This is a genomic window from Sphingomonas fuzhouensis, from assembly GCF_034659795.1.
GTDB lineage: Bacteria > Pseudomonadota > Alphaproteobacteria > Sphingomonadales > Sphingomonadaceae > Sphingomonas > Sphingomonas fuzhouensis.
In genome coordinates this window covers 169,388-217,394 of record NZ_JAXSQY010000004.1, presented here as the reverse complement: position 1 = coordinate 217,394, position 48,007 = coordinate 169,388, and the positions used below count along the sequence as shown (strand labels likewise).

Here is a 48,007-nt window from a genome sequence, read left to right as displayed (position 1 = left end):
CACAACCCCCCCCCTTGTGGGTGGGGGGTGGGGCCCGGGCCGGTGCCCGGGGGGGGCCCCCCCCCGCCCCTCACCCCTCCACCACCGCTTCGCGGCGGTCCCCCTCCCCATCAAAGATGGGGAGGATTTGTTACCGCGTCGGCACCGGCTCCGCACCCGAGTAATCATAGAAGCCGCGCTTGGTCTTGCGGCCATACCAGCCCGCCTCGACATATTTGATCAGCAGCGGGGCCGGGCGGAACTTGGGGTCGCCGGTGCCCTCGAACAGGACGCGGGTGATCTCCAGGCAGGTGTCCAGCCCGATGAAATCGGCCAGCGTCAGCGGTCCCATCGGATGGTTGAGCCCCAGCTGGCACGCCGCATCGATATCGGGGATCGTCGCCACGCCTTCGCCCAGCGCGAAGATCGCCTCGTTGATCATCGGCATCAGCACGCGGTTGACGATGAAGCCCGGCGCGTCATTGGCATGCACCACGCGCTTGCCCAGTTCCTGCGCGAAACCCTCGACCGTGGCGACCGTCGCGTCCGACGTGGCGAGGCCGCGGATCAACTCGATCAGGCCCATGACCGGCACCGGGTTGAAGAAGTGCACGCCGACGAAGCGACCCGCATCGGGGGCGGCCTGCGCCAGACGGGTGATCGGGATGGAGGAGGTGTTGGTCGCCAGAATGGCGGTATCGGACATCACCTTGCCGACCTCTTCGAAGATGGCGCGCTTGATCGCCTCCCGCTCGGTCGCGGCCTCGATCACCAGTTCGCAATCCGCCATGGCGGACAGGCTGCCGACCGGCGTGATCCGCGACAGCAGCGTATCGGCCGCTTCGCGGGTCATCTTTTCCTTCGTCACCAGCCGGTCGAGCGCCTTGGCGATGCCCGCCTTGCCCGCCTCGGCCCGTTCGGCCGAGACATCGGCCAGCTTCACCGCATAGCCCGCCGCCGCCGACACCTGCGCGATGCCCGCGCCCATCTGACCGGCCCCGATCACGCCCACTGACTTCATGACGACACTCTCCTGTTCATCCGGCCTGTTTCTCTGGCACAAAGCCTGTTGAAACGCGCCCTATCCGGTTCGGAACGGGATCGCCAGCAAAGGGGTTGACCGGGTTATGATTCGCATGAGCCTCGTCGCAGGGATCGCGCTGGCCGCTGCGGCGCCTGGTGTCGCCGCAACCGACACCCCCAGGCCGGGCAAGCTGAAGCTGTTCCGCGACTGGATCGTCGCCTGCGACAATGCCAAGGGCTGCGAGGCCGCCTCGCTGGCACCGGAGGAGGCGATGCTGCAGGATGTCGGGCTGATCGTGGCGCGCGACGGGGCGGGGGGCGTGACGGTGCGCGTCCGTGACATGACCGGCACGGCGAAGGCGGCGAGCGTCCGGGTCGACGGGCGGACCATCGCTTCGACCCCGCTCGACCGAGACGGCGAGGGCGAATGGCAGGGCCGATCCGCCACCGCGCTCGTCGCGGCGATCGCGCGGGGCAAGCGAGCCGCGCTGCTGACCCCGAGGGCCCATGGCGTGGCGCTGAACGGGGCGGCGGCGGCGTTTCGCTATATGGACGATCGACAGGGGCGGGCGGGCACGACCTCCGCGCTGATCGCACGCGGCGGGGCCCGCTATCGCGGCACGCCGCTTGCGCTGCCGGTGGTGCGGCTCGTCACCCCGCCGCCCGGCCCCGCCCCCGCCATCCCCACCACCGCGATCAACGAGGCGCGGCGGCGCTATGGCTGCGTGATCGACGATGGCAGCCCGTTCAGCGCCGACGCCCACCGGCTCGACCGGCGCAGCGCGCTGGTACTGATGTCATGCGGTGCGGGGGCCTATAATTATCTGGTGAAGCCGCTCATTTGGCGGGACGGCCGCTTGCGCCCCGCCGCCTTCGACTATGCCTATCATTTCGGCGACACGCCCGGCCCCGACGAACCCGAGACACTGGTCAATGTCGAATGGTCGCGCGACGGCCGCCTGTCGAGCTGGGGCAAGGGCCGGGGGCTGGGCGATTGCGGCGATGCGCAGCAATTCGGCTGGGACGGCACGCGCTTCCGCCTGCTCCACGCCGCGCAGATGACCGAATGCCGGGGGGCGATCGACACGCTGACCGTCTGGCGGACCCGTGCCGTCTCGACCCCGGCCACGGCACGATAGGAGAGGAGCCGCATCATGCTCGAACATCTGCCCGCCTGGTTGGGCAAGGCGATGAGCGGCTGGCGCGCCGGGGTCGAATCGATCGCGGTCGTGCGGCCCGAACTGGCGCCGCCTGCCGCGATGACGCTGAACAGTCCCGCCTTTGGCGATATGGCGCGGCTGCCCGAACGCTTCACCGCCGATGGCCAAGGCGTGTCCCCGCCGCTCGTCTGGGGCGAGCCGCCCGCCGGGACCGCGATGCTGGCGCTGCTGGTCGAGGATGCCGATGCACCGACGCCGCAGCCCTTGGTCCACGCCATCGTCTGGAACCTGCCGCCCCGCAGCGGCGACCTGGCCGAAGGGGCGATCGTCGCCGATGGCACGGGCACGCCCACGGGCGGCGATGTCGGGCGCAATTCCTATCTGAGCGAAGGCTGGTTGCCGCCCGATCCGCCGCGCGGGCATGGCGAGCATCGTTATGTCTTCCAGCTGTTCGCGCTGGATGCGCCGGTGGAAATCGCCGGGCAGACGCCGGGACGCGGTGCGCTGGTCGAGGCGATGGCGGGGCATGTGCTCGCCGCCGGGGTGCTGACGGGCACCTATTCGCGTGAGGAGGAAGCACCGGTGGGCCCGGTCGGCGCGGGCGCGATCGCCTGACGCCGGGTCGATCGGCGGCCGCTCGTCAGATCAGGACGATCCGGCCGCCGTCGTGATACGGCATGGTCACGCTCAGGCGATCGGGAAGATCGGCGCGGCGGTGGTGATGGCGAGGCCGGCAAAGACGAGCGCACCGACGACCGAGACGAGGATCTGGCGGGTCTGGAACGAGGCGAACATGGCAAAACTCCCTGGATGATCCGCCGGTCGACCCATTCGACCAGCGATGCCAGGGACTTTGCAGGGACCGTGCCATTTTCAGAAATGGCTGTTTTCCGGCGTTTTTTGACAGGTCGCCGGGAATGTTGGGAAATTTCGCCATGCGCCCGGCGGATTTCCCGCCACTGGGTGGCGGAAAATCACGTGTCGCTGCAGACCCGGTCGCGACCTTCCTTTTTGGCGCGGTAGAGAAGCGAGTCCGCACGCGCGAACAGCGTCTCCTGCGTATCGTCGGGGCGAAGCGCGGTGACCCCGGCGGAGAAGGTGACTTCCCCCACCGGCTCGCCCGTCTCGCGCACCCGCATCCGGCGGCTGCGCACCGCTTCGCGTGCCCGGTCGACCAGCGCGGCGGCCTGATCCGACGACAATCCGGTCATCAGGATCGCAAATTCCTCACCGCCATGACGGCAAACCAGATGCTCCTGCCCTTCCTCGGCCAGGATCTTGCTGATCGAATGCAGCACCCGGTCGCCCGTGGCATGGCCGAGTTCGTCGTTGATCCGCTTGAACCGGTCGACATCGCACAAGGCCAGGTGACAGCTCTCCCGCGCCTGGAAAGACTGGCCGAGCGCCTCGGTAAAGGCCAGGCGGTTGGCCAGCCCGGTCAGCGGATCGCGCCGCGCCGTCGCCCGCGCCTCGGCCAGCTTTTCGCGCAGCGCGTCGGCCTCGGCCGTAGCCTGTTCCAGCCGCCGCTCGGTCGCGTTGATCCGCTCCAGCATCTCGCCGGTCAGGCTCGCGAGCGCGGCGAGGCCGATCCCGCCGTCACGCTTCATCTCCGCGACGTTGCGCGCCAGATTCGCGCCAAAGGCCGATGTATCCGCCTGGACCGAGCGGATGACCGTCATGAAGGAGTCGACCTGATTCTGCGTCTGCTGGGCCAGGGCGTCGGAGCGCGCCTCCGCCTCGGGCAGGACGATCCGTTCGGGCGTGTCACGCACCGCCTCTGCCGCTGGCGACGAATCGGCCGTCGGCGCGGCCGTGTCGATCGGCCCGCCCAGCCGCACGATATCGTCCTGGTGCAGCCGCACCCCGCCATCGATCAGCGAGGCGACGGCCCGCGCCAGGCTGCCCTCCGGGTTCGTCAGGATCGCATGGACGAAGGCATAATGCGCCGGATCGGGCGACAGCCGGTGATCCTCGAGGAACTGGCCGATGCGATCGAATATGTCAGCGGGGGTCGTCATCGCGCGTTGCGGCTCCGCCTCCGCAACATCCCCCCATTGTCTGAAAAGCCCCATGACATGCGCCGATCAGCGACGGCTTTGCAGGTCACGTACCGCCGCCAACGTCGAGGCGACATGTTCGGCCGGGTTCATATCGTCATGAACGAAGACAACGCGCCCGTCGCGCCCGATGACATAGCTGGTGCGCGAGGTGATATCGCGTCCCTCGATCTGACGACCCAGCGCCACGTCATAGCCCTTGACGATCGCGGGGCCCGCGCTCGCCACCGGGAACTTGCCCGCGCATTCGGCCTTGGAGAAGGCGGCCAGCTTGTCCACCGGATCGGCCGACATGCCGATCACGCGCGCGCCCGCCGCGCGAAAGGCGTCGATCTTCTCGGCGAAGGCGCGCGCCTCGGCGCTGCATCCGCTGGTGAAGGCGGCGGGGAAGAAATAGAGGACGACCGGACCGTGGCGCAGCTGGTCTTTCAGATGGAGCGTAAAGACTTTGCCCGCCACCGCGCCGCGCGTCGTGAAGTCCGGGGCCACGGCACCGGGACGCAAGGCTGCCGCAGCGGGCACCGCCGCCATCGCCAGAAGAACCCCCAACACTGCCCGCATCGCCCTATTCCCTTATATTAAGATGGTTAATGCCTATCCGGTTGCGATGAAGGCGTCCATTGCTGATAACGCAGTCCTATCCTATCCGGGTTAACATGTCCGTACTTGCCGCCGATATTGAACTGGCCCTTCGACTTGCCGATGCCGCAGGAACCGCCATCCGCCCCTATTTCCGTCGTGAAATGGGGTTGGAGATCAAGGAAGACCGCTCGCCGGTGACGCTGGCCGATCGCGAGGCGGAGGCGGCGATGCGCCGCATCCTGGAGGCGGAACGCTCAGGCGACGGCATCCATGGCGAGGAATATGGCGTCAAGGACGGCGTGACGGGGCGCCAATGGGTGCTCGACCCCATCGACGGCACGCGCAGCTTCACCGTCGGGCGGCCGATCTTCGGCACGCTGATCGCGCTGGTCGAAAATGGCTGGCCGGTGCTGGGCATCATCGATCAGCCGATCGCGCGCGAACGCTGGCTGGGTGTCGCCGGGCGGCCGACCCTGTTCAACGGCGCGCCCATACGGACACGGACCTGCACGGCCCTGGACGGCGCGACGATCGCGACGACCAGCCCGCATCTGTTCGACGATGACGATGTGCCCCATTTCATGGCGCTGGTCGGCGCGATCAGCGGCAACAGTCCGCGCCAGGGCCCGGTCTATGGCGGCGACTGCTATAATTACGGCCTGCTGGCGAGCGGCCATATCGACATCGTCTGCGAATCGGGGCTGAAGCTGCACGACTTCGCCGCGCTGGTGCCGGTGGTCGAGGGCGCGGGCGGACGGATGTGCGACTGGAACGGCGACCCGCTGACCGCCGACAGCGCGGGCCATGTGCTGGCGATCGGCGACCCGGCGCGCACCGACGAGGTGTTGGAGGCGCTGCGCAACGTGCCGCATGGGCATCATCACGACCACGATCACTGATCTGAAATTCCTCCCCTGGAAGGGGAGGGGGACCATGCGCAGCATGGTGGAGGGGTGTCCCGCTATCGAGAGGGTGACACCCCTCCGTCAGGGCTTCGCCCTGCCACCTCCCCTTGCAGGGGAGGAATAGTTTATCCCGTCAGGCCCGCCGCTGTCGCTAGGCCCAGGAACGCCAGGAAGCCGATCGAATCGGTCGTCATCGTCACGAACACCGACGAGGCGACGGCCGGGTCGGCGTCGAACCGCTCCAGCGTCACCGGCACCAGCACCCCCGCCAGACCCGCGACCAGGATGTTGGTCATCATCGCCGCCGCGATCACCAGCCCAAGCGCGGGATTGCCGAAGACCAGGCTCACCCCCACCCCGATCACCGCCGCGACCGTCACGCCGTTCATCATCGCCACGCGGATCTCGCGCATGATCGCGCGGGCGGTGTTGGAGCGGGTCAGCTGGTTGGTCGCCAGCGCGCGCACCGTGACGGCCAGTGTCTGGGTGCCCGCATTGCCCCCCACCCCCGCCACGATCGGCATCAGGGTCGCCAGCGCCACCATCCGTGCGATCGTCCCCTCGAACGCGGCGATCACCGAGGAGGCGACCATTGCCGTCACCAGATTCGCCAGCAGCCAGCGTACCCGGCTCTTATAGCTGTCGAGGATCGGCTCGTTGATATCGCCCTCGCCCGCACCCGACAGGCGCAGCACGTCCTCGCCCGCCTCCTGCTGGATGATGTGGACGATGTCGTCGACGGTGATCATGCCGACCAGCCGCCCGCTGGCGTCGACCACGGCAGCCGAGATCAGCGCATATTTCTGGAAGCGCAGCGCCACCTCTTCCTGGTCCATGTCGACCGGGATCAGCGTCTGTTCGCGCTTCATCACGTCGCCGATCGCGATCTGGCCGGGCGCGCGCAAGATCCAGGAGAGCTGGCAGGTGCCGATCGGGCGATGGCCGGGATCGACGACGAAGATTTCCCAGAAATCGGTGGTCAGTTCCTCGTCGTCGCGCAGGAACTGGATCGTCTCGGCCACCGTCCAATGTTCGGGCACCGCGATCAGCTCGCGCTGCATCAGGCGACCGGCGGACTCCTCGGGGAAGGACAAGGCCTCCTCGATCGCGGCGCGGTCGTCCGGGTCGAGCGCGCGCAGCACCGCGCGCTGCTCGTCCTCGTCCATATCCTCGATGATTGCGACCGCGTCGTCGGTGTCGAGTTCGGAGGCAATGTCGGCGACTTCATGCGGTTCGAGCGCCTGGATCAGCTGCTCGCGCACATAGTCGTTCATCTCGGCGAACACGTCGCCGTTCAGCAGGTCGGCGACCGCGCGCGCCAGGTTGACGCGTTCCTCGTCCCCGACCAGCTCGAACAGATCGGCGATATCGGCGGGGTGCAGCGGCTCGACCAGCGCGCGGGCGCCCTCGTCGTCACCCGCCTCCAGCGCGTCGAGGACGCTGCGCACATATTCGGGTTTCAGCCGGTCGTCCTCGTCCAGCTGCGTTTCGGGCGGCAGGGCCTCGGCTTCGAGTTCGGGGAGTTCGGTGTCGCTGATCTCGGCCTCCCTCGATCGATCATGAACGCTGTGTCACGCCTCTAACTTGCGACGGCGGCATTTGCCAGCGGGCACCGGAATGCCTACCTGCGGGGCATCAACCAAGGAAGACCCCTTATGGCCGAGACTTTTTCCAAGCTGACCCTGACGCTCGAGAGCGGCGATGTCGTCATCACCCTGCGCCCCGACCTGGCGCCCGAGCATGTCGCGCGCATCGGCGGGCTTGCCAATGAAGGCTTTTACGACGGCGTCGTGTTCCACCGCGTGATCCCCGGCTTCATGGCGCAGGGCGGCGACCCCACCGGCACCGGCATGTCGGGCTCGGACAAGCCGAACCTGAAGCAGGAATTCAATGCCGAACCGCATGTGCGCGGCACCTGCTCGATGGCGCGGACCAACGATCCGAACTCGGCCAATTCGCAGTTCTTCATCTGCTTCGACGACGCGCGCTTCCTCGACCGCCAGTACACGGTCTGGGGTAATGTCGAGAGCGGCATGGAGCATGTCGACGCCCTCCCCAAAGGCGAGCCGCCCCGCAATCCGGGCAAGATTTTGAAGGCGACCGCGGAGTAATTTTCGCGAAATCCGATGGAAGGGGGGAGTCTCGAAAGAGGCTCCCCTTTTCTGTTGGTCCAACCGACCGCCCCAAGCACGCCCCTCCCGTAAACGGGAGGGGATGGGGGAGGGAAAGCCACGGGCGATGCGCTCTGTGAGACTCCCTGCCCTCCCCAACCCCTCCCGCCTGCGGGAGGGGCTATCGTTTGGGGAGAGGTCGTGTGCCCCTCAAACGTCGCGAAACACCGGTCGCCGCCGCTCCATATTCGCCTGCACCGCCTCGCGGAAATTCGCCCCCTGCATCAACGCCACCTGCTCAGCGCTCTCCATCGCCAGCATCTCCTCCGGCGCAGCCCCCATCGCCGCGAACAACCGCTTGGCGCTGCGCACGGCATCGGGGCTGCGCTCGGCGATCCTGGCGGCGAGCGCCATCGCCTCGGCGCGCGGGTCCTCGACCAGCCGGGTGACGAATCCCGCAGCCTGCGCTTCGGTCGCGTCGAACTCGCGCGCGGTATAGACCCATTCGCGAAGTACATCCTGGCGGACGCCCCGCCATAGGGCGAAGCCGCCCATGTCGGGCACGATCCCCCAATGCACCTCGCGAATTGCAAAACGGGTGGCGGGATGGGCCAGCCGGATGTCCGCGCCCGCCATGATCTGGGTCGCGCCGCCGAACACGACACCGTGGACAGCCGCAATCACCGGCACCGCCAGCGTGCGCCAGCCCCAGGTCACCTGCTGCACCAGATTCGCGGGGCCAAAGTCGCGCGCCGACAGGTCCAGCCCCGCCAGATCGCCCCCGGCCATCGCCGCCATATCAAGCCCGGAGCAGAATCCGTCGCCCTCCCCCGACAGCACCACCACGCGCAGATCGGCTCGCCCCGCCAGCGTGTCGATCGTCCCGGCCAACGCATCGAACATGGCGCGATCGATCGCGTTCAGCTTTCCCCCGCGCGCCAGCCGGACATCGGCGACGCCGTCCGTTACCGTCATCGTCACCCGGTCGTGCATATCTCTCTCCTTTTGCGCCAGCGCGTTGGTCGTGTAGACCATCGGCTTATGGGGTTCGATATGGAACGCTTCGTCGCGATGGGCGGCCTGGGTGGCGGACATGGCCAGCAGCTGGGCATCGCGTATCGCGCGCATGGCGACGACTGGGCCGAGCTGGCGCTGCCTTATGACGCGCGGCTGATCGGCGATCCGGTGAGCGGGGTGATCGCCTCGGGTCCGATCGTCGCGATGATGGACATGGCGACCAGCGTCGCGGTCTGGCTGAAGCGGGGCGTGTTCGAGGCGCATGTGACGCTGGACCTGCGGGTCGACTACCTCCGCCCCGCCGTGCCCGAGCGCACCGTGATCGGGCGCGGCGAATGTTACCGGCTGACGCGCAGCATCGCCTTTGTCCGGGGGATTGCGCATGACGGCGACCCCGACGATCCGGTCGCGCATGTCGCGGGCACCTTTATCGGCATGGCCGCATGAGCGCGCCGAAGACTGCGATTGGGCAGGGGATGGACCTGCCGCCTTATGCGCAGTGGCTCGGCTGTTCGATCGACTGGGTCGAGGGTGCGCCGCAACTCGTCATGCCGTTCGGCGAACACGTGATGGGCTGGCCGGGGCTGCTACAAGGCGGCGCGATCGCGGGGCTGCTGGAGGTGGCGGGGATCGCCGCGCTCACCCACCGGCTGGCGGGCGACGGCGCGGCGCGGATCAAGCCGGTGACGATCACCACCAATTACCTGCGCACCGGCCGCGACCAGCATCCGACCCGTGCGGTCGGCGTCATCCTGCGCCTCGGCCAGCGGACCGCCAATGTCGAGGCGGTCGCCTGGCAGGAGGATCGCGACCAGCCGATCGCGACCGCCCGGCTGAACTACCGAATCCTGCGCGGCTGAGGTTTCGCGAGCGCCTGCTTGATCGCGGCATCGGCGACGGGTGCCATCACGGCATAGCCCGCCGCATTGGGATGCACCCCATCGGTGCCGTAAGCGGGGTTCAGCGCGTCGCCGACATGCAAGGCCGACCAGTAATCGGCATAGGTCGCGCCGACCCGTTTGGCATAGTCCTTCAACCACGCATTCAGCGTCGCAATGCGCGGTGCGGTGGGCAGGCCCGGCTTCCACTCGAAATGGTCCGCAGGCGGGATCGAGGCCAGGATCACGCGGATGCCATTGGCCTGCGCCAGCTGCACCATCGACATGATATTGCCCTCGACCTGGGCGTCGGTCGTCGGGCCGGTATTGCCCGCGATATCGTTGGTGCCCGCCATGATCTGCACCACCGCCGGATGCAGGTCGATCACGTCCTGCCGAAAGCGCAGCAGCATCTGCGCGGTCGTCTGTCCGCTGATCCCGCGCCCGATCCGGCCGGGCACGAAGAATTGCGGCATCTTGTCGACCCAGCCCTGCGTGATCGAATCGCCCATGAAGACCACGCGCGGCTGCCCCGCGACGGGCGCAGGCAGCTTCGCATTATCGTCGCGGTAGCGGGCCAGATAGGCGAAGTCGTTGTGCAGCCGCTCCTCCCATTCGCGAGCCCAGCGCTGGCCGTCCGTCTCCTTCTGCGGTGTCTGCGCGACGGCAGGCACCGCGAGGCTCAGCACGGCCAGCGCCGCCAGCATCACCCGGCTCACGGGCGCAGGTCCGCAGCGGTCGCGGTGACGTTCCAGCCGCGCACATTCACCATCGGCTTGTCCGCCTTGGCCGTGGGATAGCGAATTTCGATCACGCGGGTCTCTCCGGGCATCAGGGTAACGTAATTGTCGCTGAAATAGGCGGGCAGAATCTGGGTGCCGTCGGCGTTCATCACGGTCAGCTTGGTCTCGATCGCGGGCACCGAACCATTATTGGTCAGGGTGACGCTGGCGATCGTCTCGTCGCCCTGAGGCTGCGTCGTCGCGGTCGCGGTGACGGGGGCCGCCGCCATGCCGGTCAGCGCGCGATAGCCCGCATCGTCCGCCGCTTCCCAATAGCTGTTGGTCGACAGGACCTGCCCACCCGCATCGGTCGCCTCCAGCCGGACCAGCACGGCCCCACGCTTCATGGCAGGCGCGAGGTCGAGGGTCAGCGCGGGCGTCACCCCCTCGGCATTCGCGACGATCTTCGCCTCCTGCTCGCCCTCGGATCGGCCGTCGAGCCCGATAATCTTCGCACGCACCTGCACGCCCTTCAACGCGTCGCGCGTGTTGTTGACCAGCACGACGCGGTGGTCGGGCAGGTTCATCTGGACATGGATCGGCTCGGCGGCCTTCTTCACCCCGTAAAAGGCGGCATGGGTGTCATAGTCGGACGAGAAGATCTGCCACGCCGAGGACGGCCAGGCGGGCTGCGTCATCCACAGCATCCGGCCGGAATTTTCGGTCCAGAGACCGGCATTCATCCCCTCGAAAATGGCGCGATAGGATTCATACTCCATCATCTGCGCCTTGCGCTCGAAATCCTCCAGCCCGGTGGCGGGGCCGAAGCGCTTTTCGAGGGCGTCAGTGAAGCTCTTCACCGCGCCGTTCCCGGTCTGGTGCCAGTCATGATAGGCCCAGACATCGCCGATCGGCCAGCGATCCGCCTCGGCCGGGATGGTCCGCTTCCACGCCTCCAGCGTGGGGAGCGAGGGCGTACCGACCTCGACCGAGAAGCCCTTGGCATGATCAGTGAAATATTCGACCGGCGGCCGCCAGTTATACGGCCCCGAGCCTTGCAGGTTCACCGCGTTGGACGAGGGCATATAGAGCCGCGTCCCATCCTCGGCGCGCAGCAGCGTGTCGAGCCCGGTATTGAGGATCGGCTGCGGCACGCCCTCGTTCCGGCCGAACCAGGCGACAATCGAGGGGTGGTTGCGATAGCGGCGCACCACGTCGGTCGCATTCGCCAGGAACAGCTGCGGGTCCTCGGCCTCCATATTGTAATCCTGGGTCGACTCCCAGAAGTCGGACAGGACCATCAGGCCATATTCGTCGGCCAGGTCGAAGAAGCTCTCCTCGGTATTCTGCCCCACCCAGTTGCGGATGATGTTGAGATGCGCGTCGCGGTGCAGGCGGAAGAATGGCTCCAGATGCGCGCGGTCGACGCGCTTCATATATTCGTCCATGCCGATATTGCCGCCGCGCGCCGCAATGCGCACGCCATTGACCCGCAGAACGAGGTACGGGGCAAGGCGCGGATCGTCGGTCAGCTTGGCGACCGCCGCCGACTGGTCGCCGCCGGGCGTGAAGCTCATCGCCCAGCCATTCGCCGTCTTGCGGATGCCCTTGTGGCTGGTGTCGATCAGCTTGGGCCCACCGCGCGCGCGGTTGAGGTCGAGCGTCACCCGCTCCAGATCGCCGTCATCGTCGAACAGTGACAGGTCATAGGTCACCTGCCGCATCCCGAAGCGCAGGCTCTTCGAATCGGACAGCGCGCCGTCCACCGCCGCCGTGATCGCCAGATCGTGCAGCGCCGGGTCGCCATAGCCATTGGGCCACCAGAGGCGCGGATTCTTGACCGACAGCTGTGGGAACTCGCTCGGTGACAGGACGGCACGGATCGTCTGGCCCGGCGCGACCGTCACCGGCTTTTCGACGACGACATCGTCGAACACCGCGCGCACCGTCGTCGTCACCGGAGTCTGGCCATTATTGGTGACGGGTACTGCGATCTCGACATCGGCGACCGAGTTATCGGGCTTGGGCAGGGTGGTGACGACCTGCGGGTCGCCGATCACCGCCGGGCCGGTCGCGGAGAGCGTTACGCCCTGCCACAGCCCGGTATTGCGGTCGCGGACGGAGGGAATCCAGTCCCAGCCCTCGGTCGCGACGAAGGTCGGGCCGTCCATCATCTGGACGCCGCCATTCTCGCCGACGCCCGCGGTCATCGATTCCTCGTGCGCGATACCGGGATGCGGCGGCGGCGAGACGCGCACGGCAACGGCATTGCGCCCAGGCACCAGTGTGACGGGGAAGCGGCCGCGGATGAAGGCGCCCTTCATCGTGCCCATCATCCGACCATTGACCCAGACTTCGGCCGAATAGTTCACGCCGCCAAAGGTCAGCCACATGGTCCGCCCGGCAGCCTCGGCAGGCGTGTCGAACTCGGTGCGATACCAGTAATCCTGCCGCGCCAGCGTCTCCGGGATGGACAGGTTGTTCAGCCCCACCGCCGGATCGGGATAGACGCCGCGATCGACCAGCGTGGTCAGCACCGTGCCCGGCACGGTCGCGGCATACCATTTGCTCGCGTCGTAATTGCCCTGTGACAGGTCCGCGCCGCCGGGGCCGACCTTCGCCGCCTCGATCAGCCGCCAGCCATTCACCGCCCATTGCCCGGTCGCCGTCGAGACGAGCGCAGCGTCCTTGGGCTCGGGCTTGGCCGTGCCGCTGGTCGGGATCGGGGCCTTGGACTGGGGCAGGGTCCAGGCGTCCTGCGGTGCGGTCTGTCCCTGCATCTGGCGGGTTTGATAGGGCCAGGTCGGGCTGCCGGTCTGGAGCGCCAGCTTCGCCGGATCGGGGGCGCGGCGCGCGGCGACGCGGATGGCCAGCGGATCGACCGCCTCGCGCACCATGCGAAAGTCGACGATCTTGCCCGCAAAGACCGGCTGATAGCTGCGGGGCGCCAGTGTCGCGACACCGATGACCGGCTCCAGCGACAGCCCGCGCTGCACCACCTGTCGGCCATTCACGAACAGCCGGACGATCTTCCCGTCATAGCTGGCGGCGATATAGGTCCATTTGTTGCGATCGGCGGTGCCGCCGCCCTGCACCACCCCGGCTTCGGTGACGAGCGCGGGCTGGCCATCGACCAGCGCCAGATAGCGACGCGGGCCGGTGGTCGGATCGCCGAAGCCGCCGATCAGCATCGTCGTACCCTTGCCCATGACGCTGCGCGGCTGCACCCAGGCGGACAATGTCCAGTTGGGCGCAGCGACCGGCGTCGGCACGATCGCGCGGCGATAGGCACCGCCACCCGGCGGCAGATCGGCATTGATCGGCCCCAGCGGCGTGGTCGGGGGCGTGGCCGAAGGCTGGGCCGCAGGGGCCGTCTGCGCAGAGACGCCCAGACTCCAGCACAGCGCCGTCATCGATGCCAGAGCCCCTATCGCCCTTGCCGTCGCCACGCTCATGCCTGCTCCCTTTTTGATCGCCGCCGGATAAAGCAAATGAAAAGCCCTAAAGTCAAAGGCCACCCCCATATTCCTCCCCTGCAAGGGGAGGTGGCAGGGCGAAGCCCTGACGGAGGGGTATCGCGCTCTCGATAGTGGGGACACCCCCCGTCACGCTGCGCGCGACACCTCCCCTTGCAGGGGAGGAATAGGGATCAACGCCCGAAGCGGTCGATCGCCTCGCGGATACCGGTCCAGACTGTACCGAGCTGTTCCGGCGTGATGGAATAAGGTGGCATGACATAGATGGTGTTGCCCATCGGCCGGACGAGCAGATCGGCCTCGCGGAAATGCGCGAGCAGCCGGGGGGCCAGGTCGGACAGATAGTCCTGCCCCGCGCCCAGCTCGAACGCGGCGATGGTGCCGAGCTGGCGAGGACTGTGGACCGACGGTTCGCTTGCCACCGTGGCCAGATGCGCCGCCTGCGCCGCCGCCAGCGTATCGATCCGCGCCTGCACCGGCTCGTCGCGCCAGATCGCCAGATTGGCCGCCGCCGCCGCGCAGGCGATGGGGTTGGCGGTATAGCTGGACGAGTGGAAGAACTGTCTGGACCGATCGGTCTGCGACCAATGCGCCTGAAAGATCGGCTCGGTGGCCAGCGTCACCGCCAGCGGCACCGCGCCGCCGGTCAACCCCTTGGACAGGCAGAGAATGTCGGGCACCACCCCCGCCTGTTCGCAGGCGAAGAGCGTGCCGGTGCGGCCCCAGCCGGTCATCACCTCATCGGCGATGAACAACACGCCGTAGCTCGCGCAAATCTCGCGAATCGCGGCCAGCGTCTCGGGCGCGTAGAGCAACATGCCCCCCGCGCCGAGCACCAAGGGTTCGACGATGAACGCCGCCGCGCCCGCCCGGCATTCCGCCTCCAGCGCATCGAGCGTCGCTTGTATGTCGCTGGGAAAGGGAATGGTGCCGACATTGAAGAGCAGCGGCGCATAGGCGCGGTTGTACACGCCCCGCGCGCCCACCGACATCGCGCCGATCGTGTCGCCATGATAGCTATGTTCGAGGACAAGGATGCGGTGACGCGGCGCGCCCCGGTTGAGCCAGTATCCCAGCGCCATCTTCAACGCGACCTCGACCGCGGTCGAACCCGAATCGGAGAAGAACACCCGCGTCAGGGCGGGCGGGGTGATCCGGACCAGTTCGGCGGCGACCGCTTCGGCGGGTTCATGGGTCCAGCCCGCGAAGATGATCTGGTCGAGCTTGCCCGCCTGGTCCGCGATGGCGGCGCTGATGCGCGGATGGTTGTGACCGTGCGTCGTCACCCACCAGCTGGAGATGGCATCGATGACCTCGCGCCCGTCGACGGTGGTCAGGACCGCGCCGCTGGCCGAGGCGACCTTGGGGATCGGCTCGCCCAGGCCATGCTGGGTGAAGGGGTGCCAGACGGGCGAGGTCATCGGAAATCCCCGATGTCGAAGTTCGCGGCGAACGCCCCCGCCAGCGTCTCGCGATTCAGGTCAGGCAGGCGCGGCAGGCGGCCGAGCCGCTTGGCCCCGCCGATCGCGGCGATGGTCGCCTCGCTATCCTCGACCGAATCGCCGACGAATGCGATGCCGAGGATCGGCACGTCGCGCGACCGCAGCGCCTCGATCGACAACAGGCTGTGGTTGATCGTCCCCAGCCCGGTCCGCGCGACGAGCACCACCGGCCGTCCCCAATGCGCGAACAGATCGGCGAACAGCAACTGCCGCGTGACGGGCACCAGCACGCCCCCCGCCCCCTCGGTCACCAGCGGCCCGTCGACCTGCGGCAAGGCGAGGCGCGCCAGGTCGATCGTCACCCCGTCAATCTCGGCGGCGCGATGCGGCGAACAGGGCGTCGTCAGGCGATAGGCGGAGGGCAGGACCGGGCGCCCACTGAGCCGCGCCACCGTTTCGGCATCGCCATGCCCCTCGTCATCGGTGCCGGCCTGGACCGGCTTCCAATAGCTTGCTCCAAGCGCGCCGGTCAGCGCGGCGGAAAAGACGGTCTTGCCGATTTCGGTATCGGTGCCGGTGACGATGACGGCGCTCATGCCAGAACCTCCTGCAACGCCTGGTCGAGCGCGACGATGTCCGCCGCCTCGACGTTCAACGTGATGGACAGCCGCAACCGCGCGCTACCGACCGCGACCGTCGGCGGGCGGATGCCGCGAATGTCGAACCCGCGCGCCTGCAACGCTCCGGCGGCGCGCATGGTGCGGCCATTGTCGTGCAGGATCAGCGGCATGATCGGCGTGCCGTTCGCCAGCGTGCCATGGGGTGCCAGCCGCTCACCCGCCAGTGCGATCCGCTCGTGCAGCGCGGCCCGCCGCTCGGGCTCGTCGGCCAGGATATGCAGGCTCTCACGCACGCCGCGCGCCATCAGCGGCGACGGCGCGGTCGAGAAGATGAAGCCGCGCCCGCGATTGACCAGATAGTCGCGCACGACGCGCGGCCCGACGACCAGCGCGCCCTCGCACCCCAGCGCCTTGCCGCAGGTGTGGAGGGTGATGACCCGCTCGCCCGGTGTGGCGAGGCCCTGCCCCCGGTCGCCGAAGACGCCGGTCGCATGCGCCTCGTCGACGATCAGCATTGCGTCATGTCGCTCGGCCACCGCCATCAGTTCGGCGAGCGGCGCGGTGTCGCCATCCATCGAATAGAGGCTTTCGACCGCGATCCAGACCGTGCCCTTGCCGCCCTGTGCCCGCCACGCCCGGATCGCGTCCTCGAACGCCGCCGGGTCGTTGTGCGTCGCCGCGATCGATACGGCGCGCGACAGCGTCATCCCCTCATGCATGCTGGCATGGACCAGCGCGTCATGGACGATCAGGTCGCCTCGCTGCGGCAAGGTCGCCAGGATCGCGACATTGGCGGTATAGCCGGACGAGAAATAAAGGCTGGCCTGCGCGCCGAAAAAGGCGGCTGCCTCCGCCTCCAGCGCCTCATGCTCGACATGGTTGCCGCGCAGCAGCCGCGATCCGCCCGAACCGACCGGCACCCCTTCCTCCACCGCCTGCGCCATCGCGGCGGCGAGGCGCGGACTGTTCGCCAGCCCGAGATAGTCGTTGGAGGCGAAATCCCTGCCCGTCTGCGGGGCCAGGACCCGCAACCGGTCCCGCGCGGCCAGCCGGGCCAGATCGGCGCGATGAAAGTCCAGCATGGCGCGTCCCTAAAGCGCGACGCGGGGAAGCGGAACCCGGATTACGCGCTCAGACCGGCTCGGCCAGCGTCACGATCGACACGCCGGGGGTCAGCGGCACACGGCCGACCAGATGCCGCTCCAACCGGAAGATCGCCTCGAACGTCTTGTTGAGCGGCGCGGGCGGCGGCGAGTCGTCGCTGTCGTCGCGCCCCGTGATCCGCCCGGCGATGCGCGCGGCGGCCGCCAGCGGGAAGAGCAGCGAGTTGAAATAGCCGAGCTTGCGGGGTTTCAGCCCCGCCTTCTCGATCGCCGACGCCAACGTCCCCTTGGAATAGCGGCGATGATGATGGTTCACCACGTCATGCGCCGACCACATCCACTGATGCGCCGGAACCGCGATCAGGATCTTGCCGCCCGGCTTCAGGCACGACTTCATCGCGGCGAGCGCGGCGACATCGTCCTCGATATGCTCGACCACGTCGAGCACCGCGATCAGGTCGTACGCGCCGCGCGCGATCCCCGGCAGTTCGGGGAGCGGCGCATCGCCGACCGGCTTGCCCAGCCGGGCGGACGCGATTTCGCGCGCGGCCGGATCGATCTCGATCGCATCGACCGTGCCGAAGCTCGCCAGCATCGGCAGATTGTGCCCGGTGCCGCAGCCGATCTCCAGGATACGCGCGTCCTTCGGCAGCTTGCCATAGCGGGTCAGATAATCGGCCAGGATGTCGCGGCGGGCGCGATACCACCAATGGGTGGAATCATGCGCGGCCATGCGGTCGTAAACGATACGGTCCATGAACTTATCCGAAGACCCATTGGCGGTTGAGCGCGAAGGTCGCGATCGGCGTGATCGTGACCACCGGGATCAGCGCGACCCAGGGTTGTTGATGCAAAAGCCCCGTCACGATCCAGGTGAACAGCGCATTGAGCGCCAGGCCGAAGCCCTGGACGACGAGGAATTTCAGATGCTGCTTGCCACTGGAGTCGCGGGTGCCGTGCCCGCGAAAGCTCCACGCGCTGTGCAGGAAGAAGCCGAAGATTACCGCCACAAGGAACGCAGGCGGCACCGCCAGCACGGCCTTGTCGTGCGGCAGGACCCAGGACGTCAGCGGCAGATAGACCGCCGAATAGACGACCGTCGACAGGCCCCCTGCAATGCCGAACCGGATGATCTGGCCCAGCATCCCGCTGGACCGCCATCGATCGATCTGATGCTGAAGAGTCGCCATACCCCCGACCTTGCCCTTTGCGCCGCCCGCGATAGAGCAGCCCCAGGTCCTGCGCCTTAGGCTGCGGGCGGGTATGAGGGAAGCGTCTTTGGAACGTCTGCAGCGTGAGATCGACCGCAACTGGCAACGCTGGGTGCTGGTGGCGTGGGCCGCGATCACCGCCTGGTACATATATGACCGCTGGGGCCAGATACGCTGGTGGTCGCTGGGCGACACCGACGACAATATGCGGTTGATGCAGGTCCGCGCCTGGATGGCGGGCCAGAGCTGGTATGATCTGCGCCAGTATCGGATGAACCCGCCGGTCGGCTTCGACATCCATTGGAGCCGCATCGTCGACCTGCCCATCGCGGGGCTGATCCTGTTCTTCCGCCTGTTCACCACGCCTGCCTGGGCCGAGCGACTCGCCTGTGGTCTCGCGCCGCTGATCCCGCTGTCGATCACCATGACCGCGCTGGCGGTGACGCTGCGGCGGCTGATCGCGGTGTGGAGCTGGCCGCTGGGACTCGCGCTGCTGCTATGCGCCCATGCCACGCTGCTGATGTACATGCCGATGCGTATTGACCATCATGGGTGGCAGCTGGCGATGCTGGCGGTCACCGTCGCAGGGCTGTGCGACCCAGAAGCCAAGCGCGGCGGTGCACTGGTCGGCCTCGCCAGCGCGGTATCGCTGGCGATCGGGCTGGAGATGCTGCCCTATGCCGCGATGGCCGGGGCGATCCTGACCCTGCGCTGGGTCTGGGACCGGGCGGAGGCGGAGCGGCTGGCGGTCTATGCGCTGACCCTGGGCGGCGGCAGCGCGGCGGGGTTCGCGGCGTTTGCCTCCAACGCCAATTATGCGATGCGCTGCGATGCGCTGACCCCGGTCTGGCTGTCCGTGACGGTCGCGGCGGGGGCGCTGCTGTTCGTGCTGGCGCGGATCAATCCGGCGTCGCGGGGCGCGCGCCTTGGCCTGGCGGTGGTCGCGGGCGCGGCGATCGCGGGCGGTTTCGCCAGCCTGTTCCCGCAATGCCTGACCCGCCCGGAACAGGTCAGCCCCGAATTGCAGCGCAACTGGCTGAACAATGTCCGCGAGGCCAAGCCGATCTACAAGCATCCGCTTCGCGTCGCGCTGCCCATGGCGATCATGCCGGTGATCGGGATGATCGGTGCGATCGTCGCGGCGTGGCGGCGGCGGACGGTCGGGTGGACGGCCGTGGCGCTGTTCACGACCTTCGCCTGCCTGATGCTCTTGTGGCAGGCACGCGCGGCCCCGGCGGCGCAGATGCTGGCGGTGCCGGGCATCGCAGCGCTGTTGTGGATGATCCTGCCCTGGCTGGTGCGGCTGCGCTCGCCGCTGCTCAGGGTGCCCGCGATCGTGCTGGTGGTGCTGGTGCCGACCGGCATCGCGGCAAGCTGGGTCGTCAACTATCTGCCGTCCACCCAGCCGAGTGCCTATGCGAACCGCGTCAACCGCGCGACCGGACAATGCGTGCGGACCTCGGTTCTGACGCGGGTGAATGCCTATCCCAAGGCGACGGTCTTCACCTTCGTCGATCTGGGGCCGCGGCTGATCGTGACGACGCATCATGACGCCATCGCGGGGCCGTATCACCGCAATGGCGACGCGATCCTGGACGTGCAGCACGCCTTCCAGGGCAGCGAGGCGCAGGCCCATGCGATCATGAAGCGGCACGGCGCGACGCTGCTGCTGATCTGCCCCGACATGGCCGAGTCGACCAACTACCGCGCGCGGGCGCCGGGCGAGTTCTATGACCGGATGGCACGCGGCTGGACGCCGAACTGGCTGACCCCACTGCCGCTGCCCAAGGGGTCGCCGCTAAGGTTGTACCGGATCAGCTAAGAAATTCCTCCCCTGCAAGGGGAGGTGGCAGGGCGAAGCCCTGACGGAGGGGTGTCAGGGCGACACCCCTCCACCATGCTTCGCATGGTCCCCCTCCCCTTACAGGGGAGGAATAGAAGTTATCGCAAACTGGCGGTCACCCCGTCGATCACGAACTGCACCGCCAGCGCCGCCAGCAGCACGCCCAGCACGCGGGTAATCACCGCCTCGATCTTGGCGCCCAGCAGCCGCATCAGCGGTCCCGCCGCCAGCAGCGCGACCAGCGTCAGCAGCAGGATCGACACCATCGCACCCAGCACGACGATCGAGGCCTCCAGCCCCGAATTGCGGCTCATCAGCAGCATGACGGTCGCGATCGAGCCGGGCCCGGCGATCATCGGCATCGCCATCGGGAAGATCGAGACATCCTCCGCCTCGTGCGGATCGTCGGCGACCTTGGCGGCGCGGTCCTCGCGACGCTGGGTCCGTTTCTCGAACACCATTTCCAGCGCGATCAGGAACAGCATGATGCCGCCCGCGATGCGGAACGCCGCCATCTCGATGCCGAGACCATGGAGCAGCGCCTCGCCGAACAACGCGAAGACGAACAGGATGACCGAGGCGACCATGACCGCCCGGATCGCCATCGCGCGGCGATGCTGCGGCGTCGCGCCCGCCGAGAGGCCCGCATAGATCGGTGCACAACCCGGCGGATCGATCACCACGAAGAAGGTGATCAGCGAGGAGATGTAGAGTTCGAGCACGGCCTTACAGCGCCGTCTGGTCGATCGCGACGCCCTCGCGCCGTCCGGCCGAAACCAGCGTGTTGCGCAGCAGGACCGCGATCGTCATCGGGCCGACGCCGCCGGGAACCGGGGTGATCGCCCCGGCGCGCTCGGCCGCCGTGTCATATTCGACATCGCCGACCAGCCCCGTCTCGGTGCGGTTGATGCCGACATCGATGACGCTCGCGCCGGGCTTGATCCATTCGCCCTTGACCAGGCCGGGCACGCCGACCGCCGCCACGACGATATCGGCGCGCCCGACGACTTCGGCCAGGTTGCGCGTGCGGCTGTGCGCCACGGTCACGGTGCAGCTTTCGCCGAGCAGCAACTGCGCCATCGGCTTGCCGACGATGTTGGAGCGGCCGACGACGACCGCGTCCATGCCCGACAGGCTGGGGTGGATGCTTTTCAGCAGCATCAGGCAGCCGAGCGGGGTGCAGGGCACGAAACCCTCGCTGCCCGTCGCCAGTCGCCCGGCATTGACCGGATGAAAGCCGTCGACATCCTTGTCGGGGTCGATCGCCTGGATCACCGCCTGTGCGTCGATCTGACCCGGCAAGGGCAGCTGGACGAGGATACCGTCGACGGTGGGGTCTTGGTTCAGCTGTTCGACCAGCGCCAGCAGAGTCGCCTGATCGGTATCGACGGGCAGGCGATGCTCGATGCTCTCCATGCCCGCCTCGCGCGTCGCCTTGCCCTTGGAGCGGACATAGACGCTGGAGGCGGGGTCCTCGCCGACCAGCACGACCGCCAGTCCGGGCGCGCGGCCCGCCTGTTCGCGGAACGTGGCAACCTGGGTGGCGATGCGGGTGCGGAGGGCGGCGGCGAAGGCCTTGCCGTCGATGATCGTGGCGCTGCTCATGGACACTCGCCATAAAGCGCCTGGGCCAACCGCGCCAGTATGTGCGGGTCTCCGGTAATATGCAGGCGCTTCAGCCGGGCGGTTTCGCCCGCGATGATCGTCACCGCGCGCTTGGGCACGCCGAAATGCTTGGCGACCAGCGGGATCAGCGCCGCATTGGCCGCACCATCGACCGGCGGCGCCGACAGGCGCGCGGCGAAATGCTCCTCGGTCCCGGCGGTCAACGCGTCGCGTCCACCGCGCGGCGTGACCCGGACCACGATTCGGATACCGTCCTTATCGGCCGTCCAGGCGGGCATCAGCCGACGACGACCGCCCCCCCATACATCGCATTGGCGATGGCGGTGTCCAGAATCTTGCCCAAAATGATGACCGCCAGCAGCACGACCATCGGCGACAGGTCGAGCGCGCCGAAATCGGGCAGGATGCGCCGGATCGGGCGATAGAGCGGATCGGTCATCTTTTGCAGCGCGTACCAGACCGACCGAATGAAGTCGTTCGAGGTGTTGATGACGTTGAAGGCGATCAGCCAGGACAGGATCGCCTGCACGATGATGATCCACCAGACGACGTTGAGCAGTATCTGAAGAATCTGAAGGATGAGGACCAACGCAGGGAGCTCCCGAAGACGGATTTACCCATATCTAGGGCGCGCGGGCCCTTGGGGCAACAATCGTGCGCGGCGATCCTGACGCAGGCGGAACGAAGCCCCCGGTCGCGCGTCCCCCATTCATGATGCAGGTAAGGGGATGGCCGCGCTGGACGCGGGTCGCGGCGGGGTTGCTGATCGGGCTGCCGATGCTCTTCCTGTTGATCCTGGCGGTGTTCCCCTGGGGCGTCCTTCGCAGCGCTGTCTGCCGCGAAGCGACCGCGCGGTTCGGGCGGCCGGTAACGATCGGATCGGTCCACCGGGTCGACAGCATCGGCTTTCATCCCACCATCGCGGTCGAGGATCTGAAGATCCCCCAGGCCGTTTGGGCGGGACAGGGCGATTTCGCGCGCGTGGCAAAGGCGGACATCCGCTTCTCGGTCTGGCCGCTGCTGCGCGGTGCCTTTGTCCCTGAGGATATCCGCGTGTCGGGTCTCCGGCTGGCGCTGGTCCGTGACAAGGAGGGCCGCACCAACTGGTCGCGCCCCGGCGCGCCGACGGAGGGCGGCAGCGCCACCGATCTGCAAGGGCTGACCGTCACCGACGGCGTGGTGAGCTATCGCGACGCCAAGGAGGATCGGCAGGCGGTCTTGAAGGTCGCCGCCGATCCCGACCAGGGTGTCCGGGCCGAGGGCGAAGGCCGGGTACGCGGCGCACCGGTGCGGATCGCCTTTACCGGCGCGGCGGTGAAGCCCGGCCGCTGGCCCTTTACCGCCGCGATCACCGGCGATCGGCTGACCATGAAAGCGGTCGGCACGATGGACCGGCCGCTCGACACCGATGCGATGACGCTGGACCTGACGGCGCGCGCCGACGATCTGAAGCGGATCGACGCGGTGATCGAGGCCGGGCTGTTCCAGACCCGTGCGGTCGAACTGACCGCGCATGTCCGCCATGACCGCCCCCGCTGGACGATCACCGACCTGAAGGGGCGAATCAGCCGCTCCGACCTGAGCGGGCATCTGACCGTGGATAAAAAGGCGGGTCGCACCCTGCTCGATGGCGAGGTGAGCGCCCGACAGCTCGATTTCGACGATCTGTCCTCACCGGAGGGACAGGCCGAGGCCGCCGCGCTGGAACGCCGGATCGGCCCACGGCTGGTGCCCAATACACGGATCGATATCGGCAAGATCGATACGACCGACGGCACCATCCGCTTCAAGGTCGGCCAGGTGGTCAGCGCGCACGGCCCCTCGCCGATCACCGGCCTGTCGGGACGGATGACGATGGATCATCAGTTGCTGACCATCGGCGATATCCGCATGGCCTTGCGCGAAGGCATGGTGACGGGACAGGCGGTGGTCGACCAGCGGAACGGGGCCAAGGTTCCGCGCCTGTCGCTCGACCTGCGCCTGCGCGGCGCGAGCGTCTTGTCGCTGTCGGGCGAAACGCAGATCACCGGCCAGGTCGCGGCACGCGCCAGGCTGACGGGGATGGGCGAGACGGTGCGCGCGGCGGTCGGACGCTCGGACGGACGGATCGGGCTGGTCGTTGCCAACGGGACGCTGCCCGATCGCTATGCGGCGGCGCTGGGCTTCGATGCGGGCGCGGCGTTCATGGGCGATAGCGGGCGGGCGACCTTGCGCTGCCTGATCCTGGGCGTGGACATGAAGGACGGCACGGGCCGCGCCGACCCGCTGATCGTCGACACCTCCCGCAGCCGGTTGGATGGGACGGGCACCATCACCTTCCCCGACGAGCGGCTGGCGCTGCGCCTGACCGGTGCGCCGAAGCAGGGCGCGACGCTGCGGCTGGCGGGCGCGGCGACGGTATCGGGTACGCTGGAGAAGCCCGACCTCGTCATCCCCAAGGAGGTGAAGTCGGTCGGCAATATCTTCAAGTCGATCGGCCGGGCGATTACCGGCGACACCGGGCCAAAGGCGCAGAACGCGGCCTGCGGTACGCTGGCCCGGCAGGTGCTGCGCTAAGCCTATGCCCCCTCGGCCTTGAGCGGCCTTGCCAGCAGCGCGCCGATCACCTCGCCAACGGCCGCGCCGTCCAGCAACCGGCACACCGCCTCGCACACCGGCATGTCGACCCCGACCTCGGTGGCGGCCTGACGCAGAACGGGGGCGGTGAAGGCCCCTTCCGCCACGGTCCGCCGATCCGCCAGCAACTCCGCCGCCGAGCGCCCCTGCCCCAGTCCGACCCCCAGCGAGAAATTGCGCGAGGCGGTCGACGAACAGGTCAGCACCAGATCGCCCAGCCCCGACAGGCCCGCCAGTGTCTCCGCCCGGCCACCGCGGGCAAGACCGAAACGGGTCATCTCGGCAAAACCGCGCGCGATCAGGGCGGCGCGGGCATTCTGGCCCAGCCCTGCCCCCTCCACCACGCCACAACCAATGGCGAGGACATTCTTGATCGCGCCGCCAATCTCGGCGCCGGTCACGTCGTCGGTGGCATAGGGCCGGAAATGCGGCGCGGCGATGCGCGCGGACAGGGCTTTGCGCAGGTCCGGCTCTTCGCAGGCCAGCGTCACCGCCGTCGGCAGCCCCGCCGCCACCTCATGCGCGAAGGTCGGGCCGGACAGCACCGCGATCGGCGCGTGCGGGTGGATCGCCCGCGCGACCTCGCCGACCAGCCGCCGCGTCCCCGCCTCGATCCCCTTGGAACATAGGACGAGCGGCTTGGTCCCCACCGGCATCGTCGCCAGCACCGCGCCCACCGCCTGCGCGGGCGTCACGACCAGCAGCGCGTCCATCTCGGCCATCGCCGCCGGGTCGCTGACCGCCTCGATGCTCGGCGACAGCGCGATGTTCGGCAGATAGAGCGGGTTGGCATGGGTGGTGTTGATCGCCTCGGCCACCGCCGGATCGCGTGCCCAGATCCGGACCGACCGGCCGCCATGCGCCGCCACCTGCGCCAGCGCGGTGCCCCAGGCGCCTGCGCCGATCACCCCGATCTTCATGCCTTCACCCCCGCGCCGCGCACCGCTTCCGCCGCCGGATCGAGCGGCCAGCGCGCCCGTGCCGGGCTGTCGAGCGGATCGGTCAGCCCTTCGCGGAACCGCTCGACGCCAGCCCAGGCGATCATCGCGGCATTGTCGGTGCACAGCCATAGCGGCGGCGCGACGAAGCGCAGCCCATGCTCGGCCGCCAGTCCCTCCAGCGCGCCCCGGATCACGCCGTTCGCGGCGACCCCGCCCGCGACGACCAGCGCGGTGACGGGCGGCACATTCGCCAAGGCGCGACGCGTCCGGTCGAGCAGGCAGTCCACCACCGCCTGTTGGAACGACGCGGCGATATCCTCGGGCGAATGCTGGCCGATCGCGCGCGCGACCGCGCTCTTGAGGCCCGCAAAGGAGAAATGCGGCTCGGCCGCGCCCTTTAGCGGGCGGGGCAGCGGGACCGCATAAGGATCGCCCGCCCGCGCCGCCGCCTCGACACGCGGACCGCCGGGATAGCCGAGCCCCAGCAGCTTGGCGGTCTTGTCGAACGCCTCGCCCGCCGCGTCGTCGATCGTCGTCGCCATCCGGCGATAGCGCCCGACCCCCTCGACCAGCAGCAACTGGCAATGCCCGCCCGAGACGAGCAGCAACAGATAGGGATAGGCCAGCTCGCGATCCGACAGGCGCGGCGACAGGGCATGGCCCTCCAGATGGTTGACCGCGATCAACGGCTTGCCCGCCGCATGGGCCAGCGCCTTGCCGGTGACGAGGCCGACCATCACCCCGCCGATCAGCCCCGGCCCTGCCGTCGCCGCGATCGCGTCCACGTCCGCCAGCGTCACCCCCGCATCGGCAAAGGCGGCGGCGACCAGCGGCTCCATCGCCTCGACATGCGCGCGCGCCGCGATTTCGGGGACGACGCCGCCGAACGGGGCATGCGCCGCCTCCTGCCCCAGCAGACGATGCGCCAGCACGCGGCCATCATCGGTGACAAGCGCGGCGGCGGTCTCGTCGCACGAGGATTCCAGTCCCAGGATCAGCATGTCCCCCCCATACCCGTCCGTTGCCAACTTGTCGAAGGGGGTGCGTTTACGGCAAAGGCGGACACATGGTTCGTTTTCGGCTCGGTACGCGCGGTTCGCCGCTGGCCCTCACCCAGGCGCAGATGGTGCGCGCGGCACTGGCCGATGCGCAAGGATGGAGCGAGGACGCGATCGAGATCGTGCCGATCAAGACCACCGGCGACCGGGTACAGGACCGCGCGCTGGCCGAGATCGGCGGCAAGGCGCTGTGGACCAAGGAACTGGACCGCGCGCTGTACGACCGTGAGATCGACGCCTCGGTCCATTCGATGAAGGATGTCGAGACGATCCGGCCCGACTGGCTGCACATCGCCGCGATGCTGCCGCGCGCCGATGTCCGCGACCGGCTGATCGGGGCGGAGACCATCGCCGCGCTGCGGCCCGGCGCGGTCGTCGGCACCAGCAGCCCGCGCCGCCGTGCGCAGCTTCTGTCGCACCGGCCCGACCTGACCATCACGCTGCTGCGCGGCAATGTCGACACCCGCCTGGCCGCCGTCGCGAACGGCGACGTGGACGCGACCCTGCTCGCCGCCGCCGGGCTCGACCGGCTGGGGCGCGCGGTCGGCCATGCGGTGCCGACCGACCAGATGCTGCCCGCCCCCGCCCAAGGGGCAGTCGGGATCGAGACTCGGGCCGACGATGCGGCGGCCACGATGCTGGTCGCCTCGATCGACCATGCCGAAACCCATGCGTGCGTGATGGCGGAGCGGTCGCTGCTCGCCGCCCTGCAGGCCGATTGCCACAGCCCGGTCGCCGCGCTCGCCGCGCTGGCGGGCGAAATGCTGACCCTGCGCGCCGAATTGCTGGCCGAGGACGGGTCGTCGCGGGTCGACGGCTGGGTCGAGGGAGCGGTCGATGAAGAACTCGGCGCGCGGCTGGCGACCGACCTGCTCGAACGCGCCGCCCCCGATGTGCGCCGCCTCTTCGCCGGGGGCTAATCGGCGATGGCGATCGTCGTCGTCCGGCCCGAACCCGGCCATGCCGCGACGATCGCCGCCCTGGGCGAGGCCGGACTGGAAGCGCGCTCGCTGCCGCTGTTCGCCGCGCACGCGGTCGACTGGACCGCGCCGGAACCCGATAGCTTCGACGCATTGCTTTTCACCAGCGCGCAAGGGGTCCGGCTGGCCGGAGCCGCGCTCGACGCGATCCGTCACAAGCCGGTCGTCGCGGTCGGCCCCGCCACCGCCGCCGCGGCGCGGGACGCCGGGCTTTCGGTCATACTGACCGGCACCGCCGATGCCGCCACGGTCGTCGCTGGAGCCCAGGCGCAGGGCTATACGCGGCTGCTCCATCTGGCGGGGCGCGACCGGGTGGAGACGGGGGCGACGACCCGCATCGTCTATGCCGCCGATGCCGTGGCCGTCGCGCCGGACGCGATCGGTGCGCTGGCGGGGCAGATCGTCCTCCTTCACTCCGCCCGCGCCGCCGCGCGGCTGGCCGAACTGGTGGATCGAACCGGCCTGCCCCGCGCCACCGTCGCGCTGGTCGCGATCAGTGCCAAGACGGCGGCGGCGGCAGGTACGGGCTGGCGCACGGTCGCCATCGCCGAGGCCCCGCGCGACGATGCCATGGTCGCCGCCGCGCGGGCGTTGACCGGAGCCGCCGCCACGGGGATAAGCGGGGCATGAACAATTTCGCGCCTTCCGACCGACCGCCGTCGCGCGGCCCCCGTAAGGGCGCGATCCTCGCGCTGGTCCTCATCGCCTTTGTCGCCGGGCTCGTCCTGATGGCCTATGCGATGCGCAACCTGTCCTGGTTCGGCGCGGGCAACACCACGCCCCAAGCCGTCACCGCCAAGCCCGGCGGTACGACCGGCACCGCCAAGGAAACGCCCCACACCGCCACCGATCCCATGGCGCTCGCCACGCGCGAGGCGCAGCTTGCCGCCCAGCTCGCCGCGCTGGAGGCGCGTACCGCCGCGCTTGCCACCGATGCGACGGCGGCAGGCGCACAGGCGGGCCGCGCCGAATCGATCCTGGTCGCCGCCGCCGCGCGCCGCGCGGTCGATCGCGGCCAGCCGCTAGGCTATCTGGAGGAACAGCTCCGCACCCGCTTCGGCAGCAGCGAGCCGCGCGCGGTCACCGTGCTGATCGTCAGCGCGCGCCAGCCGGTGACGCTGGAGACGCTGCGCCAGGGCCTCGACAAGCTGGCCCCCGATCTGGTCGTCAACGCCAGCGGCGGCTGGTGGGAAGGGCTTCGCCAGGAACTGGGACGCCTGATCGTCATTCGCGAGGCGAACGCGCCGTCCTCCAACCCCGCCAGCCGACTGGCGCGGGCGCGCAGCCTGCTCGACGGCGGTCTGGTGGAGGCCGCACGGGCCGAAGTCGCCCGCCTGCCCGGTGCCGCCGCCGCGCAAAGCTGGCAACAGGACGCATTGCGCTATGTCCGCGCGCATCAGGCGCTCGACCTGATCGAGAATGCCGCGCTCGTCACCCCGCCCGCCACGCCTGCGCCGATCGTGACGACGCCGATGCCCGGCACCCCGCCCACCGAAGCGCCCGAGACGACCACCGCCCAGGCCGTCCCCCAAGGCGTCCCCGCACCGACAGCGCCCACCATCTAAGTCCTGCCCACCGCCGGACGGCGGACGGATAAATGACTGTCCATCCGGGAAATTCCCGGATGCCGCCGGTCCTGGATGGGGTACAGACAGGATGCGATGACGGCGTCGACCCGCTCTCCCTTCCCCATCCGGCCGATCGCGCCCGCCGCACTGCTCGCCGCCTATCCGGGCATGACCGCGCATGCGGTGGTCACCGACGTAATGATGGGCGCGTGGCATGGCTTCGACGTTGCCGATCGGCTGCGTGCGCTCGACCCGCATGTCGCGGTCCTTTTCATGACCGCCTGGCCGACCACGGCCCATGCGGTCGACTCGGTGCGCCTGCATGGCGGGGTCGATTATCTGGACAAGCCGATCGACGAAGCGCGCCTCTGCGCCTCGCTGCGCGAAGGGGTCGCCTGGTCGATCGACCGCCGCGCCACGGCCCAGCGGCTGGGCGAATTGTCGCCGCGCGAACGGCAGGTATTCGACCTGATGGTGCAGGGCCATGGCAACAAGGCGATGGCCGGGCTGCTCGGCCTGTCGCCCAAGACGATCGAGGATCACCGCGCGGCGGTGTTCCAGAAGACCCAGACGCAAAGCGTGGCGCAACTGATCGCGCTATCCCGCTGACCCCGCTTGCATTGCGGCGAACCGAGGAGCCGGGCGGGGTCGCGAGGCGTTGATCCGGATCAACGTTACCGGAGGCCTTGCCCGTGATTCGTTCCGCACCCCGGATGACCCGCTGGATGGCGGGCGTTTTGGTCCTGCCGCTGACCGCATGCGGCGGCAGCGATAGCGAGCCTGCACGCAACGTGGTGACACCCGTCCCCTCGGCACCGGCCCCCGCCGATGCCGTCCCCCAGCGCGCCAGCCTGCCCGCGCCGATCAAGACCCCCGCTGCACCGGCAACCGACTCGGTGCTGTCCTGCTCGGCCGAGCGAGGACAGGCGGCGGCGCAGCGGCTGGTCAAGATCTGCACCTCGGTCTCGCCCGCCACCCATCCGCCGTGCAACGCGACCAATAGCTGCGCGATCATCGAGGATGAAATCGCACGCAGCTGCGCTCTGATGGGGGACGATGCCACCAGGACCGCTGGTTGCTCGGTCGATCCGACAAGCGACGCGGCGGCGGCCAATGTGATCCGCCGCTATTATTCGGCGATCAACGCGCATGACTATGCCACCGCCTGGATTCAGTGGGGCAATGACGGGCGGCCGGGCCAGCGCTTCGCCGATTTCCAGAAGGGCTTTGCCCATACCCGCGCCACCAGCGTGTCGATCGGCACGATGCCGCCGAGCGAGGGCGCGGCGGGGTCCATCTATGCCACCGTGCCGGTGACGGTCGATGCGCAACTGGACAATGGCCAGCAACAGCGCTTCGTCGGCCAATATGTCCTGCGCCGGGTGAATGACGTACCCGGCGCAACGGCCGAACAGCTGCGCTGGCATATCTATTCGGCGACGCTGAAGCCCGCCAAGGGCTGATCGCGATGCGCCAGCCCAGGGGCTGGGCTTAGATCGGATGCCCCTCGGTATCGCGCAGCACTTCGCGGCGGCCGACATGGTCGGGGCGGCCGACGATGCCGTCGGTTTCCATCCGCTCGATCAGCCGCGCCGCCGAGTTGTAGCCGATCCTGAGCTGCCGCTGGAGCCAGGAGGTCGAGGCCTTCTGGCTCTCGCACACCAGCTGGATCGCCGCGCGATATTGCTGGTCCTCCGCCGAATCCTCGCCGGTGGGGGCGCCGTCGAGCGCGAAGCTCTCCGCCGGTTCCTCGGTGACCGAGGAGATGTAATCGGGCGTCCCCTGCGACCGCCAGTGATCGGCCACCCGGTGCACCTCGTCGTCCGAGACGAAGGGACCATGGACGCGCACGATGCCCTTGCCGCCGGGCATGTAGAGCATGTCGCCGCGCCCGAGCAGCTGTTCGGCCCCCTGCTCGCCCAGGATGGTGCGGCTGTCGATCTTCGAGGTGACGTGGAAGGAGATACGGGTCGGCAAATTCGCCTTGATGACGCCGGTGATGACGTCGACCGAGGGGCGCTGCGTCGCCATGATCAGGTGGATACCCGCCGCGCGCGCCTTTTGCGCCAGGCGCTGGATCAGGAATTCGACTTCCTTGCCCGCCGTCATCATCAGGTCGGCCAGCTCGTCGACGATCACGACGATCTGCGGCAGCGGTTCGTATTCGAGCTTTTCCTCCTCATAGACCGGCTGACCGGTCTCGGGGTGATAGCCGGTCTGCACCTTGCGGCCCAAAGGCTGGCCCTTCGCCTTGGCGGCGCGCACCTTGTCGTTGAAGCTGGCCAGACTGCGCACGCCGACCGAGGACATTTGCCGATAGCGGTCCTCCATCGTCTCGACCGCCCATTTCAGCGCGCGAACCGCCTTGGCGGGATCGGTGACGACCGGCGACAGCAGATGCGGGATGTCGTCATACATCGACAGTTCCAGCATCTTGGGGTCGATCATGATCATCCGGCACTGCTCGGGCGTCAGCCGGTAGAGCAGCGACAGGATCATGCCGTTGAGACCCACCGACTTACCCGAACCCGTCGTACCCGCGACCAGCAGATGCGGCATCGGCGCCAGGTCGGCGACGACCGAGTCGCCCGCGATATTCTTGCCCAGGATGATCGGCAGCTGCGCGGCCTGGTCGGCGAAACTCTGCGACGCGACCAGTTCGTGCAGCGACACCATCTCGCGCTTGGCATTGGGCAGTTCGATGCCGATGACGTTGCGCCCCGGGATCACCGCGACGCGCGCCGAGATCGCCGACATGTTGCGCGCGATATCGTCGGCCAGCGCGATGACACGATTGGCCTTGATGCCGGGTGCCGGCTCCAGTTCGTACATGGTGACGACGGGTCCGGGACGCACCTCGACGATCGCGCCCTGCACGCGGAAATCGTCGAGCACATTTTCCAGCAACCGCGCATTGCGCTCCAGCGCCGCCTTGTCGACCGTCCCCGCCGAAGAGGGCGGCGCGGGCGTCAGCAGGTCGAGGCCGGGCAGCTGATAGGGCGCGTCGCGGTCGGCGGCGGTCTTGGGCCGGGCGGGCGCGGGGGCGACCTGGCGATCGGCGATGACCGGGGCCGGGCGATCCTCGCGCACCGGCACGGCCTTGCGCGCCAGGGTCAGCGGCTCTTCATCGTCCTCCTCGTCATAGAGCGACTCGTCCTCGTCGTCCCAGGGCAGCCCCTCGGCATCGTCGCGCGATGCACGACGGCGGCGGAACCGCGCCAGCCCGCGCTCGGCGATGTCGAGTTCGAGGCTGCGACCCCAGAGATAGGCCCCGCCCAGCCCGAAGGCCAAGCCGAACGCCGCCGATCCCCAGGTGACGACCGCCGCCTGGCCGGTGAACCCCAGCGCCCAGCGGACGAAGCCCGCCACCGACAGCCCGATCACCCCGCCCCAGCCCGCGGGCAGCGCCAGCACCGCCGAGTCGGAGACGAAGGACAAGGCGCACGCCATCAGCGCGACGCCGATCACCGCCTGGCGCAGCATCCGCACCCAGCGCCCCGCCGGGCGATCGCGCCACAGCCGGGTCGCGATGATCGGCCCGACCGGCAGGATCAGCGCGACGGCGGGCCCGAACAGGGTCAGCGCGATATCGGCGATCCATGCGCCGGGCAGCCCGACCCAATTGGCCGGCGCCGCGCCCGAGGCGGTGTTGAGCGCCGGGTCGCTCGCCCGGTAGCTGGCCAGCGCCAGCACCAGCATCAGCGTGACGGCAAAAAGAGCGATCGCCGTGACCAGCGCGCCGCTGCGCACCGCACCCGCCTTCACCGTCTCGCGCCATAGAACCGGCTGCGCGCGGCTGGCCATGGGTCTTGTCCTTCAGGAATGTCGCAAAATCCGGGAAAAATCCCAGGAAATATCATCCCCTCTGACGGTTCCCACGTCAAGGCATTGGGCACGCCGCGATTGTTTGGCGCGCCGCGAGGGTCTAGGAGCATGGACATGGATAGCGACGTCATCATCCTCGGCGGCGGCCTGGTCGGCGCGACTTTGGGCGTCGGGCTGGCCGCGCATGGCCTGTCTTCGATCATCGTCGATCCCGCCGACCCGGCGGTGATCCTGGCCCCCGGTTTCGACGGACGCGCCTCCGCCGTCGCCTCGGCCAGCTGGCGGATGCTGGACGCGATCGGGATCGGCGCGAAGCTGGCGGGCCAAGGCTGCGAAATCCGGCATATCCGGGTCAGCGACGGGCTGGAGCCGGGCGCGCTCGACTTCATTCCCGATGCCGATGACGGCGCGCTGGGCACGATGTTCGAGAACAAGCTGCTCCGCCGCGCGATCCACGCGACCGCGAACGAGGCCGAGCTGGTCGACCTGCGCATGCAGACCCGCGCGCTGTCGGTCGAACGCGGCCCGGCGGGCGTCACCGCCGTCTTGAGCGACGGCACCACCGTCCGCGCCCCCCTGCTGGTCGCGGCGGAAGGGCGGCAGTCGCCCACGCGCGACGCGGCGGGGATCAAGGTGGCGCGCTGGTCCTATGACCATAAGGCGATCATCAGCGCCTTCCACCACGAAGCCTCTCACGAAAATATTGCGTTCGAAATCTTCTACCCGACTGGCCCCTTTGCGCTGCTGCCCTTGCCGGATGACGAGGTCGGGCATCGCTCGGCGATCGTCTGGTCGGTGTCGGGGCGCGATGGCAACGGGATGCTGAAACTGTCCGACCGCGCCTTCCTGGCCGAGGCGGAGAAGAGCATGGGCGGGTTCTTAGGCACCCTGTCCCACGCCTCCCCGCGTTCGGCCTATCCGCTGGGCTTCCACCGCGCCGCGACGATGACCGGCGACCGGCTGGTGCTGGTCGGCGACTCGGCGCATGGTATCCACCCGATCGCGGGCCAGGGGGTGAATCTGGGCTATCGCGACGTCGCGGCGCTGGTCGAAGTGCTGGTCGAGGGCAAGCGGACCGGCATGGATTTGGGCGACGCCGCGCTCCTGCAACGCTATCAGCAATGGCGTGGTCTCGACACGCTGATGGTGTCGGTGGCGACCGACAGCTTCAATCGCATCTTCGGCGTGCCCGGCAAGACCGCCAGCGCGGTCCGGCGGCTGGGCATCACCGCAATCAACCATATCCCGCCGCTCAAGAACCGCTTCATGGCCGAAGCGCGCGGCGAAACCGGACAGCTGCCCCGATTGTTGCAGGGGGTGATGGTCTAACCCATGTCGGTATGATGGCGATGCGGCACGATATCATTCCCTGCCTGCGGTACGAGAATGCCCCGCGCGCCATCGATTTTCTATGTGAGGCCTTCGGGTTCGCGCGGCAGGCGGTCTTTGCCGATCCGGACGATCCGACCGTTATCCATCATGCGCAACTGGTGTGGCAGGACCGCATGGTGATGGTGTCGAGCGCGCGCTTCACACCCCATGCCGCCATCGCGGGATCGAAGACGCCGAGCCAGGCGGGCGGGGTGACGATGGACCTGTATCTGGTCGTTGCCGATGTCGACGATCATGCCAATCGCGCCCGGACAGCGGGTGCGACGATCCTCGCGGCACCCGAGGACAAGCCCTATGGCGGCCGCGCCTATACCGCGCGCGATCCGGAAGGCCATGTCTGGAGTTTCGGCAGCTATGATCCCTGGGCCTGATTATCCCGGCTATCCCACCCGTCCCGCACGGGCCCCGGTCCGTGATCGCCGCCAGAGCGGCGTCGCGCGCGGCATGGCGGCAGCGCTGGCGGTGGTCGTGCTGACCCTGGTGGTCAGCTGGAGTGTCGCGAGCCCCTTGTCCCCGACCGACCGGGTGCTGCGCGCGGTGGCGGCGGCCACGGTCGCGGCGCTGTGGCTGGCGGCGACGATCGGTCATGTCGCGGCGCTACGATTCGAGTCGCCCGCCGATATCGATGCGGCGGCGGGAGGAAGCGCCGATTCGCCGCGAGTCGCGATCGCGCAGGCAGTGCTGCGCAACACGCTGGAGCAGGTGGTGCTGGCGATCCCGGCCTATCTCGCGCTGGCCTGGGTGGTCGAGGGATCGGGGACGATGATCCCGGCGCTGGCCGCGCTGTTCTCGGTGGGGCGGACGCTGTTCTGGTCCAATTATGCGCGCGGTGCGGCGGCGCGCAGCTTCGGCTTTGCGCTGACCTTTTATTCCAGCGTCGCGTCGCTGGTCATCGTGCTGGTGGCGTTGGTCGGGCGATTGGTCTGATTTCGATCCTCCCCGCTTGCGGGGAGGATGTCAGAGTTGCCGCGCTTCCTCGACCAGCATCACCGGCACGCCCTCGCGGATGGGATAGGCCAGCCCCGCCGCCTCCGACACCAGTTCTTGGCGCTCCTCGTCATAGCGCAGGGGTTGCCGCGTCACCGGGCAGACCAGCCGTTCGAGCAGCCATGGGTCCAGGCTCATTGCAACGTCACCCGATCCTCGCCGTCATGGCGTCCGAAAAATTGCATCAACTGGATGATGAGTTCGGCGCGCTGTTCCAGGTCCGCTGCTTCGAGCAGCGCCTGCTTCGCCGCCACGTCGAACGGCGCGATCTGGGCGATGCCATTGACCAGGCTTTCATCGTCCAGCCGCCCGACCGCGTCCCAGTCGACCGCATAGCCCTGAAGATCGGCGAAACGCTTCGATTCCTGTTCCAGCGAGGCACGGCGGCCGAGCGACAGCAGATCCTCGTCCACCACCGGCAGCAGCTCCGCCTCGACCTGGCGGAAGGGCGTCGTCACCTCCAGCTCGCGGACGATGCGGAACAGCGACACGCCCTCCAGCACCAGATTGTAGCGACCATCCTCCATCGCCTCGACCTCGGCGATGCGGCCGACACAGCCCATCTGGTAGAGCGAGGGCTTGTCCCCCTCGCCCGAGGGCTGGACCATGCCGATCCGCCGATCGCGCGCCATCGCGTCGGAGACGAGCGCCTGATAGCGCGGCTCGAAGATATGCAGCGGCAGCGGCATCCCCGGAAAGAGGATCGCACCCGCCAGCGGAAAGATCGAGAGCCGCGCCACGCCGCTTATCCGAACAGGATGGCGGACAGACGCCGCCGCTGCTGCGAGACCCAGGGGTCGGTCAGGCCGACCACCTCGAACAGCTTCAGGAGCTGCTGGCGCGCGGCATCCTCGTTCCAGGCGCGGTCGGCGGCGACGATATGGAGCAGATTGTCCGCCGCCCCGTCACGGTCGCCCGCCGCCATCTGCGCATTCGCCAGCGCGAACCGCTTTTCGTGATCGTCGGGATTGGCCGCGACCTCGGCCGCCAGATCGGCATAGTCCGCCGCCGGGGGGGCGGAACGGGCCAGTGCAACGGCAGCGACCGCGCGGTGGATGGCGGGGTCGTTCGCCAGCGCCTCGGGCAGCGCCTGGGTCGCGGCTTCCGCCTCGTCCACTTGTCCGGCGGCGAGTAGCGCGCGGATGCGACCCGACAGCACGGCGGGATGCTCGGGCGCCATGTCGAGCAGCTGGTCGAAGATCGACAGCGCGCGGGGCGCGTCGCCCGCCTCCAGCACCTCTTCGCCCATCGCGATCAGCGGTTCCAGCTCGGCCGCCGCATCCGCCGCCTCCGACTGGATCGGCAGTTGCTTCAGCAACTGGTCGAGCATCGTGCGCAGCGCGCTTTCGGTGCGCGCGCTGGTCAGGTCGGCGACCAGCTGGCCCTGGAACATCGCATAGACGGTCGGGATCGAGCGGATCTGGAATTGGTTGGCGATGAACTGGTTCTTGTCGGTGTCGATCTTGGCCAGCACGACGCCCTTGTCGGCATAGGCCTCGGCGACCTTCTCCAGCGTCGGGCCCAGCGCCTTGCACGGCCCGCACCATTCCGCCCAGAAATCGAGGATGACCAGCTTGGTCATCGACGGCTCGACGACATCGCGGCGGAAGGCGGTGACGGCTTCCTTGTCGGCGGGCGACATTCCCAACGTGGCCAAAAGACGCTCCTTTACGTGTTGCTCGACCCTATGTGGGCGAGGCGGTCCGGTAATGAAAGGCCGTAGCGTAAATCAGCCGTTCAGCCGCGCGATCGTGCGTTCGCGCCCGATCAGCGGCAGCAGCGCGGCCATGTCCGGCCCCTGTGCACGGCCGGTCAGGGCGAGTCGCAGCGGCAGGAACAGCGTCTTGCCCTTACGCCCCGTCGCCTCCTTCAGCGCGGCGGTCAGCGCATGCCAGGGGTCGGTGTCCCAGTCGATCTGCGCGGCGACCGCAGCCGCCTGGGCGAGATAGGCGCGGTCGTCCTCGGTCGGTTCAGGCGCCTCAACCGGTCCCTCGATCACCTGCCACCAGTCGGCGGCTTCCGCGACGGTCGAGAGGTTCGGGCGCACCGCCTTCCACTCGGCCGCACCCATGCCGGTCGGCAGGCGATCGGCCACCGCGTCATATGGCGTCTGATGAAGGATGCGGGCGTTCAACTGCGCCAGCTCGCCCTCGTCGAATCGCGCGGGCGCGCGGCCGAAGCGGGTGAAATCGAACCCGGCGATCAGCGGCGCCATATCGGCAACCGGCTCGACCGGATCGCTGGTCCCGATCCGCGCCAGCAGCGCTCGCACGGCCTGTGGCTCGATGCCGATCTCGCGGAAATGATCGACGCCGAGCGAGCCGAGTCGCTTGGACAGCTTGCCCTCGTTCCCGGTCAGCAGCGCGGCATGGGCGAAGCGCGGCAATGCGGCGCCCAAGGCCTGGAACATCTGAATCTGGAGCGCGGTGTTGGAAACATGATCCTCACCCCGCACCACCTGGGTCACGCCCATGTCGATGTCATCGATGACCGAGGGGAGCATATAGAGCCACGTCCCGTCGGCGCGGCGGATCACCGGATCGCTCATCGTCGCGGGGTCGAAACGCTGGGCCCCGCGCACCGCATCATCCCATTCGATCGGTGCCCCGTGGTCGAGCTTGAATCGCCAGTGCGGGCGCACGCCGTCGGCGTCCAGCTTGGCGCGGTCTTCGTCGGTCAAGGCCAGCGCGGCGCGATCATAGACCGGCGGCAGGCCCCGCCCGAGCTGAATCTTGCGCTTCAGGTCGAGTTCCTGCGCCGTCTCATAGGCGGGATAGACATGGCCGCCCGCGACCAGCTCCGCAAAGCGCGCCTCGTACAGCGCGAAACGCTGCGACTGGCGCACCTCGCTATCGGGGATCAGGCCCAGCCAGGCCAAATCCGCCCGGATCGCCTCGACATAGCGTTCCTCGCTCCGCTCGGCATCGGTGTCGTCGATGCGCAGCAGGAAGCGCCCGCCGGCCTTTTGCGCATATATCCAGTTGTGCAGCGCGGTGCGGATATTGCCGACATGCAGACGCCCGGTGGGCGAGGGAGCGAAACGGGTCACGGAGGTCGCGTTCATGGGCGCACGCCATAATCGGGGAATCGGCTTTGCGCTATTGTGACAGCGCGATTAAGGGGGCGGGCATCACTGGGCTGTCTGCGGGGACGGGGTATGACCATGAAGTTGATGACCGGCAATTCGAACCTGCCGCTGGCGAAGGCGATCTCCTCCTATCTGGAGGTGCCGCTGACCGAGGCGCTGGTGCGCCGCTTCGCCGATGAGGAAATCTTCGTCGAGATTCAGGAGAACGTCCGCGGCGAGGACGTGTTCGTGATCCAGTCGACCGGCTATCCGGTCAACGACAACCTCATGGAACTCCTCATCATGATCGACGCGCTGAAGCGCGCGTCGGCCAGCCGCATCACCGCGGTCATCCCCTATTTCGGCTATGCGCGCCAGGATCGGAAGCCGGGGCCGCGCACGCCGATCTCGGCCAAGCTGGTCGCCAACCTGATCACCGTCGCGGGCGCCGATCGTGTCCTGTCGGTCGACCTCCATGCCGGTCAGATTCAGGGATTCTTCGATATCCCGACCGACAATCTCTATGCCGCGCCGGTCATGTCGGCGGACATTCTCGCACGGTTCAAGAACGACAATCTCATGGTCGTGTCGCCCGACGTCGGCGGCGTGGTCCGCGCGCGCCAGCTGGCCAAGCGCCTGAACAACGCGCCGCTCGCCATTGTCGACAAGCGCCGCGAGCGGGCGGGCGAGTCGGAGGTGATGAACATCATCGGTGACGTGGAAGGCCGCTTCTGCATCCTGATCGACGATATCGTCGACTCGGCGGGCACGCTGTGCAACGCCGCCGCCGCGCTGCGCCAGGCAGGCGCCGAGGACGTGGTCGCCTATGTCACCCACGGCGTGTTGTCGGGGGGTGCGGTGGCGCGGGTCGATGGCTCGGAACTGCGCGAGCTGGTCATCACCGACTCGATCGGCAATCACGAGTCGATCAGCGGCACCGGCAAGATTCGCCACCTGCCCATCGCCCCGCTGCTGGGCGAGGCGATCAAGCGCATCGCCGACGAGACGAGCGTGTCGAGCTTGTTCGACTAAGCCACAAAGGCTCTGCTCGATCCGGGTGGGGCCTTCAAACAACCGTCATTGCGAGCGCAGCGAAGCAATCCAAGAGTCTCGCGCCGGACGCTTTGGATTGCTTCGCTACGCGCGCAATGACGAAATGTCAGCGATTCCCCAGCGCGACGATATGCTCGAACACCGCCGGGTGGAGCGGCTTGGAAAAGGCGCAGCCATATTTGAACCGGTCACGCCACGCGATCACCGCCTCCAGCGGGGCGAGGCCCGGCACGGTCAGCCAGACGATGGTGCCCGGCCACAAGGTGAAGCTGGTTTCCGCCCGAAAGCCCTCGGGCGACAGGTCGACCACGTCGATCTCGAACCGCGTCTGCCCCTTGTCGCGCAGATGCGCCCGCATCCGCACGGCATGGCGCAGCGAACGACGAAGCTCCTGGCCGGAGACGGGTTCGAAAGGCGGTGTGAAGACCGGTTTTTCCATGACGCGTCCCCTATGGCCAAAGAAGGTTACTTTTCTGCCAACACGGCATTCCGGTCGGGCTGATCGACCCGATCGGGCGCCGCCCCGACCGGACGACGCACCCCGGCGCGGGCCCGCCGCTTCAGTTCGGCCTTCAGATTTTCAGGCCGAGGCGCGACCAGAAAGCCGAAACTGACCGTGCCGTGCTTGGTTTCCACGACATGGTGCAATCGGTGCGCCTGGATGATCCGCTTCATATAATCCGACTTGGGCAGATAACGGCTCGGCAGGCGTTTGTGCACGATCACGTCGTGAAAGCCGAAATAGATCGCGCCATAGGCCGCGATGCCCGCGCCGATCCAGGTGAAGCCGCTCCACCAGCCCAGCTGCGCGCCGCCCAGGATCATCACGAAGGACGGCACCGCGAAGATCGCGGCATAGAGGTCGTTCAGTTCCCAATTGCCGGTGCGCGGCCGATGGTGGCTTTCGTGCAGGAACCAGCCCGGCCCGTGCATGATCCAACGGTGTGCGGCATAGGCGAACCCCTCCATGAAGATCACGGTGCCGAGAAACAGGAGAATGCCGAAAGCCCAGTGCATGGGCTTGCTATAGCGCATCGGTGATGATTTTGCGCGTTATTCCGTTCATCGTCTCGATCGAACGGCTTGACCACGCGTCAATCGCATCTGCGATGCATTTGCATTAACGCCGTTTCGGGGTGGATTTGTCCGCCAGCCTGTGCTTTAGCCGCACCCAATTTCCCTAGAACCACCCGAGAGGCGGAAGGCTAGCGCATGAACATCCACGAATATCAGGCCAAGGAATTGCTCGCCAAGTTCGGCGTGCCCGTCCCCGCCGGCTTCGCCGCGATGACCGTCGAGGAGGCCGTCGAGGCATCGTCCAAGCTCCCCGGACCGCTCTACGTCGTCAAGGCGCAGATTCATGCGGGCGGCCGCGGCAAGGGCAAGTTCAAGGAACTCGGTCCCGACGCCAAGGGCGGTGTCCGTCTGGCCAAGACCGCCGAGGAAGTCCGTGCGCACGCCACCGACATGCTGGGCAACACGCTGGTCACCATCCAGACCGGCGACGCGGGCAAGCAGGTCAACCGCCTGTACGTGACCGACGGCGTCGACATCGCCAAGGAATTCTACCTCGCGCTGCTCGTCAACCGCGCGACCGGCCGCGTCTCGATGGTCGCCTCGACCGAAGGCGGCATGGACATCGAGACCGTGGCGCATGACACGCCCGAGAAGATCCACTCGATCGACATCGACACCGCGACCGGCTTCATGCCGCATCACGGCCGCGCCGTCGCCGCCGCGCTCGAGTTGACCGGCGACCTCGCCAAGCAGGCTGCGAACGTCGCGTCGAAGCTGTACGCCGCGTTCCTGGGCACCGATGCCGAGCAGATCGAGATCAACCCGCTCGCCGTCACCGAGGACGGCAAGCTGATGGTGCTCGACGCCAAGGTCGGCTTCGACGGCAACGCCATGTTCCGTCACAAGGACCTGATGGAACTGCGCGACACCACCGAAGAAGACGCGATGGAGCTGGAGGCGTCGAAGTACGACCTGGCGTACATCAAGCTCGACGGTGACATCGGCTGCATGGTCAACGGCGCCGGCCTCGCCATGGCGACGATGGACATCATCAAGCTGAACGGCATGTTCCCGGCCAACTTCCTCGACGTCGGCGGCGGCGCGAACAAGGAGAAGGTCACCGCGGCGTTCAAGATCATCCTGAGCGATCCCGCCGTGAAGGGCATCCTGGTCAACATCTTCGGCGGCATCATGCGCTGCGACATCATCGCCGACGGCATCGTCGCAGCGGCGAAGGAAGTGAACCTCCAGGTTCCGCTGGTCGTCCGCCTCGAAGGCACGAACGTCGAGAAGGGCAAGGAAATCCTCGCCAATTCGGGTCTCGCCATCGTCCCCGCCAACGATCTGGGCGACGCCGCCAAGAAGATCGTGGCCGAGGTGCAGAAGGTCGCCTAAACCGCACCTTCGGCCCTGACGGATCGATGATAAAAGGGGCTCGGGCGGAAACGTCCGGGCCCCTTTCTCGTTGGTCTAGGTGGAAGTCTTGCGATGCGCTCGCAACGCCGCCAAAGACGGCGGCATGTTTGGCTGTTCAGCCGGGAAGGACCTGCGATGAAGATCGTCGTGCCCGTAAAGCGGGTGTTGGATTATAATGTGAAGCCGCGGGTGAAGGCGGACGGGACGGGCGTCGATCTGGCGAACGTGAAGATGTCGATGAACCCGTTCGACGAGATCGCGGTCGAAGAGGCGATCCGGCTGAAGGAAAAGGGGGCGGCGACCGAAGTGGTCGTCGTCTCCATCGGCGAGCCCAAGGCGGCGGACACGCTGCGCACCGCGCTCGCCATGGGCGCGGACCGGGCGATCCTGATCACCGCCGACCAGCCGGTCGAACCGCTCGGCGTCGCCAAGCTGCTGGCCAAGGTGGTCGAGGAGGAACAGCCGGGCCTCGTGATCCTGGGCAAGCAGGCGATCGACGGCGATAACAACCAGACCGGCCAGATGCTGGCCGGGCTGCTCGGCTGGGCGCAGGGGACCTTCGCGTCCAAGGTCGAGATCGACGGCCAGACCGCCAACGTCACCCGCGAGGTCGATGGGGGCCTGGAGACGGTGGCGCTCACGCTGCCCGCGATCGTCACCACCGACCTGCGTCTTAACGAGCCGCGCTATGCGTCGCTCCCCAACATCATGAAGGCCAAGTCCAAGCCGATGGCGACCAAGGCCGCCGCCGACTACGGCGTCGACATCGCGCCGCGCCTGACGATCACCCATGTCGCCGAGCCGGGCAAGCGCCAGGCAGGCGTCAAGGTCGGCTCGGTCGACGAGTTGGTCGAGAAACTGAAAGCACTGGGAGTGGCCAAGTGAAGACGCTGGTTTGGGTCGAGCATGACGGCGGGTCCGTCAAGGATGCCACGCTGGCGACCGTCACGGCGGCGTCGAAGCTGGGCGAGGTGCATCTGATCGTCGCCGGGCAGGGCGTGGACGGTGTCGCCCAGACGGCGGCGAAGATCGCGGGCGTAGGCAAGGTCCATGTCGCCGACGACGCGGCGTACGCCAACGCGCTGGCCGAAAACGTCGCCCCGCTGGTGGCGAAACTAATGGAAAACCACGACGCCTTCCTCGCGCCGTCGACCACCACCGGCAAGAATATCGCCCCGCGCGTTGCCGCGCTGATCGACGTGATGCAGATCAGCGACATATTGTCGGTCGAGGGGCCGGACAGCTTCACCCGGCCCATCTATGCGGGCAACGCCATCGCGACCGTCAAGACCAGCGACACCAAGCTCGTCCTGACCGTCCGCACCACCGCCTTCGAAAAGGCGGCGGCCGAGGGTGGCTCGGGCGTGGTCGAGGCGGTCGCCGCCACCGGCGATGCCGCCAAGTCCCGCTTCGTGGGCGCGGAAAAGGCCGAGAATGCCCGCCCCGAGCTGACCAGCGCCAAGATCATCGTTTCGGGCGGCCGTGCACTGGGGTCGGAGGAGCAGTTCCATGCGCTGATCGACCCGCTCGCTGACAAGCTGGGCGCGGCGGTGGGTGCAAGCCGCGCGGCGGTCGATGCGGGTTATGCCCCCAACGACTATCAGGTCGGCCAGACCGGCAAGATCGTGGCGCCGGAAGTCTATGTCGCGGTCGGCATCTCGGGCGCGATCCAGCATCTGGCGGGGATGAAGGACTCCAAGGTCATCGTCGCGATCAACAAGGACGAGGATGCGCCGATCTTCCAGGTGGCCGATATCGGCCTGGTCGGCGACCTGTTCACCGTGGTCCCGGAGCTGACCGAGAAGGTCTGATACTTGTTCGCGCAGAGGCGCGGAGGACGCAGAGAAGGTTTCTTCTCCTCCGCGCGCTCTGCGCCTCTGCGCGAACCAACAAAAAGCCTCAGTGCGACAGCACCGGGCGATTCGCGCGATCCGCTGGCCCGCTCGTCCCCCCGAATCGCATCGCGATCAGCCAGATCGCGAACCCGCCCAGCGCCAATCCACAGCCGACATAGCCGGTCGAGGTCCAGCCAAAGCCGTTGGCAATGGCCAGGCCGCCCGCCCAGGGACCGATCGCATTGGCGGTGTTGAATGCCGAATGGTTGAGCGCGGCGGCCAGCCCCTGCCCCTCACCCGCCACGTCCATCAACCGCGTCTGAAGCACGGTGCCCAGCGCCCCGCCCAGCCCGATCGCAAAGACGAGGGGCAGGATCGTCCACAGGCTCTGCGCGGCCAGCGGATAGAGCGCCAGCATCGCCGCCGACCAGAGCAGCAGCCCCCCGGCGGTCGGCATCAGCGCGCGGTCGGCGAAGCGCGGGACCACGATATTGCCGATCGTCATGCCCAGCCCGAACACGGCCAGCACGAGCGGGATCATCGTCACCGACGCGCCCGTCACCTCGGTCAGCGTGGCCGCCAGATAGGTATAGACCGCAAACATCCCGCCAAAGCCGATCGCGCCGATCGCCAGCGTCAACCACACCTGCCCCTTGCTCAGCGCATCCAGTTCGCGGCGAATGCTCGCGCCGTCGTCGGGCCGATCATGCGGCGCGGCGATCCAGACCAAGGTCGCGGTCAGCAGCGCCAGCGCGGCGACGACCCCGAACACCCAACGCCAGTTGAGCCACTGGCCCAGCATCTGCGCCAGCGGCACGCCGATCACCGTCGCGACCGTCAGCCCCAGCATGATTCGCCCGACCGCCATGGTCCGTCGGTCATCGGGAACGAGCGAGGCGGCCACCAGCGCCGCGATCCCGAAATAGGCCCCGTGCGGCAACCCGCTGAGAAAGCGGAAGACCAGCATCCAGTGATAATCGGGCGCCATCGCCGACAGGCCATTGCCGATCGCGAACATCAGCATCAGCGCGATCAGCAATGTCCGCCGCGCCAGCTTGGCCGACAGTATCGCGAGCAGCGGCGCGCCCACCACCACACCCAGCGCATAGGCGCTGATGACATGTCCCGCCGTCGGCGCATCGATACCCAGCCCGCGCGCGAGATCGGGCTCCAGGCTCATCGCGGCGAACTCGGTCGTGCCGATCGCAAAGCCGCCCACCGCCAATGCGGTATGAACGATGCCGGGGGGAAATGTCCGGGCCATGGAAGATTCCTTTCGGACCCCATATGTTGCAGCGCAGCAGAGGGTGCAACCATAGCTCTGCATTCGCCAACGAAATCAAAGATATGGTCAAACATGATCCGTATCATGGCGGCCATCGTGCCAAAAAGGGCTATTACCGCCGTTGAAACCGCCATTTTGGACAGGCAAGCTGATCCCCGGCAAAGGGGAGATTGCCGGATGGGCGGGATCATCGGGGGGATCGACATCGCCGCGCGCGAGCTGTTGCTGTTCGCGGGTGCGGGATTGCTGATCGGTGGGCTCGACGATCTGTTGGTCGACCTTCTTTATCTGGCGCGGCGTGTTCGGGCGGGTCGCAGGGGCCAGATACGCCTCGACCAGTTGCGGGCGCCGAGTACGCCGGGACGCATGATCGTCTTCATTCCCGCCTGGGACGAAGCGGAGGTGATCGGCGCGATGCTGTCGACCGCCCTGCGGCGGTTCGTGCATGACGATTATCGGCTTTATGTCGGGCTCTATCCCAATGATCCGGCGAGCATCGCGGCGGCGGCGGATGTAGCGGAAACGGACGACCGCGTGCGGCTGGTCATCGGCGGCCGTGAAGGCCCCACGACCAAGGCGGATTGTCTCAACACTCTGTGGCACGCCCTCGACCACGACCGGTCGGCGGAAGGGTTTTCGGTCAAGGGGATCGTCCTGCACGATGCGGAAGATGTCGTGCACCCCGCCGAACTGACCGTCTTCGACTCGCTGATCGAAGGGCGGGCGGTGGTGCAGCTGCCCGTGCTGCCGCTGGTCGTGCCGGGATCGCGGCTCGTGTCGGGGCACTATGCGGACGAGTTCGCGGAAAGCCACCGCAAGCAGTTGATCGTGCGAACCTGGATCGGCGCGGGCATGCCGCTGGCGGGCACCGGCTGTGCGATCGCGCCCGCCATGCTGGCCGAGATCGCCGAGCGGCGCGGCGGCGATCCCTTCGATGCGACCAGCCTGACCGAGGATTATGAGCTGGGCCTGCGCATCGCCGAACTGGGCGGCGAAGGGCTGTTCGCACGCGTGACCGACGAGGCAGGCGGGATCGTCGCGGTCCGCGCCTTCTTCCCCGCCGATCTGGTCGCGGCGGTTCGGCAGAAAGCGCGGTGGATGACCGGCATTGCGCTGATCGGCTGGGATCGCACCGGCTGGGGACGGCCGCTGGCGCTGGGCGATCATTGGTGGCGGCTGCGCGACCGGCGCGGGCCGCTGGCCATGCTGGTGCTGGCGGCGGCCTATCTGGGGTTGTTCGCCGATGCGGCGGCGATCCTGCTGCATGAGATTGGCGGCGTGGCAATGCCACCGATCGATCCGGGTTTGGGCCTGTTGTTCGCCGTCAACGCGCTGCTGCTCTGGTGGCGGTTGAGCGTGCGGATGGTCTTTACCGGGCGGACCTATGGCGCGCGCGAAGCCCTGTGGTCATTGCCGCGATTCGTCGTCGGGAATTTCGTGGCGCTCGCCGCCGCACCGCGGGCGATGATTCGCTATCTGCTCGTCCTGCGCGGGCGGCCGGTGGTGTGGGACAAGACCCGCCATGTCTTTCCGGATGTCTCGGTCCAGCCGTGAGCGGACGTCCGCTTCGATTTCTGGCGGCGACGCTGGGGGTGTGGACGATGGGGCGTGTCGCCTTCCTGTTGCCACCGGAGCCGGGACTGGACGTGGCCAGGGTCACGCCCGCTACGGTGGTCACATCGCAGGTCGCGACCCCCAGCCCGGTTCGCCTTGCTGCGATGCGGGTCTTGCCGATGCCCTCACACCGGGCAGACCCACGATCGGCCCCGATCATCCCGCCACCGGCCGTGCGGATCGAAGCATCGGTCCCGACCCCGTTGCCGATGCCTGATGCGCCCCTGTCGCCCGCTCCTCCACCGCCGCCCCTTCCGACCTGGCCGTCCCTACCCGTCCCTCCCGATCGATGGAGCGTGAGTGTCTGGGGGGTCGGGCGTCAGGGTGGCGGTGCGCTGCTGCCCGGCGGCCAATTGGGTGGGACGCAAGCGGGTGTGCGGGTGCTGCGGCGGCTCGACCGGCATGGCGATCTGTCGGCCAGTCTTCGTGTATCGGCGCCATGGCAGGGCGTGGGGCGCGAAATGGCGGTGGGGCTCGACTGGAAGCCCGCTCGCCACCTTCCGATCCGGCTGATCGTCGAACAACGGATACCGCTGGATGCCGGAGCGGGCGGGACGGCGCTGCTTGCCGTGACGGGAATCGGCCCCCGCCCCATCGCGCCAGGTGTCAGCGTGACCGCCTATGCCCAGGGCGGCGCGGTGGCGCGGGATCAGATCGAGCCCTTTGCCGACGGCGCGGCGCGGGTCAGTACGGCGCTGACACCCGCGATCGACCTGGGTCTGGGGCTATGGGGCGGGGCGCAGCGGGATGCGCAGCGGCTGGATGTCGGGCCGACCCTGGGCCTCGCCCTACCCGTCGTCGATCGCCATATCCGCCTGTCCCTGGACTGGCGGCAGCGGGTGGCGGGACGGGCGGCGCCCGATTCCGGTCCCGCCCTCACCATCGCGGGCGATTTCTGACGCTTCGACACTGTTCGGAAAGGCGCGTGCGTCTATAACGCGACCGTGGACCTGTATCTTCCGATCGCCAACCTGTCGGTCAATGCGCTCGTCATCATCGCGCTGGGGGCGGGCGTGGGCTTGTTGTCGGGAATGTTCGGGGTGGGCGGCGGGTTTCTGACCACGCCACTTCTGATCGTCTACGGCATTCCGCCGACCGTCGCCGCCGCTTCCGCCGCCAGCCAGGTGACCGGGGCCAGCGTCTCGGGCGTGTCCGCGCATTGGCGGCGCGGCGGGGTGGACGTGAAGATGGGCAGCGTCCTGGTCGCGGGCGGCGTCGTGGGCTCGTTCGCGGGCGCCTGGATCTTCCGCCTGCTCCAGGCGAGCGGCCAGATCGATACGGTCATCGCCATCGTCTATGTGCTGATGCTGGGGTGGATCGGATCGGTGATGGCGCGCGAGGCGGCGAGTGCGATCCTGGCGCAGCGGCGCGGACGGCCGCAAAAGGCGGCACGGCGGCGGCATCATCCGGTCGTCGCGGCCCTGCCCTTCCGCACCCGCTTCTATGCCTCGGGCCTCTATATCTCGCCGCTGGCGCCGTTGATGCTGGGCTTCTTCACCGGCATTTTGACGATCCTGCTCGGGGTGGGCGGTGGGTTCATCCTGGTCCCGGCGATGATCTATATCCTGGGCATGGCGACCAATGTCGTGCTCGGCACC

Annotated in this window: 49 protein-coding genes (1 of these 49 only partly in view); 23 read left to right on the top strand and 26 right to left on the bottom strand. The window is 68.1% G+C overall.

Annotation, left to right across the window (positions count from 1 at the left end; genetic code table 11):
- Window positions 1-130 precede the first annotated feature (130 nt).
- Complete coding sequence (locus U1H82_RS11020) at window positions 131-1,000, bottom strand: 3-hydroxybutyryl-CoA dehydrogenase (RefSeq protein ID WP_322964967.1); 870 nt, start codon at window positions 998-1,000, stop codon at window positions 131-133.
- A gap of 106 nt (window positions 1,001-1,106) precedes the next feature.
- On the opposite strand from U1H82_RS11020, the gene U1H82_RS11015 reads away from it, so the two are divergent.
- Both U1H82_RS11015 and U1H82_RS11010 read left to right on the top strand, forming a co-directional pair.
- The gene (locus U1H82_RS11015) at window positions 1,107-2,141 is read left to right on the top strand and encodes a DUF1176 domain-containing protein (protein WP_322964965.1); all 1,035 of its coding nucleotides are present in this window, start codon (window positions 1,107-1,109) and stop codon (window positions 2,139-2,141) included.
- Between the two features lie 15 nt (window positions 2,142-2,156).
- Window positions 2,157-2,777, top strand: a complete 621-nt coding sequence (locus U1H82_RS11010; protein WP_322964963.1) for a YbhB/YbcL family Raf kinase inhibitor-like protein — start codon at window positions 2,157-2,159, stop codon at window positions 2,775-2,777.
- Window positions 2,778-3,136: 359 nt separating this feature from the next.
- Here U1H82_RS11010 and U1H82_RS11005 read toward each other — a convergent pair whose 3' ends face one another.
- Both U1H82_RS11005 and U1H82_RS11000 read right to left on the bottom strand, forming a co-directional pair.
- Entirely contained in the window at window positions 3,137-4,180 is a 1,044-nt protein-coding gene (locus U1H82_RS11005; protein ID WP_322964962.1) for a GGDEF domain-containing protein, read from the bottom strand.
- A 66-nt stretch (window positions 4,181-4,246) separates the two neighbouring features.
- Window positions 4,247-4,780, bottom strand: a complete 534-nt coding sequence (locus U1H82_RS11000) for a peroxiredoxin (protein ID WP_322964961.1) — start codon at window positions 4,778-4,780, stop codon at window positions 4,247-4,249.
- Window positions 4,781-4,875: 95 nt separating this feature from the next.
- Here U1H82_RS11000 and U1H82_RS10995 point away from each other — a divergent pair, with 95 nt between their 5' ends.
- Complete coding sequence (locus U1H82_RS10995) at window positions 4,876-5,700, top strand: inositol monophosphatase family protein (RefSeq protein ID WP_322964960.1); 825 nt, start codon at window positions 4,876-4,878, stop codon at window positions 5,698-5,700.
- A 131-nt stretch (window positions 5,701-5,831) separates the two neighbouring features.
- On the opposite strand, the gene mgtE is transcribed toward U1H82_RS10995, so the two are convergent.
- Window positions 5,832-7,244, bottom strand: coding sequence for a magnesium transporter (gene mgtE / locus U1H82_RS10990; RefSeq protein ID WP_322965082.1), 1,413 nt, complete (start codon window positions 7,242-7,244; stop codon window positions 5,832-5,834).
- A gap of 117 nt (window positions 7,245-7,361) precedes the next feature.
- On the opposite strand from mgtE, the gene U1H82_RS10985 reads away from it, so the two are divergent.
- Window positions 7,362-7,817: a peptidylprolyl isomerase gene (locus tag U1H82_RS10985; RefSeq protein WP_322964959.1), complete on the top strand. Its 456-nt coding sequence runs from the start codon at window positions 7,362-7,364 to the stop codon at window positions 7,815-7,817.
- A 210-nt stretch (window positions 7,818-8,027) separates the two neighbouring features.
- Here U1H82_RS10985 and U1H82_RS10980 read toward each other — a convergent pair whose 3' ends face one another.
- Window positions 8,028-8,810, bottom strand: coding sequence for a crotonase/enoyl-CoA hydratase family protein (locus U1H82_RS10980; protein WP_322964958.1), 783 nt, complete (start codon window positions 8,808-8,810; stop codon window positions 8,028-8,030).
- 60 nt (window positions 8,811-8,870) lie between these two features.
- On the opposite strand from U1H82_RS10980, the gene U1H82_RS10975 reads away from it, so the two are divergent.
- Both U1H82_RS10975 and U1H82_RS10970 read left to right on the top strand, forming a co-directional pair.
- Window positions 8,871-9,281, top strand: a complete 411-nt coding sequence (locus U1H82_RS10975; protein ID WP_322964957.1) for a PaaI family thioesterase — start codon at window positions 8,871-8,873, stop codon at window positions 9,279-9,281.
- Entirely contained in the window at window positions 9,278-9,694 is a 417-nt protein-coding gene (locus U1H82_RS10970) for a PaaI family thioesterase (RefSeq protein ID WP_322964956.1), read from the top strand. Before U1H82_RS10975 ends, U1H82_RS10970 begins: the two co-directional genes overlap by 4 nt.
- On the opposite strand, the gene U1H82_RS10965 is transcribed toward U1H82_RS10970, so the two are convergent.
- The 7 genes from U1H82_RS10965 to U1H82_RS10935 all read right to left on the bottom strand — a co-directional run bounded on the left by U1H82_RS10965 (window position 9,673) and on the right by U1H82_RS10935 (window position 18,265).
- Window positions 9,673-10,431, bottom strand: coding sequence for an SGNH/GDSL hydrolase family protein (locus U1H82_RS10965; RefSeq protein WP_322964955.1), 759 nt, complete (start codon window positions 10,429-10,431; stop codon window positions 9,673-9,675). The two genes, U1H82_RS10970 and U1H82_RS10965, sit on opposite strands and share 22 nt — an antisense overlap.
- Window positions 10,428-13,889, bottom strand: coding sequence for a glycosyl hydrolase 2 galactose-binding domain-containing protein (locus U1H82_RS10960; RefSeq protein ID WP_322964954.1), 3,462 nt, complete (start codon window positions 13,887-13,889; stop codon window positions 10,428-10,430). Before U1H82_RS10960 ends, U1H82_RS10965 begins: the two co-directional genes overlap by 4 nt.
- Window positions 13,890-14,083: 194 nt before the next feature.
- Window positions 14,084-15,331: an adenosylmethionine--8-amino-7-oxononanoate transaminase gene (locus tag U1H82_RS10955; protein WP_322964953.1), complete on the bottom strand. Its 1,248-nt coding sequence runs from the start codon at window positions 15,329-15,331 to the stop codon at window positions 14,084-14,086.
- Window positions 15,328-15,948 carry a dethiobiotin synthase gene (bioD, locus tag U1H82_RS10950; protein ID WP_322964952.1) on the bottom strand — a complete coding sequence of 207 codons (621 nt, stop codon included), beginning with the start codon at window positions 15,946-15,948 and terminating at the stop codon, window positions 15,328-15,330. The genes U1H82_RS10955 and bioD overlap by 4 nt, the downstream gene beginning before the upstream one ends.
- On the bottom strand, window positions 15,945-17,054 hold the full coding sequence (locus U1H82_RS10945; protein WP_322964951.1) for an 8-amino-7-oxononanoate synthase: 1,110 nt from the start codon (window positions 17,052-17,054) through the stop codon (window positions 15,945-15,947). Before U1H82_RS10945 ends, bioD begins: the two co-directional genes overlap by 4 nt.
- 49 nt (window positions 17,055-17,103) lie before the next feature.
- Window positions 17,104-17,832, bottom strand: coding sequence for a class I SAM-dependent methyltransferase (locus tag U1H82_RS10940; protein ID WP_322964950.1), 729 nt, complete (start codon window positions 17,830-17,832; stop codon window positions 17,104-17,106).
- A 4-nt stretch (window positions 17,833-17,836) separates the two neighbouring features.
- On the bottom strand, window positions 17,837-18,265 hold the full coding sequence (locus U1H82_RS10935) for a GtrA family protein (protein WP_322964949.1): 429 nt from the start codon (window positions 18,263-18,265) through the stop codon (window positions 17,837-17,839).
- A gap of 73 nt (window positions 18,266-18,338) precedes the next feature.
- Between U1H82_RS10935 and U1H82_RS10930 the strand changes: the two genes are divergently transcribed.
- Entirely contained in the window at window positions 18,339-20,108 is a 1,770-nt protein-coding gene (locus U1H82_RS10930; RefSeq protein WP_322964948.1) for an AcrB/AcrD/AcrF family protein, read from the top strand.
- Window positions 20,109-20,227: 119 nt separating this feature from the next.
- Here the strand turns inward: U1H82_RS10930 and U1H82_RS10925 are convergent, their stop codons facing one another.
- The 4 genes from U1H82_RS10925 to U1H82_RS10910 are packed head-to-tail and all read right to left on the bottom strand — an operon-like array spanning window position 20,228 to window position 22,344.
- The gene (locus tag U1H82_RS10925; RefSeq protein ID WP_322964947.1) at window positions 20,228-20,851 is read right to left on the bottom strand and encodes a MarC family protein; all 624 of its coding nucleotides are present in this window, start codon (window positions 20,849-20,851) and stop codon (window positions 20,228-20,230) included.
- A gap of 4 nt (window positions 20,852-20,855) precedes the next feature.
- Complete coding sequence (gene folD, locus U1H82_RS10920) at window positions 20,856-21,734, bottom strand: bifunctional methylenetetrahydrofolate dehydrogenase/methenyltetrahydrofolate cyclohydrolase FolD (protein WP_322964946.1); 879 nt, start codon at window positions 21,732-21,734, stop codon at window positions 20,856-20,858.
- Complete coding sequence (locus tag U1H82_RS10915; RefSeq protein ID WP_322964945.1) at window positions 21,731-22,033, bottom strand: DUF167 domain-containing protein; 303 nt, start codon at window positions 22,031-22,033, stop codon at window positions 21,731-21,733. Before U1H82_RS10915 ends, folD begins: the two co-directional genes overlap by 4 nt.
- A complete protein-coding gene (locus U1H82_RS10910) occupies window positions 22,033-22,344 on the bottom strand; it encodes a YggT family protein (RefSeq protein WP_056438920.1) in 312 nt (103 codons plus the stop codon). Before U1H82_RS10910 ends, U1H82_RS10915 begins: the two co-directional genes overlap by 1 nt.
- 122 nt (window positions 22,345-22,466) lie before the next feature.
- Between U1H82_RS10910 and U1H82_RS10905 the strand changes: the two genes are divergently transcribed.
- The gene (locus U1H82_RS10905) at window positions 22,467-24,311 is read left to right on the top strand and encodes an AsmA family protein (RefSeq protein WP_322964944.1); all 1,845 of its coding nucleotides are present in this window, start codon (window positions 22,467-22,469) and stop codon (window positions 24,309-24,311) included.
- Window positions 24,312-24,313: 2 nt separating this feature from the next.
- Here the strand turns inward: U1H82_RS10905 and U1H82_RS10900 are convergent, their stop codons facing one another.
- Together U1H82_RS10900 and tsaD are read right to left on the bottom strand one after the other, a co-directional pair.
- Window positions 24,314-25,291 carry an NAD(P)H-dependent glycerol-3-phosphate dehydrogenase gene (locus U1H82_RS10900; RefSeq protein ID WP_322964943.1) on the bottom strand — a complete coding sequence of 326 codons (978 nt, stop codon included), beginning with the start codon at window positions 25,289-25,291 and terminating at the stop codon, window positions 24,314-24,316.
- Window positions 25,288-26,313, bottom strand: coding sequence for a tRNA (adenosine(37)-N6)-threonylcarbamoyltransferase complex transferase subunit TsaD (gene tsaD, locus U1H82_RS10895; RefSeq protein WP_322964942.1), 1,026 nt, complete (start codon window positions 26,311-26,313; stop codon window positions 25,288-25,290). The genes U1H82_RS10900 and tsaD overlap by 4 nt, the downstream gene beginning before the upstream one ends.
- 65 nt (window positions 26,314-26,378) lie before the next feature.
- Here tsaD and hemC point away from each other — a divergent pair, with 65 nt between their 5' ends.
- The 5 genes from hemC (at window position 26,379) to U1H82_RS10870 (ending at window position 30,381) form a co-directional block, all read left to right on the top strand.
- Entirely contained in the window at window positions 26,379-27,290 is a 912-nt protein-coding gene (gene hemC, locus U1H82_RS10890; protein WP_322964941.1) for a hydroxymethylbilane synthase, read from the top strand.
- Between the two features lie 6 nt (window positions 27,291-27,296).
- Window positions 27,297-27,980, top strand: coding sequence for a uroporphyrinogen-III synthase (locus U1H82_RS10885; RefSeq protein ID WP_322964940.1), 684 nt, complete (start codon window positions 27,297-27,299; stop codon window positions 27,978-27,980).
- Window positions 27,977-28,915 carry a hypothetical protein gene (locus U1H82_RS10880; RefSeq protein ID WP_322964939.1) on the top strand — a complete coding sequence of 313 codons (939 nt, stop codon included), beginning with the start codon at window positions 27,977-27,979 and terminating at the stop codon, window positions 28,913-28,915. Before U1H82_RS10885 ends, U1H82_RS10880 begins: the two co-directional genes overlap by 4 nt.
- 96 nt (window positions 28,916-29,011) lie before the next feature.
- Window positions 29,012-29,527, top strand: a complete 516-nt coding sequence (locus tag U1H82_RS10875) for a response regulator transcription factor (RefSeq protein WP_322964938.1) — start codon at window positions 29,012-29,014, stop codon at window positions 29,525-29,527.
- An 83-nt stretch (window positions 29,528-29,610) separates the two neighbouring features.
- Window positions 29,611-30,381: a hypothetical protein gene (locus tag U1H82_RS10870; protein WP_322964937.1), complete on the top strand. Its 771-nt coding sequence runs from the start codon at window positions 29,611-29,613 to the stop codon at window positions 30,379-30,381.
- A gap of 28 nt (window positions 30,382-30,409) precedes the next feature.
- Here the strand turns inward: U1H82_RS10870 and U1H82_RS10865 are convergent, their stop codons facing one another.
- On the bottom strand, window positions 30,410-32,722 hold the full coding sequence (locus tag U1H82_RS10865) for a DNA translocase FtsK (protein WP_322964936.1): 2,313 nt from the start codon (window positions 32,720-32,722) through the stop codon (window positions 30,410-30,412).
- Window positions 32,723-32,857: 135 nt separating this feature from the next.
- Between U1H82_RS10865 and U1H82_RS10860 the strand changes: the two genes are divergently transcribed.
- Genes U1H82_RS10860 through U1H82_RS10850 form a run of 3 tightly spaced genes read left to right on the top strand, consistent with a single transcriptional unit; the run spans window position 32,858 to window position 35,062 of the window.
- Window positions 32,858-34,072, top strand: a complete 1,215-nt coding sequence (locus tag U1H82_RS10860; protein WP_322964935.1) for a UbiH/UbiF/VisC/COQ6 family ubiquinone biosynthesis hydroxylase — start codon at window positions 32,858-32,860, stop codon at window positions 34,070-34,072.
- A gap of 20 nt (window positions 34,073-34,092) precedes the next feature.
- Window positions 34,093-34,506 carry a VOC family protein gene (locus tag U1H82_RS10855; protein WP_322965081.1) on the top strand — a complete coding sequence of 138 codons (414 nt, stop codon included), beginning with the start codon at window positions 34,093-34,095 and terminating at the stop codon, window positions 34,504-34,506.
- Window positions 34,490-35,062 carry an MAPEG family protein gene (locus tag U1H82_RS10850; protein WP_322964934.1) on the top strand — a complete coding sequence of 191 codons (573 nt, stop codon included), beginning with the start codon at window positions 34,490-34,492 and terminating at the stop codon, window positions 35,060-35,062. The genes U1H82_RS10855 and U1H82_RS10850 overlap by 17 nt, the downstream gene beginning before the upstream one ends.
- 30 nt (window positions 35,063-35,092) lie before the next feature.
- On the opposite strand, the gene U1H82_RS10845 is transcribed toward U1H82_RS10850, so the two are convergent.
- The 4 genes from U1H82_RS10845 to gltX form a co-directional block, all read right to left on the bottom strand.
- Complete coding sequence (locus U1H82_RS10845; RefSeq protein WP_322964933.1) at window positions 35,093-35,260, bottom strand: Trm112 family protein; 168 nt, start codon at window positions 35,258-35,260, stop codon at window positions 35,093-35,095.
- Window positions 35,257-35,862 carry an LON peptidase substrate-binding domain-containing protein gene (locus U1H82_RS10840; RefSeq protein ID WP_375339517.1) on the bottom strand — a complete coding sequence of 202 codons (606 nt, stop codon included), beginning with the start codon at window positions 35,860-35,862 and terminating at the stop codon, window positions 35,257-35,259. Before U1H82_RS10840 ends, U1H82_RS10845 begins: the two co-directional genes overlap by 4 nt.
- Before the next feature lie 5 nt (window positions 35,863-35,867).
- Window positions 35,868-36,764, bottom strand: a complete 897-nt coding sequence (locus tag U1H82_RS10835; protein WP_322965079.1) for a tetratricopeptide repeat protein — start codon at window positions 36,762-36,764, stop codon at window positions 35,868-35,870.
- A gap of 87 nt (window positions 36,765-36,851) precedes the next feature.
- Window positions 36,852-38,186: a glutamate--tRNA ligase gene (gene gltX, locus U1H82_RS10830; protein ID WP_322964932.1), complete on the bottom strand. Its 1,335-nt coding sequence runs from the start codon at window positions 38,184-38,186 to the stop codon at window positions 36,852-36,854.
- Between the two features lie 99 nt (window positions 38,187-38,285).
- Here gltX and U1H82_RS10825 point away from each other — a divergent pair, with 99 nt between their 5' ends.
- Window positions 38,286-39,221, top strand: a complete 936-nt coding sequence (locus tag U1H82_RS10825; protein ID WP_058744857.1) for a ribose-phosphate pyrophosphokinase — start codon at window positions 38,286-38,288, stop codon at window positions 39,219-39,221.
- A gap of 127 nt (window positions 39,222-39,348) precedes the next feature.
- Here the strand turns inward: U1H82_RS10825 and U1H82_RS10820 are convergent, their stop codons facing one another.
- Together U1H82_RS10820 and U1H82_RS10815 are read right to left on the bottom strand one after the other, a co-directional pair.
- Window positions 39,349-39,681: a pilus assembly protein PilZ gene (locus U1H82_RS10820; RefSeq protein WP_322964931.1), complete on the bottom strand. Its 333-nt coding sequence runs from the start codon at window positions 39,679-39,681 to the stop codon at window positions 39,349-39,351.
- Window positions 39,682-39,707: 26 nt separating this feature from the next.
- Window positions 39,708-40,259, bottom strand: coding sequence for a sterol desaturase family protein (locus tag U1H82_RS10815; protein ID WP_322964930.1), 552 nt, complete (start codon window positions 40,257-40,259; stop codon window positions 39,708-39,710).
- A 195-nt stretch (window positions 40,260-40,454) separates the two neighbouring features.
- Here U1H82_RS10815 and sucC point away from each other — a divergent pair, with 195 nt between their 5' ends.
- The 3 genes from sucC to U1H82_RS10800 all read left to right on the top strand — a co-directional run bounded on the left by sucC (window position 40,455) and on the right by U1H82_RS10800 (window position 43,486).
- On the top strand, window positions 40,455-41,654 hold the full coding sequence (gene sucC, locus U1H82_RS10810; protein WP_322964929.1) for an ADP-forming succinate--CoA ligase subunit beta: 1,200 nt from the start codon (window positions 40,455-40,457) through the stop codon (window positions 41,652-41,654).
- 156 nt (window positions 41,655-41,810) lie between these two features.
- Window positions 41,811-42,560 (top strand): electron transfer flavoprotein subunit beta/FixA family protein, encoded by a 750-nt coding sequence (locus U1H82_RS10805; RefSeq protein ID WP_322964928.1) that lies wholly within the window; start codon window positions 41,811-41,813, stop codon window positions 42,558-42,560.
- Complete coding sequence (locus U1H82_RS10800) at window positions 42,557-43,486, top strand: electron transfer flavoprotein subunit alpha/FixB family protein (protein WP_322964927.1); 930 nt, start codon at window positions 42,557-42,559, stop codon at window positions 43,484-43,486. The genes U1H82_RS10805 and U1H82_RS10800 overlap by 4 nt, the downstream gene beginning before the upstream one ends.
- 88 nt (window positions 43,487-43,574) lie before the next feature.
- Here U1H82_RS10800 and U1H82_RS10795 read toward each other — a convergent pair whose 3' ends face one another.
- Window positions 43,575-44,774, bottom strand: a complete 1,200-nt coding sequence (locus U1H82_RS10795; RefSeq protein ID WP_322964926.1) for an MFS transporter — start codon at window positions 44,772-44,774, stop codon at window positions 43,575-43,577.
- A 198-nt stretch (window positions 44,775-44,972) separates the two neighbouring features.
- On the opposite strand from U1H82_RS10795, the gene U1H82_RS10790 reads away from it, so the two are divergent.
- From U1H82_RS10790 to U1H82_RS10780, 3 genes are all read left to right on the top strand, one after another.
- Complete coding sequence (locus tag U1H82_RS10790) at window positions 44,973-46,349, top strand: glycosyl transferase family protein (protein ID WP_322964924.1); 1,377 nt, start codon at window positions 44,973-44,975, stop codon at window positions 46,347-46,349.
- Window positions 46,350-46,705: 356 nt separating this feature from the next.
- On the top strand, window positions 46,706-47,308 hold the full coding sequence (locus U1H82_RS10785) for a hypothetical protein (protein WP_322964923.1): 603 nt from the start codon (window positions 46,706-46,708) through the stop codon (window positions 47,306-47,308).
- A gap of 45 nt (window positions 47,309-47,353) precedes the next feature.
- Window positions 47,354-48,007: the 5' portion of a sulfite exporter TauE/SafE family protein gene (locus tag U1H82_RS10780; protein WP_322964922.1), read on the top strand. Its footprint extends 261 nt past the window's final position; the window shows 654 of its 915 coding nt (coding positions 1-654); it begins with the start codon at window positions 47,354-47,356; its stop codon lies beyond the right edge, outside the window.

Coding starts and splice junctions, on each gene's coding strand:
- gltX (WP_322964932.1), bottom strand. CDS start 38,186: ATGAACGCGACCTCCGTGACCCGTTTCGCTCCCTCGCCCACCGGGCGT.
- U1H82_RS10865 (WP_322964936.1), bottom strand. CDS start 32,722: ATGGCCAGCCGCGCGCAGCCGGTTCTATGGCGCGAGACGGTGAAGGCG.
- U1H82_RS11000 (WP_322964961.1), bottom strand. CDS start 4,780: ATGCGGGCAGTGTTGGGGGTTCTTCTGGCGATGGCGGCGGTGCCCGCT.
- U1H82_RS10805 (WP_322964928.1), top strand. CDS start 41,811: ATGAAGATCGTCGTGCCCGTAAAGCGGGTGTTGGATTATAATGTGAAG.
- U1H82_RS10960 (WP_322964954.1), bottom strand. CDS start 13,889: ATGAGCGTGGCGACGGCAAGGGCGATAGGGGCTCTGGCATCGATGACG.
- U1H82_RS10815 (WP_322964930.1), bottom strand. CDS start 40,259: ATGCACTGGGCTTTCGGCATTCTCCTGTTTCTCGGCACCGTGATCTTC.
- U1H82_RS10905 (WP_322964944.1), top strand. CDS start 22,467: ATGATGCAGGTAAGGGGATGGCCGCGCTGGACGCGGGTCGCGGCGGGG.
- U1H82_RS10975 (WP_322964957.1), top strand. CDS start 8,871: ATGGAACGCTTCGTCGCGATGGGCGGCCTGGGTGGCGGACATGGCCAG.
- U1H82_RS11020 (WP_322964967.1), bottom strand. CDS start 1,000: ATGAAGTCAGTGGGCGTGATCGGGGCCGGTCAGATGGGCGCGGGCATC.
- U1H82_RS10945 (WP_322964951.1), bottom strand. CDS start 17,054: ATGCTGGACTTTCATCGCGCCGATCTGGCCCGGCTGGCCGCGCGGGAC.
- U1H82_RS10880 (WP_322964939.1), top strand. CDS start 27,977: ATGAACAATTTCGCGCCTTCCGACCGACCGCCGTCGCGCGGCCCCCGT.
- U1H82_RS10900 (WP_322964943.1), bottom strand. CDS start 25,291: ATGAAGATCGGGGTGATCGGCGCAGGCGCCTGGGGCACCGCGCTGGCG.
- hemC (WP_322964941.1), top strand. CDS start 26,379: ATGGTTCGTTTTCGGCTCGGTACGCGCGGTTCGCCGCTGGCCCTCACC.
- U1H82_RS10820 (WP_322964931.1), bottom strand. CDS start 39,681: ATGGAAAAACCGGTCTTCACACCGCCTTTCGAACCCGTCTCCGGCCAG.
- U1H82_RS10970 (WP_322964956.1), top strand. CDS start 9,278: ATGAGCGCGCCGAAGACTGCGATTGGGCAGGGGATGGACCTGCCGCCT.
- U1H82_RS10930 (WP_322964948.1), top strand. CDS start 18,339: ATGAGGGAAGCGTCTTTGGAACGTCTGCAGCGTGAGATCGACCGCAAC.
- U1H82_RS10935 (WP_322964949.1), bottom strand. CDS start 18,265: ATGGCGACTCTTCAGCATCAGATCGATCGATGGCGGTCCAGCGGGATG.
- sucC (WP_322964929.1), top strand. CDS start 40,455: ATGAACATCCACGAATATCAGGCCAAGGAATTGCTCGCCAAGTTCGGC.
- U1H82_RS10795 (WP_322964926.1), bottom strand. CDS start 44,774: ATGGCCCGGACATTTCCCCCCGGCATCGTTCATACCGCATTGGCGGTG.
- U1H82_RS10790 (WP_322964924.1), top strand. CDS start 44,973: ATGGGCGGGATCATCGGGGGGATCGACATCGCCGCGCGCGAGCTGTTG.
- U1H82_RS10875 (WP_322964938.1), top strand. CDS start 29,012: ATGACGGCGTCGACCCGCTCTCCCTTCCCCATCCGGCCGATCGCGCCC.
- U1H82_RS10980 (WP_322964958.1), bottom strand. CDS start 8,810: ATGCACGACCGGGTGACGATGACGGTAACGGACGGCGTCGCCGATGTC.
- U1H82_RS10885 (WP_322964940.1), top strand. CDS start 27,297: ATGGCGATCGTCGTCGTCCGGCCCGAACCCGGCCATGCCGCGACGATC.
- bioD (WP_322964952.1), bottom strand. CDS start 15,948: ATGAGCGCCGTCATCGTCACCGGCACCGATACCGAAATCGGCAAGACC.
- U1H82_RS10850 (WP_322964934.1), top strand. CDS start 34,490: ATGATCCCTGGGCCTGATTATCCCGGCTATCCCACCCGTCCCGCACGG.
- tsaD (WP_322964942.1), bottom strand. CDS start 26,313: ATGCTGATCCTGGGACTGGAATCCTCGTGCGACGAGACCGCCGCCGCG.
- U1H82_RS10985 (WP_322964959.1), top strand. CDS start 7,362: ATGGCCGAGACTTTTTCCAAGCTGACCCTGACGCTCGAGAGCGGCGAT.
- U1H82_RS10845 (WP_322964933.1), bottom strand. CDS start 35,260: ATGAGCCTGGACCCATGGCTGCTCGAACGGCTGGTCTGCCCGGTGACG.
- U1H82_RS10995 (WP_322964960.1), top strand. CDS start 4,876: ATGTCCGTACTTGCCGCCGATATTGAACTGGCCCTTCGACTTGCCGAT.
- U1H82_RS11015 (WP_322964965.1), top strand. CDS start 1,107: ATGATTCGCATGAGCCTCGTCGCAGGGATCGCGCTGGCCGCTGCGGCG.
- U1H82_RS10955 (WP_322964953.1), bottom strand. CDS start 15,331: ATGACCTCGCCCGTCTGGCACCCCTTCACCCAGCATGGCCTGGGCGAG.
- U1H82_RS10860 (WP_322964935.1), top strand. CDS start 32,858: ATGGATAGCGACGTCATCATCCTCGGCGGCGGCCTGGTCGGCGCGACT.
- U1H82_RS10940 (WP_322964950.1), bottom strand. CDS start 17,832: ATGGACCGTATCGTTTACGACCGCATGGCCGCGCATGATTCCACCCAT.
- U1H82_RS10825 (WP_058744857.1), top strand. CDS start 38,286: ATGAAGTTGATGACCGGCAATTCGAACCTGCCGCTGGCGAAGGCGATC.
- folD (WP_322964946.1), bottom strand. CDS start 21,734: ATGAGCAGCGCCACGATCATCGACGGCAAGGCCTTCGCCGCCGCCCTC.
- U1H82_RS10915 (WP_322964945.1), bottom strand. CDS start 22,033: ATGCCCGCCTGGACGGCCGATAAGGACGGTATCCGAATCGTGGTCCGG.
- U1H82_RS10855 (WP_322965081.1), top strand. CDS start 34,093: ATGCGGCACGATATCATTCCCTGCCTGCGGTACGAGAATGCCCCGCGC.
- U1H82_RS10835 (WP_322965079.1), bottom strand. CDS start 36,764: ATGTCGCCCGCCGACAAGGAAGCCGTCACCGCCTTCCGCCGCGATGTC.
- U1H82_RS11005 (WP_322964962.1), bottom strand. CDS start 4,180: ATGACGACCCCCGCTGACATATTCGATCGCATCGGCCAGTTCCTCGAG.
- U1H82_RS11010 (WP_322964963.1), top strand. CDS start 2,157: ATGCTCGAACATCTGCCCGCCTGGTTGGGCAAGGCGATGAGCGGCTGG.